The organism is Herbiconiux daphne (assembly GCF_024979295.1).
Lineage (GTDB): Bacteria > Actinomycetota > Actinomycetes > Actinomycetales > Microbacteriaceae > Herbiconiux > Herbiconiux daphnes.
In genome coordinates, this window is sequence record NZ_JANLCJ010000010.1 from 1 (window position 1) to 57,671 (window position 57,671).

Annotated in this window: 52 protein-coding genes and 2 pseudogenes (1 of these 54 running past the window's edge); 35 read left to right on the forward strand and 19 right to left on the reverse strand. The window is 70.2% G+C overall.

The window, feature by feature from the left end; genetic code table 11:
* On the reverse strand, positions 1-290 hold a 290-nt coding region (locus tag N1032_RS19445), incomplete at its 3' end, for a hypothetical protein (protein WP_259541271.1).
* A gap of 35 nt (positions 291-325) precedes the next feature.
* Here N1032_RS19445 and N1032_RS19450 point away from each other — a divergent pair.
* From N1032_RS19450 to N1032_RS19465, 4 genes are all read left to right on the forward strand, one after another.
* Entirely contained in the window at positions 326-1,183 is an 858-nt protein-coding gene (locus N1032_RS19450) for an SDR family oxidoreductase (protein ID WP_259541273.1), read from the forward strand.
* A gap of 65 nt (positions 1,184-1,248) precedes the next feature.
* Entirely contained in the window at positions 1,249-1,797 is a 549-nt protein-coding gene (pyrE, locus tag N1032_RS19455; protein WP_259541274.1) for an orotate phosphoribosyltransferase, read from the forward strand.
* A gap of 2 nt (positions 1,798-1,799) precedes the next feature.
* Positions 1,800-2,639: a septum formation family protein gene (locus N1032_RS19460; RefSeq protein ID WP_259541276.1), complete on the forward strand. Its 840-nt coding sequence runs from the start codon at positions 1,800-1,802 to the stop codon at positions 2,637-2,639.
* 45 nt (positions 2,640-2,684) lie between these two features.
* The gene (locus N1032_RS19465) at positions 2,685-4,697 is read left to right on the forward strand and encodes a DUF2207 domain-containing protein (RefSeq protein ID WP_259541278.1); all 2,013 of its coding nucleotides are present in this window, start codon (positions 2,685-2,687) and stop codon (positions 4,695-4,697) included.
* A gap of 32 nt (positions 4,698-4,729) precedes the next feature.
* Here the strand turns inward: N1032_RS19465 and N1032_RS19470 are convergent, their stop codons facing one another.
* Together N1032_RS19470 and N1032_RS19475 are read right to left on the reverse strand one after the other, a co-directional pair.
* Positions 4,730-5,203, reverse strand: coding sequence for a DUF4190 domain-containing protein (locus tag N1032_RS19470; RefSeq protein ID WP_259541279.1), 474 nt, complete (start codon positions 5,201-5,203; stop codon positions 4,730-4,732).
* Positions 5,204-5,277: 74 nt separating this feature from the next.
* On the reverse strand, positions 5,278-6,573 hold the full coding sequence (locus N1032_RS19475; RefSeq protein WP_259541285.1) for an LCP family protein: 1,296 nt from the start codon (positions 6,571-6,573) through the stop codon (positions 5,278-5,280).
* A gap of 316 nt (positions 6,574-6,889) precedes the next feature.
* Between N1032_RS19475 and N1032_RS19480 the strand changes: the two genes are divergently transcribed.
* The 6 genes and pseudogenes from N1032_RS19480 (at position 6,890) to N1032_RS19505 (ending at position 12,810) form a co-directional block, all read left to right on the forward strand.
* Positions 6,890-7,927: a LacI family DNA-binding transcriptional regulator gene (locus N1032_RS19480; RefSeq protein WP_259541286.1), complete on the forward strand. Its 1,038-nt coding sequence runs from the start codon at positions 6,890-6,892 to the stop codon at positions 7,925-7,927.
* Between the two features lie 41 nt (positions 7,928-7,968).
* A complete protein-coding gene (locus N1032_RS19485) occupies positions 7,969-9,276 on the forward strand; it encodes an extracellular solute-binding protein (protein WP_310795973.1) in 1,308 nt (435 codons plus the stop codon).
* 4 nt (positions 9,277-9,280) lie between these two features.
* Complete coding sequence (locus tag N1032_RS19490; protein ID WP_259541288.1) at positions 9,281-10,243, forward strand: carbohydrate ABC transporter permease; 963 nt, start codon at positions 9,281-9,283, stop codon at positions 10,241-10,243.
* Positions 10,240-11,130, forward strand: a complete 891-nt coding sequence (locus N1032_RS19495; RefSeq protein WP_259541290.1) for a carbohydrate ABC transporter permease — start codon at positions 10,240-10,242, stop codon at positions 11,128-11,130. The genes N1032_RS19490 and N1032_RS19495 overlap by 4 nt, the downstream gene beginning before the upstream one ends.
* Before the next feature lie 2 nt (positions 11,131-11,132).
* The gene (locus N1032_RS19500; protein ID WP_259541297.1) at positions 11,133-12,203 is read left to right on the forward strand and encodes a glycoside hydrolase family 130 protein; all 1,071 of its coding nucleotides are present in this window, start codon (positions 11,133-11,135) and stop codon (positions 12,201-12,203) included.
* Between the two features lie 92 nt (positions 12,204-12,295).
* Positions 12,296-12,810: pseudogene (locus N1032_RS19505) on the forward strand (GNAT family N-acetyltransferase).
* A gap of 52 nt (positions 12,811-12,862) precedes the next feature.
* On the opposite strand, the gene N1032_RS19510 reads toward N1032_RS19505, so the two are convergent.
* A complete protein-coding gene (locus tag N1032_RS19510) occupies positions 12,863-13,660 on the reverse strand; it encodes an HAD-IIA family hydrolase (protein WP_259541300.1) in 798 nt (265 codons plus the stop codon).
* A gap of 150 nt (positions 13,661-13,810) precedes the next feature.
* Here N1032_RS19510 and N1032_RS19515 point away from each other — a divergent pair, with 150 nt between their 5' ends.
* The 7 genes from N1032_RS19515 to N1032_RS19545 all read left to right on the forward strand — a co-directional run bounded on the left by N1032_RS19515 (position 13,811) and on the right by N1032_RS19545 (position 21,133).
* On the forward strand, positions 13,811-14,614 hold the full coding sequence (locus tag N1032_RS19515) for a hypothetical protein (RefSeq protein ID WP_259541302.1): 804 nt from the start codon (positions 13,811-13,813) through the stop codon (positions 14,612-14,614).
* 102 nt (positions 14,615-14,716) lie between these two features.
* Positions 14,717-15,484 (forward strand): NUDIX hydrolase, encoded by a 768-nt coding sequence (locus tag N1032_RS19520; RefSeq protein ID WP_259541304.1) that lies wholly within the window; start codon positions 14,717-14,719, stop codon positions 15,482-15,484.
* Positions 15,481-16,773: a quinolinate synthase NadA gene (gene nadA, locus N1032_RS19525; protein WP_259541305.1), complete on the forward strand. Its 1,293-nt coding sequence runs from the start codon at positions 15,481-15,483 to the stop codon at positions 16,771-16,773. Before N1032_RS19520 ends, nadA begins: the two co-directional genes overlap by 4 nt.
* A complete protein-coding gene (gene nadB, locus N1032_RS19530) occupies positions 16,770-18,653 on the forward strand; it encodes an L-aspartate oxidase (RefSeq protein ID WP_259541307.1) in 1,884 nt (627 codons plus the stop codon). The genes nadA and nadB overlap by 4 nt, the downstream gene beginning before the upstream one ends.
* The gene (nadC, locus tag N1032_RS19535; protein ID WP_259541314.1) at positions 18,653-19,522 is read left to right on the forward strand and encodes a carboxylating nicotinate-nucleotide diphosphorylase; all 870 of its coding nucleotides are present in this window, start codon (positions 18,653-18,655) and stop codon (positions 19,520-19,522) included. The genes nadB and nadC overlap by 1 nt, the downstream gene beginning before the upstream one ends.
* A 16-nt stretch (positions 19,523-19,538) precedes the next feature.
* Entirely contained in the window at positions 19,539-20,678 is a 1,140-nt protein-coding gene (locus tag N1032_RS19540) for a cysteine desulfurase family protein (RefSeq protein ID WP_259541316.1), read from the forward strand.
* An 80-nt stretch (positions 20,679-20,758) separates the two neighbouring features.
* The gene (locus N1032_RS19545; RefSeq protein WP_259541318.1) at positions 20,759-21,133 is read left to right on the forward strand and encodes a hypothetical protein; all 375 of its coding nucleotides are present in this window, start codon (positions 20,759-20,761) and stop codon (positions 21,131-21,133) included.
* Between the two features lie 29 nt (positions 21,134-21,162).
* On the opposite strand, the gene N1032_RS19550 is transcribed toward N1032_RS19545, so the two are convergent.
* Positions 21,163-21,852, reverse strand: a complete 690-nt coding sequence (locus tag N1032_RS19550) for a metal-dependent transcriptional regulator (protein ID WP_259541320.1) — start codon at positions 21,850-21,852, stop codon at positions 21,163-21,165.
* Between the two features lie 98 nt (positions 21,853-21,950).
* On the opposite strand from N1032_RS19550, the gene N1032_RS19555 reads away from it, so the two are divergent.
* Complete coding sequence (locus tag N1032_RS19555) at positions 21,951-23,396, forward strand: Nramp family divalent metal transporter (RefSeq protein WP_407933058.1); 1,446 nt, start codon at positions 21,951-21,953, stop codon at positions 23,394-23,396.
* Positions 23,397-23,534: 138 nt separating this feature from the next.
* Positions 23,535-24,593 carry a magnesium and cobalt transport protein CorA gene (locus tag N1032_RS19560; protein ID WP_259541321.1) on the forward strand — a complete coding sequence of 353 codons (1,059 nt, stop codon included), beginning with the start codon at positions 23,535-23,537 and terminating at the stop codon, positions 24,591-24,593.
* Positions 24,594-24,607: 14 nt separating this feature from the next.
* Here the strand turns inward: N1032_RS19560 and N1032_RS19565 are convergent, their stop codons facing one another.
* Entirely contained in the window at positions 24,608-25,657 is a 1,050-nt protein-coding gene (locus N1032_RS19565; protein WP_259541323.1) for a hypothetical protein, read from the reverse strand.
* A 97-nt stretch (positions 25,658-25,754) separates the two neighbouring features.
* Between N1032_RS19565 and N1032_RS19570 the strand changes: the two genes are divergently transcribed.
* Positions 25,755-26,405 (forward strand): TetR/AcrR family transcriptional regulator, encoded by a 651-nt coding sequence (locus N1032_RS19570; RefSeq protein WP_259541325.1) that lies wholly within the window; start codon positions 25,755-25,757, stop codon positions 26,403-26,405.
* Between the two features lie 265 nt (positions 26,406-26,670).
* The gene (locus N1032_RS19575; protein ID WP_259541333.1) at positions 26,671-27,432 is read left to right on the forward strand and encodes a TrmH family RNA methyltransferase; all 762 of its coding nucleotides are present in this window, start codon (positions 26,671-26,673) and stop codon (positions 27,430-27,432) included.
* A gap of 75 nt (positions 27,433-27,507) precedes the next feature.
* On the opposite strand, the pseudogene N1032_RS19580 reads toward N1032_RS19575, so the two are convergent.
* Both N1032_RS19580 and N1032_RS19585 read right to left on the reverse strand, forming a co-directional pair.
* Positions 27,508-28,362 (reverse strand): annotated as a pseudogene (locus tag N1032_RS19580) (EamA family transporter); the annotation flags it as partial.
* Between the two features lie 138 nt (positions 28,363-28,500).
* Positions 28,501-28,764 (reverse strand): hypothetical protein, encoded by a 264-nt coding sequence (locus N1032_RS19585; RefSeq protein WP_259541335.1) that lies wholly within the window; start codon positions 28,762-28,764, stop codon positions 28,501-28,503.
* A 100-nt stretch (positions 28,765-28,864) separates the two neighbouring features.
* Between N1032_RS19585 and N1032_RS19590 the strand changes: the two genes are divergently transcribed.
* From N1032_RS19590 to N1032_RS19600, 3 genes are all read left to right on the forward strand, one after another.
* Positions 28,865-29,326 carry a DUF3054 domain-containing protein gene (locus N1032_RS19590; RefSeq protein WP_259541337.1) on the forward strand — a complete coding sequence of 154 codons (462 nt, stop codon included), beginning with the start codon at positions 28,865-28,867 and terminating at the stop codon, positions 29,324-29,326.
* A 109-nt stretch (positions 29,327-29,435) separates the two neighbouring features.
* On the forward strand, positions 29,436-30,983 hold the full coding sequence (locus tag N1032_RS19595) for a molybdopterin-dependent oxidoreductase (RefSeq protein ID WP_259541339.1): 1,548 nt from the start codon (positions 29,436-29,438) through the stop codon (positions 30,981-30,983).
* A gap of 55 nt (positions 30,984-31,038) precedes the next feature.
* Positions 31,039-32,664 carry a helix-turn-helix domain-containing protein gene (locus tag N1032_RS19600; RefSeq protein WP_259541341.1) on the forward strand — a complete coding sequence of 542 codons (1,626 nt, stop codon included), beginning with the start codon at positions 31,039-31,041 and terminating at the stop codon, positions 32,662-32,664.
* A gap of 7 nt (positions 32,665-32,671) precedes the next feature.
* Here N1032_RS19600 and N1032_RS19605 read toward each other — a convergent pair whose 3' ends face one another.
* From N1032_RS19605 to N1032_RS19630, 6 genes are all read right to left on the reverse strand, one after another.
* Complete coding sequence (locus N1032_RS19605) at positions 32,672-34,735, reverse strand: YhgE/Pip domain-containing protein (protein WP_259541343.1); 2,064 nt, start codon at positions 34,733-34,735, stop codon at positions 32,672-32,674.
* Positions 34,732-35,487, reverse strand: coding sequence for a hypothetical protein (locus tag N1032_RS19610; protein ID WP_259541345.1), 756 nt, complete (start codon positions 35,485-35,487; stop codon positions 34,732-34,734). Before N1032_RS19610 ends, N1032_RS19605 begins: the two co-directional genes overlap by 4 nt.
* On the reverse strand, positions 35,484-36,185 hold the full coding sequence (locus tag N1032_RS19615; RefSeq protein WP_259541351.1) for a TetR/AcrR family transcriptional regulator: 702 nt from the start codon (positions 36,183-36,185) through the stop codon (positions 35,484-35,486). Before N1032_RS19615 ends, N1032_RS19610 begins: the two co-directional genes overlap by 4 nt.
* Before the next feature lie 147 nt (positions 36,186-36,332).
* Positions 36,333-37,355, reverse strand: coding sequence for an aldo/keto reductase (locus N1032_RS19620; protein ID WP_259541367.1), 1,023 nt, complete (start codon positions 37,353-37,355; stop codon positions 36,333-36,335).
* A 31-nt stretch (positions 37,356-37,386) separates the two neighbouring features.
* Positions 37,387-38,181: an SDR family NAD(P)-dependent oxidoreductase gene (locus N1032_RS19625; protein WP_259541615.1), complete on the reverse strand. Its 795-nt coding sequence runs from the start codon at positions 38,179-38,181 to the stop codon at positions 37,387-37,389.
* A gap of 53 nt (positions 38,182-38,234) precedes the next feature.
* The gene (locus N1032_RS19630; protein WP_259541368.1) at positions 38,235-39,227 is read right to left on the reverse strand and encodes a LacI family DNA-binding transcriptional regulator; all 993 of its coding nucleotides are present in this window, start codon (positions 39,225-39,227) and stop codon (positions 38,235-38,237) included.
* Between the two features lie 170 nt (positions 39,228-39,397).
* Here N1032_RS19630 and N1032_RS19635 point away from each other — a divergent pair, with 170 nt between their 5' ends.
* The 8 genes from N1032_RS19635 (at position 39,398) to N1032_RS19670 (ending at position 49,057) form a co-directional block, all read left to right on the forward strand.
* Positions 39,398-40,306: a carbohydrate ABC transporter permease gene (locus N1032_RS19635; RefSeq protein ID WP_259541371.1), complete on the forward strand. Its 909-nt coding sequence runs from the start codon at positions 39,398-39,400 to the stop codon at positions 40,304-40,306.
* Between the two features lie 139 nt (positions 40,307-40,445).
* Positions 40,446-41,255 carry a carbohydrate ABC transporter permease gene (locus N1032_RS19640; RefSeq protein ID WP_259541618.1) on the forward strand — a complete coding sequence of 270 codons (810 nt, stop codon included), beginning with the start codon at positions 40,446-40,448 and terminating at the stop codon, positions 41,253-41,255.
* 57 nt (positions 41,256-41,312) lie between these two features.
* Positions 41,313-42,650, forward strand: coding sequence for an ABC transporter substrate-binding protein (locus tag N1032_RS19645; protein ID WP_259541373.1), 1,338 nt, complete (start codon positions 41,313-41,315; stop codon positions 42,648-42,650).
* A 124-nt stretch (positions 42,651-42,774) separates the two neighbouring features.
* Positions 42,775-44,331 carry an arabinosylfuranosidase ArfA gene (arfA, locus tag N1032_RS19650; RefSeq protein ID WP_259541375.1) on the forward strand — a complete coding sequence of 519 codons (1,557 nt, stop codon included), beginning with the start codon at positions 42,775-42,777 and terminating at the stop codon, positions 44,329-44,331.
* 10 nt (positions 44,332-44,341) lie between these two features.
* Entirely contained in the window at positions 44,342-46,165 is a 1,824-nt protein-coding gene (locus tag N1032_RS19655) for a glycoside hydrolase family 35 protein (RefSeq protein ID WP_259541378.1), read from the forward strand.
* A gap of 17 nt (positions 46,166-46,182) precedes the next feature.
* Positions 46,183-47,469 (forward strand): FAD-binding protein, encoded by a 1,287-nt coding sequence (locus tag N1032_RS19660; protein WP_259541390.1) that lies wholly within the window; start codon positions 46,183-46,185, stop codon positions 47,467-47,469.
* Positions 47,466-48,314, forward strand: coding sequence for an SMP-30/gluconolactonase/LRE family protein (locus N1032_RS19665; RefSeq protein WP_259541392.1), 849 nt, complete (start codon positions 47,466-47,468; stop codon positions 48,312-48,314). Before N1032_RS19660 ends, N1032_RS19665 begins: the two co-directional genes overlap by 4 nt.
* Positions 48,315-48,394: 80 nt before the next feature.
* Positions 48,395-49,057: an MSMEG_1061 family FMN-dependent PPOX-type flavoprotein gene (locus tag N1032_RS19670; protein ID WP_259541400.1), complete on the forward strand. Its 663-nt coding sequence runs from the start codon at positions 48,395-48,397 to the stop codon at positions 49,055-49,057.
* A 129-nt stretch (positions 49,058-49,186) separates the two neighbouring features.
* Here the strand turns inward: N1032_RS19670 and N1032_RS19675 are convergent, their stop codons facing one another.
* From N1032_RS19675 to N1032_RS19695, 5 genes are read right to left on the reverse strand one after another with little or no spacing between them, the layout of a single operon-like run.
* Positions 49,187-50,137 carry an NADP-dependent oxidoreductase gene (locus tag N1032_RS19675; protein WP_259541402.1) on the reverse strand — a complete coding sequence of 317 codons (951 nt, stop codon included), beginning with the start codon at positions 50,135-50,137 and terminating at the stop codon, positions 49,187-49,189.
* Between the two features lie 42 nt (positions 50,138-50,179).
* Entirely contained in the window at positions 50,180-51,277 is a 1,098-nt protein-coding gene (locus tag N1032_RS19680; protein WP_259541404.1) for an ABC transporter permease, read from the reverse strand.
* Positions 51,274-52,314 carry an ABC transporter permease gene (locus N1032_RS19685; RefSeq protein WP_259541406.1) on the reverse strand — a complete coding sequence of 347 codons (1,041 nt, stop codon included), beginning with the start codon at positions 52,312-52,314 and terminating at the stop codon, positions 51,274-51,276. Before N1032_RS19685 ends, N1032_RS19680 begins: the two co-directional genes overlap by 4 nt.
* On the reverse strand, positions 52,311-53,834 hold the full coding sequence (locus tag N1032_RS19690) for a sugar ABC transporter ATP-binding protein (protein WP_259541408.1): 1,524 nt from the start codon (positions 53,832-53,834) through the stop codon (positions 52,311-52,313). Before N1032_RS19690 ends, N1032_RS19685 begins: the two co-directional genes overlap by 4 nt.
* 10 nt (positions 53,835-53,844) lie before the next feature.
* On the reverse strand, positions 53,845-54,924 hold the full coding sequence (locus N1032_RS19695; RefSeq protein ID WP_259541410.1) for an ABC transporter substrate-binding protein: 1,080 nt from the start codon (positions 54,922-54,924) through the stop codon (positions 53,845-53,847).
* Between the two features lie 129 nt (positions 54,925-55,053).
* Between N1032_RS19695 and N1032_RS19700 the strand changes: the two genes are divergently transcribed.
* The 3 genes from N1032_RS19700 to N1032_RS19710 form a co-directional block, all read left to right on the forward strand.
* On the forward strand, positions 55,054-56,154 hold the full coding sequence (locus N1032_RS19700; protein ID WP_259541413.1) for a Gfo/Idh/MocA family protein: 1,101 nt from the start codon (positions 55,054-55,056) through the stop codon (positions 56,152-56,154).
* Between the two features lie 61 nt (positions 56,155-56,215).
* The gene (locus N1032_RS19705) at positions 56,216-57,130 is read left to right on the forward strand and encodes a sugar phosphate isomerase/epimerase family protein (RefSeq protein ID WP_259541415.1); all 915 of its coding nucleotides are present in this window, start codon (positions 56,216-56,218) and stop codon (positions 57,128-57,130) included.
* A 2-nt stretch (positions 57,131-57,132) separates the two neighbouring features.
* On the forward strand, positions 57,133-57,671 hold the 5' portion of the coding sequence (locus N1032_RS19710) for an SDR family NAD(P)-dependent oxidoreductase (protein ID WP_259541417.1). It continues 238 nt past the right edge of the window; 539 of the gene's 777 nt are visible here — the first part of the coding sequence; its start codon is at positions 57,133-57,135; the stop codon falls past the right edge of the window.

Genomic DNA, 57,671 nt, shown 5'->3' on the forward strand with positions numbered 1-57,671 from the left:
GAGCGGAGGCCGCTTTGGCCTCCCGAGCGGGTGAGGCGCCACGAGTGGCCTCCGCTGCGCGAACGCTGCTGGCCCTCGGCGGCTCCTTCGGGCTCGGTGCGCGTGTTCGTCGGGAGGCCGTCCAGTCGAGCGGAGGCCGCTTTGGCCTCCCGAGCGGGTGAGGCGCCACGAGTGGCCTCCGCTGCGCGAAGCTGCTCGCCCTCTGCGGCTCCGTCGGGCTCGGTGCGCGTGTTCGTCGGGAGGCCGTTCCGCCGAGGGGAGGCCGTTTCGGCCTCCCGAGCGGGCGACACGCCGCGACGGGCCTCCGCTGCGCGAAGATGGGGGCATGACGCACGCCAGCACAGTTCCCATCGCGGTCACCGGCGCCACCGGGGGAGTGGGCGGCCGAGTCGCCCGACTACTGCAGGATGCCGGGCTGCCCCAGCGCCTCATCGTGCGCGACGCCTCTCGGGCGCCGCAGATCGACGGGGCCGAACTGGCCGTCGCCACCTACTCCGATGCCGCCGCCGCGCGCGCCGCCCTCGAGGGCATCGACCTGCTGTTCATGGTGTCGGCGGCAGAGAATGCCGACCGTCTCGCCGAGCACCGGGCGTTCATCGAGGCGGCCCGCGCATCCGGTGTCGGTCATGTCGTCTACACCTCGTTCTTCGGCGCTTCGCCCGAGTCCACGTTCACGCTCGGCCGCGACCATGCCGCCACCGAGCGGATGCTGCGCGACACCGGCATGTCGTTCACCTTTCTGCGCGACAACCTCTACACCGACTTCTTGCCGATGCTCGCGGGGGAGGACGGCGTGATCCGCGGCCCGGCCGGCGACGGACGCCTCTCGTCGGTCCTCCGCGACGACGTCGCCGAGTGCGCCGCGGCGGTGCTGCGCGATCCCGGAGCGCACGCGGGCGCCACCTACGACCTCACCGGTCCCACGGCACTCGGGCTGACCGAGGTGGCGGCCGCTCTCACGGCCGACGGCTCCCGCGGACCGATCGAGTACGTCGACGAGACCCTCGACGAGGCCTACGCCTCCCGCGCGGTCTACGGCGCCCCACGCTGGCAGGTCGACGCCTGGGTGAGCACCTACACGGCGATCGCCTCGGGCGAGCTCGCCGGCATCTCGCCCGACGTCGAGCGGCTCACCGGCCACCCGGCGCGATCGCTCGACGACTTCCTCGCCGCCACGCGCTGAAGCCCGCCACCGAGCCCACCGCCGCCCCCGAGCCCCACCCACCGCCCCCGCACTAAACTGGCCTCGTGACCGACGCGCGCAGCCTTCTCATCGAGTACATCAAGAGCGATGCCGTGTTCCACGGCGACTACACGCTCACCAGCGGCAAGAAGGCCACCTACTACGTCGACCTGCGCAAGGTGTCGCTCGATCACCGGGTCGCCCCCCTGATCGGGCAGGTCATGCTCGACCTGATCGCCCCCATCCACAACGTCGACGCCGTCGGCGGACTCACCATGGGCGCCGACCCGATCGCCGCCGCGGTGCTGCACCAGGGCGCCATCCGGGGGCTCGACTACGACGCCTTCGTCGTGCGCAAAGAGCCGAAAGACCATGGGCGTGGCCGGCAGGTCGAGGGTCCGGATGTCGCGGGCAGACGCGTCATCGTGCTCGAAGACACCTCCACCACCGGGGGCTCCCCGCTCGCCGCCATCGCGGCGCTCGAGAAGGCGGGTGCCGTGATCGCGGGCGTCGCCGTGGTCGTCGACCGCAACACCGGCGCCGGCGAGCGCATCGAAGAGGCCGGTTACCCCTACCACTACGCGATCGGTCTGGCGGACCTCGGTCTGGAGTGACCATGCCGCCACCCCCTGACGATCTGCCCCGACACGAGAACGACGACGGCGAAAAGCCCGATGCCGGCGCTGACGCCGGGGCCGGCGCTGCGGCCGGGCGACGCGAGCACGCTCCGTCGCATCGGGCGGAACAGTCGGCCGGCACGACCGCAGTGACCCACCGCGCCGGCCATGAGGCCGCGCACCGCGCCCCGGCCCGCGACACACGCGTGATGCGACTCCTGCTGATCGTGGGCATCGTGCTGGCGCTGGGCGTGGTGGTCGCACTGTTCTTCGTGGGCCTGCGCGTGGGGGCGGGAGGCACCGCGATCGCGACATCCGGTGCGTCGTCGGCCGCAATCCACCCGACCGACGACGCCGGAGAAACCGGCTCCACGGGAAGCGACGCAGCCGCCCGCGCGACGCCGACCCCTACCCCGGCGACCCCGACCGTCTCCCCGCCGCCGTCCGTCCCCGCGGCTCCCGGGGTGCACGACTGGAACGAGCTCGCCGGCGGCGAATGCCTCACCGGCTACACGTCGCCCTGGGAGCTCCAGTTCACCGTGGTCGACTGCGCGACCGAACACGCTGCTCAGCTGGTGTCGCGGGGCGCCTTCGCCGAAGACGCCACCGCGCCCTACCCCGGCGAGCCCGAACTCGTCTCGCGACTGAATCTGCTCTGCACGTCGCCGTCGGTGCTCGACTACGCCGCCGCCGCGCAGGTGCCCGACGTGCAATGGCAGGCCGCCTACCCGGCCGACGACGCCCAGTGGACGAGCGGCGACCGCAGCTACTTCTGCTTCTTCAGCCGCCCCTCGGGCGAGCCGCTCGGGGTCTCGCTCGCCGTGCCGCCGACCGGCTGAGTTTTCCTCTGCATTCTGCGGGCCGGCCCGCTAGAGTGAGATGCCATGCGTCGCGCCATTCGTCTGCTCAGCATCCCGGTCACGGGACTCGCCGTGGCGCTGCTCGCGGCGCTCGGCCCGGCATCCGCCGCCCTGGCGTCGGAGACCACCCCGGCCCAGCAACCCTCGATCCAGCAAGCCAAGGCCCAGCAAGCCAAGGCCCAGCAAGCCAAGGCCCAGCAAGCCAAGGCCCAGCAAGCCAAGGCCCAGCAAGCCAAGGCCCAGCAAGCCAAGGCCCAGCAAGCCAAGGCCCAGCAAGCCCCGGCCCAGCCCGCCCTCGCCGCCGCCCCCGGCGACGTCAACGACTTCTCCTTCTCGTCGTTCGACGCCCGCTACGACCTGGGCATCGACGACTCCGGCCACTCCACGCTCGAGACCGTCGAGACCTTCGTGGCGGAGTTCCCCGACACCGACCAGAACCACGGCATCCAGCGCGCCATCCCGCTGCGTTACCAGGGGCATCCGACCGATCTGACCCTCGAGTCGGTGACGGATGCCGCGGGCACACCCCGCGACTACGACACCGAGACCGACGACGAGAACCTCATCGTCACCATCGCCGGCGACGACTTCGTGCACGGCGAGCAGACCTACGTGCTCACCTACCGCCAGGTCGACGTGACCGCCTACTTCGACGACACCGACGACGACGAGTTCTACTGGGACACCAACGGCACCCTCTGGCGCCAGCCGTTCGCGGTGCACACGACCACCACCACGGTCGCCCCCGAACTCGTCGGCGCGCTGACCGGCGCCACCGGATGCTTCGTCGGGCCCGAGGGGTCGACCACTCCGTGCACCATCACCCAGGCCGACGACGGCTCGTCGGCCGTGTTCACCACGCGCAACGAGAACCTCTCGGCGGGCGACAACGTCACGATCGGCATCGCGTTCGAGCCGCACACGTTCGCGGTGCGCGACACGTCCTACCTCTCGGGAGCGTCGAGCTGGGTGCAGTTGATCGCGTCGATCCTCGCCGTGGGCGCGGCGGTGCTCGCGCTGTTCTACCGCTTCATCGGCCTGCGGGATGCACCCGGCCGCCCGGTCATCGTCGCCGAATACACCCCGCCGCCGGGCGCCGACCTGCTCATCGCATCGGTCGTGATGAAGAAGACCTCCCGGGCGGCCGCCGCCTCGTTCGTCGACTTCGCCGTGCGGCACAACATCCAGATCGTCGAGCAGGAGCAGCCGGGGGTGTTCTCGTCGAAGACCGCCTACTGGCTGCGCCTCATCACCGGGCAGGGGCTCAACCCCCACGAGCTGTCGCTCGCGCGCGCGCTGTTCGGCCACGACCTCGCTCCCGGCGCCTGGCGCGAACTCACGAAGAACGACACCGCCCTGTCGAAGGCGGTCTACGGCGTCATGCAGGCCACGAAGAAGCGGGCCTACTCCGAGGGCTACATGAAGTCGGGCATCCGGAGCACCGGCGCCCTGCTGCTGATCGCCGCCATCGTGCTCGCGGTCATCGGCTTCGTGGCCGGGTCGATCTCCGACGGCGAGGGGCTGGGCGACGGGTTGCCCATCCTGCTGTTCTTCCCCGCCGGCATCGCGGTGTTCGTGGTGTTCGCGGCGGCGTTCCGGTCGCCGCTGACCCAGAAGGGTTCGGAGCTGCGCGACTACATCAAGGGCATCGAGATGTACATCGACTGGGCCGAGGAGGAGCGTTTCCGCGTGCTGCAGAGCCCGGAGGGCGCTCTCAAGACCGGTGTCGACGCGCCCGACTGGGGTCAGGTCGTGAAGCTCTACGAGAAGCTGCTGCCCTACGCGGTGCTGCTCGGTCTCGAGACCGAGTGGGCGAAGGTGCTCGGCACCTACTACGAGAACCTCGGCAGCCAGCCCGACTGGTATGGCGGGTCGGGGGCCTTCAACGCCTATCTGTTCGCATCGAGCATCGGGGCGTTGTCATCGAGCGCGACGTCGGCCTACTCGGGCAGTTCGTCGAGCAGTTCGAGCGGCTTCTCGGGCGGCGGAGGTTCGTCGGGCGGCGGGGGCGGCGGCGGAGGCGGCGGGGGAGTCTGACCCTGACGTCGACTCCCCCGCGCCACGCGGGATCAGGAGTTGACCCACGCGCCGTTCGCGAGCGCGCCGACGGCGGCGAAGCCCGCGACCGCGATCCAGAAGGCGGCCACGATCAGCCAGCCGGCCAGGGTGACATAGCCGAGGATGAGGCCGGCGAGCGTGAGACCGCGGCCCTCCTCGCCGGTTCTCTTGATCTGGCTGAGGGCGATGTGGCCCGTGATCACGGGCACGATGCCGAAGCCCAGCACGCCGAGCACGAGGGTCACGATGCCGAGCACGTTGGTCTTGGCCTGGGCGTAGTAGCCGGGCGCCGGCGCGCCCGCGGGCGCGTAGACCGGCGCGCCGCCGGTGGGGTGGATCGGTGCGCCGGCGCCCGGGTAGGCCGGTGCGCCGGCCGTGGCGGATGCCGCGGCGCCCGCGTCAGGCCGCGCCGAGGCGTCGGGCACGGGAAGCGTCGTGGTGTTCGCGCTGCTGTCGGTCGGGGGGAGGGGGGTTTCTGTCGTCATGGTTCAACGGTAGGAAGACCGCGCCCCCGGCGGATCACACCACGGGCTCATTCCGGTGGTACCGGGGGATGAGTTCAGTCGCTGAACGCGTTGGCGCAGGTCTGCTCCGCCGCCGTCTGGCCCTTCAGCCCGTCGATGACCTCGGGAGTCGTCGCCGGCGGAACATCGGTGGTGGGGGCATCCGTCGCCGGGTCGGCCGGATCGACCGAAGCCTCGGGGGCCGTCGTCTCGGCCGGCGCCTCGGTGGTGGCGCCCGGGTCGGTGCCCACGACCGTCGAACCGGTGCCGGTCGCGTCGTCGCCGAGGGTGAAGGGCTCGTCGGCCAGCACCTTCGCGAACAGGGCGTCGGCCAGATCGGTCACCGGCACCACCTTGTTCGGGTAGTCGACCGAGTCGCCCGACGGGTACTGCACGAAGACGATGTTGTTGAGGTCGACGTCTTTCAGCGTGAGCGCGAGCGACACCATCGAGTCGGCGCTCGCGAGCGAGCTCGAGAGCTGGATGTTCTGGGCCGCCGCGTTGGCGAGGCCGTAGAGCTTCGAGATGTCGGTGAGGGTGTTGGCGCTCTTCAGCGTGCGGGCCATCGACGAGAGGTACTGCTGCTGCGAGGCGATGCGCGAGAGGTCGCTGCCGTCGCCCACGCCGTGACGGTTGCGCAGGAACGCGAGCGCCATCTGGCCCTCGATCACGCTGGTGCCGGCCGGCAGGTCGAGCCCGGAGTCGGTGTCGAGGATGGGCTCCACCAGGCACACGGGCACGCCGCCGATGGCGTTCGTCATCTCGATCACGCCGTTGAACGACGTGGCGGCGGCGTAGTTGATGTCGAGCCCGGTGAGGTTCTCGATGGTCGAGTTGACGCAGGCGAGCCCGCCGCGGCTGAACGCCTCGTTGAGCGGCTGGGCGCTCATGGCGTCGAAGACCTCGCCCGTGGTGGGGTCGGTGCACTCCGGATGCGCGATGACGAGGTCGCGCGGAAAGCTCACGACCACCGCGTTCTTGTGATCGGCCGACACGTGCAGAAGGATGTTGACGTCGTTGAGGGTGGCATCGCGCTCGCCGAAGCTGTCGCCCTGGTTCGGGTCGTTGTCGGTGCCGACGACGAGCAGGTTGAAGCCGCCCTCGAACGCGCCGAGCAGCGGGGGCGCCGGCGGAGCGTCTTCGCCGCCCGAGATGTCGACGGCGTTCGCGCTCACCTGCTGGGCGAGGTTGTTGATCGCATAGGCGGCGACCGAGCCGACGCTCACGAGAGCGACCGCCAGAACGACCGCGAGCGTCTTCAGGATGGCGCCGAAGGCCGACGGGGTGCGCTGACGGCCGTGCCGAACGGGCGTGGCGTGGTGTCGCCTCGGGCGTCGAGCGGTGTCGTTCAAATGGGTGTCCTTCGTGCGGTGAGCGGGCGGCATCCGTTTCGCCGGTCGATCCTAGCCGACGCATTCTGCAATCCACCGGGGGTTTTCCCAGGGTGCGCTGAGGGCAACTCGGGCGGATTCGGCCGAGTTGCGCCGAAGTGACCACGCGCTGCGCGCTGTAGGTCACTTCGGCGCAACTCAACGAGGGAGACGGGAGGGGGAAGCGGGGGCCCCCTTGCGGGGGGTGCTAAACCGGTATAGGTTTTACTAAACCGGTTCAGACCGGATACGACTCGATGGCGAGCGCGCTCGTCGTCGAAGAACCGGGAGGCCGACGATGAAGCGGAAAGCGACCATCAACGACGTCGCCAAGGCCGCCGGCGTGAGCAAGGGCCTGGTGTCGTTCGCTCTCAACGACCGGCCCGGGGTGTCGGCCGAGAACCGCGATCGCATCCGCGACATCGCCCAGGCGCTCGACTACCGGCCCAGCGTCAGCGCGCGCTCGCTGTCAACGCGCACCTCCTACGCGCTCGGCCTCGTGATCGCCCGCGACCCCGAGATCCTCGGCGCCGACCCGTTCTTCCCGTCGTTCATCGCGGGGGTGGAGCGGGTGTTCCTGCACGAGGGGCGGGCGCTGGTGCTGAGCGTCGTCGGCGACGAGCAGCACGAGGCCACGGTCTACCGCACCCTCGCGGCCGATGCCCGCGTCGACGGCGTCTTCCTCACCGACCTGCGGCACGACGACCCGCGCATCCCGCTGCTGCACGAACTCGGGATGCCGGCGGTCACGCTCGGGCGCCCCGAGGGCGGTGCCGGGTCCGAGCCGCGCCCGTTCCCCGTGGTCACGCTCGACGACACCCCGGGCATCGTCGCCGTCACCCAGCACCTCATCGACCTCGGACACCGCCGCATCGCGCACGTCATCGGCCCGCACCGCATGCTGCACGCCAGCCGCCGCAACGCCGCCTTTGCCCAGACACTCGCCGCGGCGGGCCTGCCGGCCGACCTCGTGGTCGAGACCGACTTCACGGCCGAGCAGGGCGCATCCGCCACCGGCCGGCTGCTCGACCTGGCCGACCGCCCTACCGCGATCGTCTACGGCAACGACCCGATGGCGATCGCCGGCATCGGGCTGGCCCACGAACGCGGACTACGCCTGCCCGACGACCTCTCCATCACCGGGTTCGACGATTCCGAGCTCGCCCGCTACGTCTATCCGGCACTCACCTCGGTGCGCACCGACCCCTTGCGCTGGGGCGAGGCCGCCGCGCGGGTGCTGCTGCAGCTCGTCGCCGAGGGCAGCGCCGCCGACGTCGATCTCGAACCCGCGCGCGTCGTGACGCGCGCCTCGACCGGGCCCGCACCGCGAGCCTGACCATCCGCGGCGTCACCGCCGCCACCGAAAGGAGCAACACCGTGCAGAAGACCTCAGTGACGAGGAAGAAGCGCGTGATGGCAGTCGCCGTGGCAGCCATCGCCGGCCTCAGCCTCGCAGCCTGCTCAGGCGGCGGAGGAGGCAGCTCGTCGAGCGACCTCACCGCCACCGGGCCCATCACCGTCTGGTATTCCAACAACGCCACCGAACTCGAGTGGGGCAAGCAGATGGTCGAGGCCTGGAACGCCGAGAACCCCGATCAGAAGGTGACCGGGCAGGAGATCCCCGCCGGCAAGTCGAGCGAAGAGGTCATCGGCGCCGCCATCACCGCCGGCAACGCGCCGTGCCTGGTGCTCAACACCGCGCCGAGCGCCGTGGGCCAGTTCGAGAAGCAGGGCGGTCTCGTGAACCTCTCCGACTTCGACGACGGGGCCTCCTACATCGAAGAGCGTTCCGGCGACATCGCCGCGCAATACCAGAACGCCGACGGCGACTACTTCCAGTTCCCGTGGAAGGCCAACCCCGTGGTGATCTTCTACAACAAAGACCTGTTCGCCCAGGCCGGCCTCGACCCCGAGAACCCGAAGCTGTCGACCTACGACGACTTCATCGCCACCTCGAAGACGCTGGTCGACTCGGGCGTCGCGCCCTTCGCCATCCAGCCCGCCCCGACGAGCGAGTTCTTCCAGATGCAGTTCGACTTCATGCCGCTGTACGCGGCGGCGACCGGCGGGAAGCAGATCGTCGAAGACGGCAAGGCCACCTTCGCCGACGACGCCGGCTACGAGGTGGCCCAGTTCTGGCGCGACCTCTACGACCAGAAGCTCGCCGGCCAGGAGCAGTACCAGGGCGACGCCTTCGCCGACGGCCAGGCCGCCATGGCGATCGTGGGGCCGTGGGCCATCTCGGTCTACGACGGCGTGAACTTCGGCTCGGTGCCGGTTCCGACCCCCGAGGCCACCGACCCCGCCGACATCTGGACCTTCAGCGACGCCAAGAACATCGGCCTCTTCAGCGCGTGCGAGAACAAGGGCACCGCCTGGAACGTTCTGAAGTTCGCGACCAGCGAGGATCAAGACGGAAAGTTCCTCGAGACCACCGGCCAGATGCCGTTGCGCCAAGACCTGCCGACCGTGTACGCCGACTACTTCGCCGCGAACCCGGCCTACGTGCCGTTCGGCGATCTGGCCAGCCGCACCACCGAGGTTCCGAGCGGACCCAACACGGTTCAGATCATGCAGACCTTCCGTGACGCCTGGGGCAAATCGGTGATCTTCGGCGAGGGTGACGTCGAGACGTCGCTGGATGACGCCGCCGCCACGATCGACGACCTCGCGACCCAGCCCTGAGCCGATGACCACCATCGTCACACCGCCCCGGGCTCCGGCGCCTGAGAGCGCTGGAGCCCCCGGGCCCCACGCCAAACGTTCACTGCGGCACCGCATCTTCGGGCGCCAGCCGCTCGGTCTGCTGTTCAGCTCGCCCTATCTGGTGTTCGTTCTCGCCGTGTTCGCGTTCCCGATCGTGTATTCGGTCTGGATCTCGTTCCACGACTTCTTCTTCGCCGCCCCCGGCGCGAACCCCGAACGGCCCTTCGTCGGGCTCGACAACTACATCTACGCGTTCAGCAACCCGGCGGTCATCCGTTCGTTCGGCAACGTCGGCATCTTCCTGCTGATCAACGTGCCGCTCACGGTGGTGCTGTCACTGCTGCTCGCGTCGGCGCTCAACAAGGTCGTTCACTTCCGCACGTTCCTGCGGGTCAGCTTCTACGTTCCCTACGTCACGGCGAGCGTGGCGGTGGTGGCCGTGTGGTTGTTCCTGTTCAACGGCAACGGGCTGGTGAACTCGCTGCTCGGGCCGTTCGCGCCCGACCCCTCGTGGCTCATCAACGAGAACCTGGCCATGCCGGTGATCGCGATCTACGTCACCTGGAAGCAGCTGGGCTTCTACATCCTGCTCTACCTGGCGGCTCTGCAGAACGTGCCGAAAGAGCTCTACGAGTCGGCGTCGACCGACGGCGCCGGCGCCGTGCGCAAGTTCTTCTCGGTCACGGTGCCGGGCGTTCGGCCCGCGACCCTGCTGGTGCTGCTCGTCTCCACGGTGACGGGCGCGAACCTCTTCACCGAGCCCTACCTGCTGACGGGCGGCGGCGGCCCCAACGGCGCGTCGGCCTCGCCGGTGCTGCTGATGTATCAGCTCGGCATCCAGCAGGGCCAACCGGATGTCGCATCCGCCATCGGTGTCGTGCTCGTGATCGGCGTGCTCATCATCGCGTTCGTGCAGAACCGATTCGTGGGGGAGAGGGACTCATGACCACCACCCGGAGACAGCGTGCTACCGGCATCCGTCACCCCCGGCCGAGCGGATGGTCGCGCACACAGTCGATCCTGCGGGGCGTCGTGCTGACGCTCGGGGCACTCGTGTTCCTGTTCCCCTTCTATTACATGATCGTCGGGGCGCTGCAGAAAGACCCCGACCCCACCATCGCCGGGGCGTTCCCCAACCCGGCGAACCTCACCCTCGACAACTTCGTCAACGTGAACGACCGCATCAACCTGGCGTCGGGGCTCGTGAACTCGGGCATCTTCACCGGGGGAGTGCTGCTGTGCACCGTGATCTTCGGCGTGCTGGTGGGCTATGCGCTCGCCATGCTGAAGTGGCGGGGAGCCCGAGCGACCTTCGCGCTGGCGCTGCTGGTGCAGGTCATCCCGTTCCAGCTGCTGCAGATTCCGCTCTACGTGCTGATCGCGCGCGACTACGGGCTCGCCGACACGCACGTGGGCATGATCCTGCCGTTCGCCATCAACTCCACGGCGGTGATCATCTTCCGGCAGTACTTCCTGCAGCTGCCGAAAGAGTTGTTCGAGGCCGCCCGCATCGACGGCGCGGGCGAGCTCAGGCTGCTCTGGAGCGTGGCGCTGCCGCTCGTGCGACCCGCGCTCGTGACGGCGGTGCTGCTGACCTTCATCGGGCCGTGGAACGAGTTCCTCTGGCCGTTCCTCATCACGAAGGATGCCGCCCTGCAACCGCTGGCCGTGTCTCTCGCGAATTACATCTCAACGGTCGCCGCGTCGGCCGACAACCCGTTCGGTGCGATCCTCGCCGGCGCGGTGGTGCTGGCCGCCCCGGTGGTCGTGCTGTTCATCGTGTTCCAGCGCTACTTCGTCTCGAACGACCTCGGATCAGGAGTGAAAGGATAGACATGACCTCCGCAACCACCACCACCGTTCCCTACCGACTCGAGCGCGCCGGCATCGTGATGCAACCCGAGCCGGGCAACGAGCTCGAGGCCGAGGGAGTGCTGAACCCGGCGAGCGGCCGAACCCCCGAGGGTGACCTCTACCTGCTCCCGCGGCTCGTGGCCACCGGGAACGTGTCGCGCGTCGGGCTCGTCCGGGTCGTGATCGACGACGGCGTGCCCGTAGGCGTCGAGCGCGAGGGCGTGGTGCTCGAGCCCGACCGCGGTTTCGAGCGCGGTGCCCACAACGCCGGGGTCGAAGACCCGCGGGTCACCTTCATCCCGTCGCTCGGCCTGCACGTGATGACCTACGTGGCCTACGGCCCCCTCGGGCCGCGCACCGCGATCGCCGTGTCGAGCGATCTGCGCGAGTGGCGACGGCTCGGCCCCGTGACGTTCTCCTACGATGACGCGCTCGACATCGATCTCAACCTGTTCCACAACAAGGACACCGTGTTCTTTCCCGAGCAGGTCGTGGCGCCCGACGGCACGCTCTCCTACGCGGTGCTGCACCGGCCGATGTGGGATCTCGGCGAGACGAAGCCCGGTGAGGGCGTGCGGGTGCCCGCCGGCATCACCGATCAGCGGCAGAGCATCTGGATCAGCTACGTTCCCGTCTCGGCCGTCGAGCGCGACCTGTCGGAGCTGACGCGGTGGACCAGGCACCGCTTCCTGGCCGGGCCCGAGTTCACCTTCGAGGAGCTCAAGATCGGCGGCGGCCCCGCGCCGTTGCGGGTGCCCGAGGGCTGGCTGCTCATCCACCACGGAGTGACCGGCACCATCGACAGCGCGTTCTCGCAGCAGCAGAAGGTGAACTACGCGGCCGGCGCCATCCTGCTCGACGGCGACGACCCGTCGAAGGTCATCGCCCGCACCGCGGAGCCGCTGCTCGCGCCCGAGACCGACGACGAGCGCAGCGGCATCGTGCCGAACGTGGTGTTCCCCACGGCGATCGAGCAGATCGACGGGCAGCACTTCGTGTTCTACGGCATGGCCGACTCCAAGATCGGGGTCGCGCGCCTCGTGCGCACCTGACCAGGGTTCCGCTGAGTTGCGCCGAAGTGACCACGCGCTGCGCGCTGTGGGTCACTTCGGCGCAACTCAACGGGGAGGGGCAGACTGGGCGCATGCCGGAGACGATCGTGGGCGATCGGGTCACGCTGCTGCCCGTCGCGACCGAGGACGTCGGCGAGTTGCGGCGCATCCGCTTGACTCCCGAGGTGGCGGCACGGTGGGGTCGTGACGGCACCGCGCCACCGTGGCCGTTCGACGACCCCGAGGCGGTGGTGTTCACCGTGCGGGTGGGTGGCCGCACCGGCCCCATCGCGGGCATGATCCAGTACAGCGAAGAGAACGACCCCGACTACCGGCACGCGTCGATCGACATCTTCCTCGACCCTGCCGTGCACGGCCGCGGGCTCGGGCGCGATGCGGTGCACGCGCTCGCGACCCATCTCATCCGGGTGCGGGGGCACCACCGGCTCACCATCGACCCGGCGGCCGACAACGAGGCCGCGATCCGGGCCTATGCGGCAGCGGGGTTCCGGCCGGTGGGGTGATGCGGCGCTACGAGCGCGACACGTCGGGCGAGGGCTGGCACGACGCGCTGCTCATGGACCTGCTGGCCGACGAGCTGCCGTGACGGTCGGGGCTGTGACGCTCGAACTCAGGGCTCGGGCCGCTGTCGCCCGTTCTCAGAGTTCGGACTCGACCGGCTCAGGGTTCAGCAGGTCGGCGACCGACGCGAGGATCTCGTCGGGCCTGAACGGGTATTTGTCGATCTCGGCCTGGTCGCTGATGCCCGTCATCACGAGGATCGTGTGCAGCCCCGCCTCGATGCCGGCCACGACATCGGTGTCCATGCGGTCGCCGATCATGCCCGTGTTCTCGGAGTGGGCGCCGATGCGATTCATCGCCGAGCGGAACATCATCGGGTTCGGCTTGCCCACCACATAGGGCTCCTTGCCCGTCGCCTTCGTGATGAGCGCGGCGATGGCGCCGGTGGCCGGCAGCGGCCCGTCGGCACTCGGGCCTGTGGCATCCGGATTCGTCACGATGAACCGCGACCCCGCGCCGATCAGCCGGATCGCCTTCGTGATGGCGTCGAACGAGTAGTTGCGGGTCTCGCCGACCACCACGTAGTCGGGCGCCGTCTCGGTCATGATGAAACCGGCTTCGTGCAGGGCCGTGGTGATGCCGGCTTCGCCGATGACGAAGGCGCTGCCGCCCGGGATCTGGTCTTTCAAGAAGGTGGCGGTGGCGAGGGCCGAGGTCCAGATGAACTCCTCGGGCACTTCGAGGCCGGATGCCCGCAGCCGAGCGCTCAGATCGCGCGGGGTGAAGATGGAGTTGTTGGTGAGCACGAGGTAGGGCTTGCCCTCGTCGCGCCACTGCTGCAGCAGTTCGGCCGCCCCGGTGATGGGGTGGTTCTCGTGCACGAGAACGCCGTCCATGTCGGTGAGCCAGCATTCGATCTCGTCGCGACGCGCCATGGTGATCTCCTACTCCCGCGTTCGTTCCAGAGTACAGGGGCGGCTTGGCGGGAGCGGGGGGCAACGATGCGTGGGCTGTGCGACGGCCTGGATAGAGTTCTCGGATCGGGTCGGGTCGGGCCGCGCGCCCGCGTCGTTCAAGGGGGACACATGCTGCATCCGGTGGTCGGCAACAGGCGGGTCGTCGTAGGCACGGCTCTGCTGGCGGCGCTGCTGGGCGCGCTGGCGGGGGTCGCCGGATGCTCGGCGCCGGCGGAGACGCCCGCCACGGTGGCCGCGAGCCCGGTCGCGGCCTCGCCCGCGGCATCCGCTCAGCCGATCGAGCAGGTCGTGCCGCTCGACCCGCTGGCCGAGCCGCTCGTGCAGGTGGGGCACTCGCTCGTGACGGGGTCGGAGGGATTCGCGCCGGTCGAGGCGCGCACCCGGCTCGACATGGCGACCGCCGCGCTCGAGGCCGACGTGCAGGTGGTGCAGCTCTCGATGGCCGGTGGTCCGGCCGCGAGTCAGGCCGACCCGCCGGTCGACGAGGCCCGCATCGCCGCCGACATCGCCGCGGTCTACGACGCCGTGCACGCGGTGCGGGTGGCTGTGGTGGAGACGGCCGTGCAGGTGGTGAACGTCGACGCTCCGGATGCCGCGGCGGCGGTGCGCGACGAGCTCTACCTCGCCATCGTCGACCAGCAGGCGCAGACGGCGGCGACCGATGACACGGCGCGCCAGGTGCTCGAACTCGTGCGGAAGATCCGGGCGGCGCAGGATTCGCAGGCGGAGTGGGTGGCCGCGCAGGCGGCGGCGGAGGAGGCCGGGTCGCAGGGCGCGGGCGGGTCGTCGGGCGGTTCGGAAGATTCAGGCGGATCGGGCGCGTCGGACGTGCGGCCGGTGCCGATCGCGCCCTTGCCCAAGACGGAGTGCCACTTCGACGAGAACATGCAGCCGGTGTGCACGACGTCGTGAGGTAGCCGGTTTGTGTCAATCCGACTTTAAGGGTTATAGTCGTACTTACCTTTAGAGTCGCTGCGGCGACGCCTCCGAACATGCTTCGCGAACGGGCGACAAATGACCGAGAAGACCACCGACGCCAGCGTCACGCTCGCCGTGTCGACGGTCATCTTCGCGTTGCGACCCGACCGGCCCACCGACCTGCCGTCGTTGTGGCTGCCGCTCGTGCGGCGCATCCGGCCGCCCTATGACGGGCAGTGGGCGCTGCCCGGTGGCCCGTTGCGGGCCGACGAAGATCTCGAGGCCTCGGCCGCCCGCACGCTCGCGGCCACCACGGCGCTGACGCCCAGCTACCTCGAGCAGCTCTATGCGTTCGGCACGCTCGACCGTTCACCGCTCGAGCGCATCACGGCGAAGGCGCTGGGCCTGACCGAGCGGGTGGTCTCGATCGTCTACTGGGCGCTGGTGAACCCCGATCAGGTGGTGCAGTCGGGCAACGCGAGCGAGAACGTCGCCTGGTTCTCGGTCGACGACCTGCCCGACCTCGCGTTCGACCACGACGTCATCGTCGAATACGCGCTGTGGCGGTTGCGCAACAAGGTGGAATACAGCCGCATCGCGCACGCCTTCCTCGGCGACACGTTCACCCTCGCCGAGTTGCGCGAGGTGCACGAGGCGGTGCTCGGGCGCTCGCTCGATCCGGCGAACTTCCGCCGGCAGATCGAGTCGGCGAACGCGGTGGTGCCCACGGGCAAGCGCGTCACGGGCACGAGCTATCGCCCGCCCAAGCTCTACCGCTACAACCAGGCCATCGAGCCGATCGACCGAGGGCCGCTTCCCGGCGCACGCCAGCCGCTGCCCGCCGCAAGAAAGCTGGAATCATGAGCACCTCCACCCTGTCGGTCGACGCCGAGATCACGCTCATCACCGCCGGCAGCCCCGGCGTCACCGGTTCGACCTGCACGCCCGAGCTGGCCGAGGGCCCCTGGGTGTTCGACCTGCAGCCGGCGCCCTCCTACGGCCCCGGGGCCTCGATGGCCGACCCGATCCCCTCCGACACCCCGCGGCAAGGTCAGCTTCCCGACGACTACAAGACGGCGTCGAAGCTCGAACTCGACGTGCGTATCCGGGCTGCCAAGAAGACGCTGGGCGACCGGGTGGTGGTGCTCGGCCACTTCTATCAGCGCGACGAGGTGGTGCAGTACGCCGACTTCGTGGGCGACTCGTTCCAGTTGGCCAACGCGGCGAAGGCGAAGCCCGAGGCCGAGGCGATCGTGTTCTGCGGCGTGCACTTCATGGCCGAGACGGCCGACATCCTCGCGGGGCCGGCCCAGGCGGTCATCCTCCCGAACCTCGCGGCGGGTTGCTCGATGGCCGACATGGCCGACATCGACTCGGTCGAAGAGGCCTGGGCCCAGCTCGCCGAGCTCTACGGAACCGAGCCGGATGCCTCGGGTCGCGTTCCGGTGATCCCGGTGACCTACATGAACTCCTCGGCGGCACTCAAAGGGTTCTGCGGCGAGCACGGCGGCATCGTCTGCACGTCGTCGAATGCGGCGACGGTGCTCGAGTGGGCCTTCGCGCGCGGCCAGCGCGTGCTGTTCTTTCCCGACCAGCACCTCGGCCGCAACACCGCCAAGGCCATGGGGGTGCCGCTCGAGCGCATGCCGATGTGGAACCCGCGCAAGGCGCTCGGCGGCAACGACGAGCAGGGGCTGCTCGACGCGCAGGTCATCCTGTGGCACGGCTTCTGCTCGGTGCACAAGCGCTTCACGGTCGCCCAGATCGAGAAGGCGCGCGCCGAGCACCCCGACGTGCGCGTGATCGTGCACCCCGAGTGCCCCATGCCGGTCGTCGACGCCGCCGACGAATACGGCTCGACCGACTACATCACGAAGGCCATCGCGGCGGCGCCGGCCGGCTCCACCTTCGCCATCGGCACCGAGATCAATCTCGTGCAGCGGCTCGCCAACGACTATCCGCAGCACACCATCTTCTGCCTCGACGACGTCATCTGCCCCTGCTCGACGATGTACCGCATCCACCCCGGCTACCTCGCCTGGGTGCTCGAAGAACTCGTGGCGGGCCGCGTGGTCAACCAGATCACGGTGGCCGACGACGTGGCGGTGCCGGCCCGGGTGGCCCTCGAGCGCATGCTGGCGGCGCGACCATGAGCAGCGCCGTGCGCCGGATGTCGATCGTCATCGTCGGCAGCGGCGTGGCGGGCCTCGTCACCGCGCTCGCCCTCGGCGACCGCCACGACGTCACGGTCGTCACCAAGTCGACGATCGACGAGGGCAACACGCGCTACGCCCAGGGCGGCATCGCGGCGGCGGTGATGCCGGGCGACTCCGTCGAGTCGCACATCGCCGACACCCTCGTGGCCGGCGCCGGGCTGAGCGACCCCGAGGCGGTGCGCGTGCTCTGCACCGAGGGTCCTGACCGCATCCGCGATCTCATTCGCTGGGGCGTCGAGTTCGACCGCGAGAACGGCGACCCGGATGCCGGCTTCGACGCCGGGCTCGAGGGGGCGCACTCGTTCCACCGCATCCTGCACGCGGGTGGCGACGCCACCGGCTACGAGGTCGAGCGGGCGCTCGTGCGAGCGGTGCGCGGCACGGCGGCGCGCGTGCTCGAGCAGGCGTTCGTGGTGGATCTCGTGGTGGGCGGGCGTGCCGGTGCCGGCACCGGGGGCGCGCCTGCCGTCACCGGCGTCACCGTGCTGCGAGACGGCGTGCTCGAGACGATCGCGGCCGACGCCGTGGTGCTCGCGAGTGGCGGCATCGGGCAGCTCTATCCGCACACGACGAATCCGTCGGTCACCACGGGCGACGGCGCGGCCGCGGCCCTGCGGGCAGGCGCGGTGCTGGCCGACGTGGAGTTCGTGCAGTTCCACCCCACGGCGCTGGCGGTGCCGGGGTCGTTCCTCGTCTCGGAGGCCGTGCGGGGCGACGGTGCCGTGCTGCGCAATTCCCGTGGCGAGCGCTTCATGCTGCACGAGCATCCGCTGGCCGAGCTGGCGCCCCGAGATATCGTGGCCCGCGCGATCGCGGCCGAGATGACGGCGACGGGCGCACCGGTGCTGCTCGACGCCACCGCCCTCGGAGCCGACGAACTCGAACGCCGCTTTCCCACGATCTCGGCGGCCAGCCGCGAGCACGGTTTCGACTGGAGCCGCGAGCCCGTGCCGGTGGCGCCCGCTGCGCACTACTGGATGGGCGGGGTGGCCACCGACCTCGACGCCCGCACCTCGGTCGCGGGGCTCTTCGCCGTCGGCGAGGTCTCGTGCACCGGCGTGCACGGCGCGAACCGCCTGGCGTCGAACTCGCTGCTCGAGTCGCTCGTGTTCGCCCACCGTGCTGCCGCGGCCATCGACGCCGACGCGCAGATTTCGGCCGATGCCGGTGACGGTAGTGACGCGGGTGTCGGTTCACGCCCGTGGCGTGGGCTCGCCAACTCGCAGCCGCTCACCCCGGCACCGCGCGGTGACGCGACAGAGACCGATCCCGTCACGACCGAGCCGACACGCGCCGAGCTCCACGCGGTTCTGTGGCAGAGCGCGGGGGTGCACCGCGATGCCGACGGGCTCCGCGCTGCTCGAGCGACGTTGGCCGGTTGGCACATCCCGGTCGATCCCGTGCAGCCCGTCGACCCGGGCGACCTCGCGACCGGCATCGAGCGCCTCGAGACCGCCAACCTGCTGCAGCTCGCCCGCGTGCTGGTGGATGCCGCGCTCGCGCGCGAAGAATCCCGGGGTGCCCACTACCGGGCCGACCACCCGCAGGCCGATGCCGCTTTCGCGCACCATCTGACCGTCGCGGCATCCGAGACGCCCCGCATCGCTGCGCGCGAGCGCGCGGTGGCCCGGGCGGCCATCCAGTCCACGGCGATCCGTCCGGCCGCGATCCCTCCGGCAGCGGTCACTCCGGCCGCGATCCATCTGCCGGCGGTTGCTCCGGCCGCGATCCGTCCAGCCGCGGCCCCTCCCGCCGCGGTCCAACCGGCAGCGGCCGCTGCCGCGACGACCCACCAGAAAGTGACGGCGAGCGCCTGATGCTCCTCACCCCGCAGTTGCTCGACGACGTCATCTCGCGCGCGCTCGCCGAAGACGCCCCCTGGGGCGACATCACGTCCGAACTGCTCATCCCCGCCGAGGCGACCATCGACGCCGCCCTCGTCGCGCGCGAGCCCGGCGTGTTGAGCGGGGGAGCCGTCTTCGCCGCGGTCATGACGGCGGTCGACGCCGCTGTCGTCACCGAGCTGCTCATCGGCGACGGCGACCGCTTCTCGGCGGGGGATGTGCTCGCCACAGTGAGCGGCCGGGCGCGCAGCGTTCTGCGGGCCGAGCGCGTCGCCCTCAACCTCGTGCAGCGCATGAGCGGAATCGCGACCCTCACGGCAGACTATGTCGCCCAGGTGGCGGAAACCTCGGCCCGCATCGCCGACACCCGCAAGACCACGCCCGGCCTCAGAGCCCTCGAGCGCCAGGCGGTTCGCGACGGCGGCGGCCACAACCACCGGTTCTCGCTGTCGGATGCCGTGCTGGCCAAAGACAACCACCTCGCGGTGCTCGCGGCACAGCACGCCGGTGACGTCGCCGCCGCCCTGCGCGCGGTGCGCGCCCAGCTCTCGCACACCACCCACCTTGAGGTCGAGGTCGACCGCATCGACCAGATCGAGCCCGTGCTGGCGGGTGGAGTCGACACGATCATGCTCGACAACTTCTCGCTCGACGACCTCCGCGACGCAGTCGCGCTGATCGCCGGGCGCGCCACGATCGACGCCAGCGGCGGGGTGAACCTCGACACCGTGGCCGGCATCGCCGCTACGGGGGTCGACATCATCTCGGTGGGCGCCCTCACCCACAGCGTTCGCGCGCTCGATCTCGGTCTCGACGTCGCGTTCACCGCGGCTCCGGCCTGACACCCCGGAACCTCCCGTGATCTACCTCGACTCCGCCGCCACCACGCCGGTCAGGCGTGACGTGCTCGAAGCCATGTGGCCCTATCTCACAGGCGACTTCGGCAACCCGTCGAGCCATCACGGCGTCGGCGAGTCAGCAGCCCGGGCCCTCACCCAGGCCCGGCGCAGGGTGGCCGACTGGCTCGGCTGCCGCGCGAGCGAGATCGTGTTCACCTCGGGGGGCACCGAGGCCGACAACCTCGCCATCAAGGGCATCGCCCTCGCCGCTCCGCGCGGCCGGCACATCGTGCTGAGTGCCATCGAGCATCCGGCGGTGGTCGAGTCGGTCGATCATTTGCGACGGCTGCACGGGTTCGAGGTCACGGTCGTTCCCGTCGATCACCACGGGCTCGTCTCGGCGGCCGACTTCGCGTCGGCGCTCCGCCCCGACACCACCCTCGCCACGATCATGCTCGCCAACAACGAGATCGGCACGATGCAGCCGATCGCCGCGCTGGCCGAGATCGCCCACGCCTCCGGAGTGCCGTTCCACACCGATGCCGTGCAGGCCGCGGGCTGGCTCGACGTGCGGCTCGACACGCTCGGGGTCGACGCCCTGAGCGTGTCGGGTCACAAACTCGGTGCCCCGAAGGGCGTCGGCGTGCTCGCCGTGCGCCAGCGCCTGCGGCTCGAACCGGTCGTGCACGGCGGGGGCCAGGAGCGCGGCCACCGCTCCGGCACCGAGAACGTCGCCTTCGCGGTGGGGTTCGCCGCCGCCGTCGCGGCCACCGAACCCGAGCGCCTCCAGGCGGCCGCCCGCACCACCCGGTTGCGCGACGACTTCATCGGGGCGGTGCTGGCCGATGTTCCGGGTGCGATGCTCACGGGGCATCCGGTCGACCGCCTGCCCTCGGTCGCATCGTTCTGCTTTCCCGGAACAAGCGGTGAGGCGGTGCTGCTGCAGCTCGAGGAGCGCGGCATCACGGTGTCGAGCGGCTCGGCCTGCGCGGCCGGCAGCGACGACCCGTCGCCGGTGCTGCTCGCCCTCGGCATCGCCCCCCAGGTCGCCCAGACCGCCGTGCGCTTCACCCTCACGCCCACGACCACCGCCGACGAACTCGCCCAGACGGTGCGATCGCTCGTCGAGGCGGTGGCGGATGTCGCGTCCCTGAGGTGATCCGCCGTGCCGCGCCGGTCGCCGCCGGGCGTTCACCGGTCGGCAACGTCGGAGTCATCGGGGAGTCGTAGTCTCGCCGGGTGTCCGAGCAGCTCCACCCTTTCGACGTCGCCGAGGCGCGCCGCGTGCTCGACCTGGTCACGCGGTCGCAGACCGCCCGGCTGGCTTTCATCGCCGCCTACGACGGTCCGGGTGACGCGGTGGGCGTGTTGAGGAACCACCTCGCTCGACTCGACGATCCCGCCGCCAACGCCGCCGATCGGGCGCACCGCGAGCACCTCGCCGAGGCGGCTTTCGCCCGCCCGGCCACGAAGGCCGAGTCCAAGGCCGCCGACCGCGCGCTCGCGGTCTTCAGCGCCGCCGACGCGCAACGGGCCAGGGAACTGCTCGGGCTGGTCCCCGCATTCGCCGCGGTGGCACCGTGGCTCGGCAGCGCGCACGCTCCCGGGGCCTGAGCGCTCGTGCCTGGCGGCTGGTCCGACTCTCAGGCGGTGACCCAGATGGCGTCGAGCGCCGCCGGAGCGATTCCCACGGTCTCGCCCGGCGCAGCACCGCCGACGAGAAGGGCCGGCGTGTCGCCGCCCGTCACCCTCACCCGCGTGCCCGGCACCACGCCGCGCTCGCCGAGCGTGCGCAGCAGCGAGGGGTCGCGGTCGCTGATCCGCACCACCCGGCCCTCGTGACCGTCGGCGGCATCCGCCAGCACGATCGCGTCGAATCGCGGAACCACGCCGGCCGCCGACGGGATGGGGTCGCCGTGCGGATCCTGCACCGGATGCCCCAGCCGCTCGTCGATGGCGTCGAGCAGGCGATCGCTGATCGAGTGCTCGAGCACTTCGGCCTCGTCGTGAACCTCGTGCCAGGCGTAGCCCATCTCCCGCACGAGCCACGTCTCGATCAGCCGGTGTCGCCGCAGCACCCCCATCGCCCGCATGCGCCCGTCGGCGGTCAGCGTCAGCGGGCCGTAGGGCACATGGGTGATGAGCCCGGAGGCCGCGAGCTTCTTCACCATCTCGGTCACCGATGACGGCGCCACCCCGAGCCGCGCGGCGAGCACCGAGGGACTGATCGGATCAGGCTGCCACTCCGTGTGGGCGTAGATCGTCTTGAGGTAGTTCTCGGCCGCGATGTCCTGGCCCGCGGTGCTGCGGGGCAGAGCGGGGGGTGTGGTCATGGTCGTTCCAGTTTAGGGCGTGGCCCCGTGGAGCCCCCGAGTGCTGCAAGCTGCTTCCGCCACTTGGGTGGGCGGTCGATCGGTGCTAATTTTTAGGCATGCCTAAAAGTGCGGTGCGGCCGGGAGCGCCGAAAGCCTCCACCGCGCGACGACGGGGCAGGGCGACGCCGGGCACCACGCGTCTCGGCCTCCCTGGCGCCCGGCCCCGGTGGTGGCACACCATCGCGATGTTCGGCCCGGCCTTCGTGGCCTCCATCGCCTACGTCGATCCCGGCAACGTGGCCGCCAACCTCACGTCGGGCGCCCAGTACGGCTACCTTCTGGTCTGGGTGCTCGTTCTGGCCAATGCAATGGCCGTGCTCATCCAATACCAGTCCGCGAAACTCGGAATCGTCACCGGCCAGACGCTTCCCGAGCACGTCGGCGCCCGAACCCGGCCGTGGGGCCGGCGTGCCTACTGGGTGCAGGCCGAGATCGTGGCGGCCGCCACCGACATCGCCGAAGTGCTGGGCGGGGCCATCGCCCTCAACCTGCTGTTCGGCGTGCCGCTCGTGATGGGCGGCGTGATCGTGGGGATCGTCTCGATGGTGCTCCTCCTCGTGCAGAACGCCCGCCGGCAACGCACCTTCGAACTCATGATCATGGGATTGCTGGCGGTCATCGCCTTCGGCTTCCTGGCCGGCGTCTTCGTCTCGCACGTCGACTGGTTCGCCGCCGCCGACGGACTGGTGCCCCGCTTCGAGGGCGCCCCCACGGTGCTGCTCGCGGCGAGCATGCTGGGCGCCACCGTCATGCCGCACGCGATCTATCTGCACTCGGCACTGGCCCGCGACCGGCACCACGTCGAGTTCGCGGCCCACGCCGAGCGAACCGACTTCACGGGCGACTCCCTGCGGCCGCGTGGGGAGGAGCAGAGCGCAACCGAAGCGCCTGGCGCGCCAGTGCAACCCAGCTCCTCCCGAATCGCCTCGCCCACGCGCCTGCGCCTGCTGCTGCGCGCCACCCGCGGCGATGTCGTCATCGCCCTGCTGCTGGCCGGCGCCGTCAACATCGCCATGCTGCTGCTCGCCGCCTCGAGCCTGCGCGGGGTCGACGGAACCGACACCATCCCCGGCGCCTACGTCGCCATCCAGTCGGCACTCGGCCCCACGATCGCCACCATCTTCGCCGTCGGCCTGCTCGCGTCGGGCCTCGCCTCCACCTCGGTGGGCGCCTACGCGGGCTCGGTCATCATGAAGGGCCTGCTCCGCATCCGGGTGCCCGTCGTGGCCCGCCGGGTCGTCACGCTCATCCCCGCCCTGATCGTGCTCGGCGTCGGCATCGACCCCACCTGGGCCCTCGTGCTCAGCCAGGTGCTGCTGAGCATCGGCATCCCGTTCGCCCTCATCCCGCTCATCCGTCTTACCGGCGATCGCACCCTCATGGGCGAATTCGCCGACCGGATGCCGGTGCGCATCATCGCCTGGACCGTCGTCGCCCTCATCGTGGCCCTCAACGTCGTGCTCATCTTCCTGACGGTGACGGGCGCCGGCGTCGCCGCCTGACGGCAAGGCGCCCGCCCGCCGCCGCGCCGCGCGCAGCCCGCGCAGCCCGCCCCACCCCGCGCATCCCCACCCCCCCCCGCGTCAGGATTTCGTGAGCAATCACCAACCGTTCACCCACGAGGCCTATCCTCGACATCCATGCCCCTCATCGACAACGCGGTCTACGTCGCCGGCCATCGCGTGCACGACGCCTCGAGCCTCGACGACACCTACGAGGTCATGCGCGAGCGCGACGGCATGGCCTGGATCGGCCTCTACCGCCCCGATGCCGACGAGATCCGGTCGGTCGAGACCGAGTTCGACCTGCACCACCTCGCCGTCGAAGACGCCCTCACCGGCCACCAGCGGCCCAAGCTCGAGCGCTACGGCGACACCCTCTTCGTGGTGCTGCGCCCCGCGCGCTACCTCGACAAAGAGGAGCAGGTCGAGTTCGGCGAGTTGCACGTGTTCATCGGTCCGGGCTTCGTCGTCACCATCCGGCACGCCGAGTCGCCGAACCTCGCCGCCGTGCGCCACCGGCTCGAGGGCAACCCCGAGCTGCTGGCGCTCGGGCCCGAGGCGGTGCTCTACGCCATCGTCGACGAGGTGGTCGACGAATACGGGCCCGTGATCGCCGGGCTCGAGAACGACATCGACGAGATCGAGAAGCAGCTCTTCGGCGGCGACCCCGACGTGTCGCGCCGCATCTACGACCTGCTCGGCGAGGTCATGGACTTCCAGCGCGCCGTGCACCCGCTGACCGGCGTGCTCGAGGCACTGCTCAGGGGGTCGAGCAAGTACGGCGTCGACCTCGAGGTGCAACGCGGCATCCGTGACGTGCTCGACCACGTGCTGCAGATCGTCGGGCGAGCGGATGCCTTCCGCGCCACCCTGCAGAACGCCCTGACGGTGCATTCCACGCTCGCCACGCAGCGCCAGAACGACGAGATGCGGCGCATCTCCGAGGCCAGCCTCGCGCTCGCCGAAGACACCCGCAAGCTGTCGGAGACGAGCATTCAGCAGGGCGAGGAGGTGAAGAAGATCTCGGCCTGGGCCGCCATCCTCTTCGCCCCCACCCTCATCGGCACGATCTACGGCATGAACTTCGACTTCATGCCCGAACTGCACTGGAGGTTCGGCTACCCGCTCGCCGTGGGCGGCATGCTGCTGATGGGCGTCATCCTCTACCGCGTGTTCAAGCGCAACCACTGGCTCTGAGGCCGGCGCGGCGGTCAGACCAGCGCCGGCGCGGCATCCGTCTCTTCGAGCGATTCGGGCGACGGGGTGATGACCGCCCGGTTGCGGAAGTGGCCCACCGACATCAGCACCACGCCGAACGCGATCCATGCGGCGAGCACCAGCCACGGCTGCGCGGTCGACGCGGCCGGAAAGTACGACAGGTCGCGCAGCAGCGTGGCCCCGGCGCCCGGCGGGAAGAACTGGCCGATCGCGCCCCACGGCTCGGGCAGGAACTGCCAGGGCTGGGCGGCGCCCGAGATGGGGTTGCCGATGAGCAGTGAGAGCACGGCGCCGATGGCGATGCCGCGCGGCCCGAGAATCGAGGTCAGGCCCACGATGAACGCGCTGATGGCGAGAACGGATGCCGCCACCGCTACGCCGTTCAGAACCGGGTCGCCCTGCAGAATGCCGAACCAGCCCTGGCCGATGGCGACCACCAGGGTTCCGGCGCCCGCGCCGTAGAGCACCACGGCGGTCAGCCTGCGCCACACGCCCACCACCAAGAGGCTCACCACGACGCCGCCGATCATGCCGCCGATGACGAGTGGGAACGAGAGGGTGGAGAGCCCGGTTCCGCGGGAGTCGGTGGAGGCGAGCGGCACCACGTCGGTGACGGCGATCGTCGGCACGGCGTCGGCGGCGACTCCCTGCGCGGTGAGCTGCTGGGTGAAGCTCAGTTGCAGCTGCGTGGCGAGACCGGTGAAGATCTGGCTCACCACCACGCCGTTCGCCGACGCGGTGAGCACCTCGGGCACGGAGGCGTCGGCCACGACCGCGCCGAAGGCATCCCTCGACTCGATCATCGCGACCGCGTCATCGCGCGAGTCGACCCGGGTCACGTCGAACTGGTCGCCGGCGTTCTCGGTGAGCTGCGCGGCGATGGTGTCGGCGGGGGCGCCGGTGCCCGACACGACGAGCGGGATGCCGTGCACCGACGACGTCACCGACGGCCACGAGAAGGCGAGCACGAACACGCCCACGATGAGTGACGCCCCGATGCCGACGAGGGCCACGCGGCTCCACTTGGTGTGCGGTCTGCTCATGATGCCTCCACGGCTTTAGAAAAACGAATGATCGTTCTTTATGATGAGGTACGACGATATAGTTGTCAAGAACGAACCTTCGTTTTCAGGACGGATCATGCCCAAAGTCACAGACGACTACCGCGCCGAACGGCGGCGCGAGATCGCTGCCGCGGCCATGCGCTGCTTCTCGCGCAAGGGATTCGAGGGCACCTCGATGGCCGACATCATCGCCGAGTCGGGCCTGTCGACGGGCGCGATCTATCTGCATTTCAAGAGCAAGCACGACCTCGTGCGCCAGGTGGTGCTCGATGTGCTGCGCGGCCGGAGCGACGACCTGATCGGTCTCGTCGCGCTCGATCCGATGCCCGAGCCGACGGTGGTGATCCGCCGGTTCGTCAACGGCATGGGCCACGATCTCGGCGGCCCGAGCATCCTCGTGCAGGTGTGGTCGATGGCTGCCCGCGAACCCGAGCTCGCCGGACTCATCAGCGAGCTGATCGCCGAACTGCGCCGGCTGTTCTCGGCCTACTTCGAGCGGTGGTTCGCCCAGCACGGGCTCGATGGCGCGGCAGCGGCGGCCCGAGCCGACGCGCTCGTGCCCATGGTGGTGGGCATCTGCCAGGGCTACGTGCTGCAGGCCGCCATCGTGCCCGACTTCGACCCCGAGCTCTACCTCGCAGCGGTCGCCCTCATCGACTTCGCGGCGGTCCCTGCACCCGCGGCTGCGGCTGCCCCTACCCCGCCCGCCCCTGCGGCTGCGCCTTAGCCCGAGCCCGCCCTGCGCCGTAGCCCGAGCCCGCCCCTGCGCCGTAGCGCCAGCGCGCCGGCCCCCCGCGAACCGGCCCTGAAGCGCCGACCCCACCGGTCGTGCGGCGCCGCTCGGGCCGGCCTGGGTGAAGATTTCGCGCCCGCGCCTACCGCGGCGCCTACGCTAAACGCCCGGGAGGCGCCGACCCCACCGGTCTTATCGTTCCGCGCCCTGACGTGACCCCGACGTGACGAATGCCGCGCCGCCCGCGTACTCTTGCTGCGTGCCCGACGACTCCCGCGACCCGAGCCCGGTCGCCGCGCCCACCCCCGCCCCGACGCCCGGGGAAACTCCCGCTGCCGCACCGACCGCCCCCGCGCCGACCGCGCCGGCCGAAGCCCCCAACCCCACCCCCACCCCCACCCCCACCCCCAGCGTCGAGCTCAGCGCCGGCGGCGTCGGCCCGTGGCCCGGCGAGCTGCCCGACGATCCGCGATTCGACCCCGAGCTGCTCGAGCGCGGCGACACCCGCAACGTGATCGACCGCTACCGCTACTGGCGCATGGACGCGATCGTCGCCGACCTCGACGAGCACCGGCATCCGTTCCACGTGGCCATCGAGAACTGGCAGCACGACCTCAACATCGGCTCGATCGTGCGCAGCGCCAACGCGTTCGCGGCCGACACGGTGCACATCATCGGCCGCAAGCGCTGGAACAAGCGCGGCGCGATGGTGACCGACCGCTACCAGCACGTGACGAACCACCCCGACGTCGCGAGCTTCGTGGCGTTCGCGCACGCCGAGTCGCTCCCCGTGGTCGCCATCGACAATGTGCCGGGCAGCGTGATCATCGAGACCTTCGCCTTTCCCGAACGCTGCGTGCTGCTCTTCGGCCAGGAGGGTCCGGGGCTATCGCCCGAGGCTCTCGCCGCCGCGGACGCCGTGGTCGAGATCTCGCAGTTCGGCTCGACCCGCTCCCTCAACGCGAGCGCCGCGGCCGCCGTCGCCATGCACGCCTGGATCACCCAGCACGTCGCCTTCTGACGTTCGAACGGACGAATTTTCGCGCCGCCGTCGATCAATGATGGACGAGCCCCGGAAAATTCGCCGATTCCACGTCACCGTCGCCACGAACACCCCCGCGATCACCACCGCGCCGCCCAGCAGCTCGCCCGCCGACGGCGCCTGCCCGAGAATCAGCCACGCGCTCGCGAACCCCGCCACCGGCACGAGCATCGAGAACGGGGCCACCCGGCTCGACGGGTTGCGCTTCATCAGGGTGACCCAGATGCCCGAGCCCGCGATGGTGCCGACGAGCACGGTGTAGACGAGTCCGAGCACGGCGGGCAGTGCCTCGGGCGTGAACGAGGTGGCGAGCGAGTCCCCGATGCGAGCGGGCCCCTCGACGACGAGGGCCAGCGCGATCATGGGGATCGGCGGCACCACCGACATCCAGAGCGTCAGGCCGAGCGGGCTCACCGGGTTCGCCTGCCGGCTGCAGATGTTGCCGAAGGCCCACCCCAGCGCGCCGCACAGGGTGAGGATGACGGGCAGCAACGCCGACACCTGCGCGCGCTCCGCCGCGATGATGCCGAGGCCCGCCACGGCGATCAGGATGCCGATGCCCTGCGCGAGCGACAGCCGCTCCCGCAGCCACACCGCCGCGAGCACGACGGTGAACGGCGCGGATGCCTGCAGCACGAGCGACGCGAGCCCGGGCGGCATGCCCGCCGCCATGCCGGCGTAGAGGAAGGCGAACTGCAGAATGCCGAATCCGAGCCCGTAGCCGAGCAGCCACCGCACCTTCACGCCCGGCCACTTCACGAACAGCACGGTCGGCACGGCGATGAGCAGAAACCGCAGCCCCACCAGGAAGAACGGCGGATAGTGCTCCAGCGAGAAGTGGATGGCCACGAAGTTCACGCCCCACAGCAACGCGACCAGGGCAGCGAGAAGTCGGTCGCGAGGGGGCATGGCCTCAGCCTGACCCGGGCCCGCTGCCCGCACAAGCGAGCCTTGCTACAGGGTGGATGAAGCTGCGTCGCCCGTTCGCGCCGCGAGCATCAGCACGACTCAGCGCGCGTCAGCGCCCGTCAACGCAGTCAGCTCGCCTCAGCGCCCGTGCTTCGCGAGGATCGTGTCGAGATCGATGCGCTTGAGCAGCGACGCCCAGTCGAAGGTGCGCGCGGTCTCGATGGCCGAGTCCTCGGCCAGCACCTTGCCGTTGCGCTCGATGGTGACGCCCGCGGGCGCCTCGGCGTTGAGAATGCGCAGGATCTCGTCGTTGACGGCCTCGGCGTCGAAGTCGGCGCCGTAGCGGGCGTAGACATCGGCGTTGACGGTGTAGTTGAGAATGGTGATTTCGGTGTGGGTCACGCACCCATCCTTGCGCGTCGCCGCTCCAGCGCAAAAGAGCGGATGCCGCGGCGGCGGCCGCGCCCGGTGGCGAGCCGGGCCGCGAGCGTAGGATTCCGGGGTGACCCCGACGCCCATGCCGCACGCGAACCCCACGACGAGCAGTGACCCGCGCCCTCCGCGCGCCCCGGCCGGCGCGGCGTCGATCGCGGTCGCGGCTGCTCTCGACCTCGCCCTGGTCGTGCTCTTCGTGGCGATCGGCCGCCGGAGTCACGATGAGGGGTCGGCGATCGCCGGATTCCTCACCACCCTCTGGCCGTTCGTCGCCGGCGCCGCGGCCGGCTGGCTGGCCGGTCTCGTCTGGCGGGCCCCATGGCGGATCGTGCGGTCGGGCCTCGTGGTCTGGGCGGGCGCCGTGGTGCTGGGCATGCTTCTGCGCATCGCATCGGGCCAGGGCGTGCAGTGGTCGTTCGTGATCGTGACGGTCGTGGTGCTCGGCGTGTTCCTGCTCGGCTGGCGGGCGATCGCCCAACTGGCGAGCCGGCTGCGTCGCCGGCGCGGGCTGCGGAGCCCCGCCGCGTAACGGCGAGCCCCACCCCGAAACATCGAAGCCCCGCCGCGTAACAGTGGAGCCCCACCGCCGCCGAGGCGGCACCCGGCGCGCGCACAGCCCCGCGTCTCTAGAATGAGGCATGCGAACGAACCTGTGGGCAGCCGCATCCGGTGTGGTGGCCGCAGGCACGGTGCTCGCCACCGCTGAACTCGTCTCGCTCTTCGCGGGGGCCGAGACCAGCCCGCTCTTCGCCGTCGGCTCGCTCGTCATCGACCTGGCCCCGCCGGGGGTCAAGAGCCTCATCATCGGGCTCTTCGGCACCGGCGACAAAGCGGTGCTGCTGGTGCTGCTCGCCCTCGTGGTGCTCGCCCTGGCCGTGCTCGCCGGCATCCTGGAACGCCGCCGGCCACCGTGGGGCACCGTCGTGCTCGTGGCCGTGTCGGGCGTCGCCATCGTGGCCGTCACCACCCGCGCGGGCGCGACCGGCTTCTGGGCGGTGCCCACCGTCATCGGCATGATCGTCGGCGTGCTGGTGCTGCGCGCGCTGACGACGCGGCTGAAGCGGTGGCAGGCCTCCGAGAACTCCGACGCGCCGCTCCGGTCGCAGGCCGGCATCGATCGCCGCGGTTTCTTCGTGTTCGCCGGCATCACCGCCGTCGCCGCGGTCGTGGTGGGTGCCGTCGCCCGCTCGATGAACGCCGTCGCCGGCGCGGTCAGCAGTGCGCGCGCCGCCATCACGCTCCCCGCCCCCGCCACCGCGGCGCCCTCGGTGCCGGCCGGTGCCGATCTGGGCATCGAGGGGCTCGCCCCCTACGTCACCCCGAACGACAGCTTCTACCGCATCGACACCGCGCTGCAGGTGCCGCAGGTGTCGGCCGACACCTGGACGCTGAAGATCTCGGGCATGGTCGAAGAAGAGGTCGAGCTCAGCTGGAGCGACCTGCTCGCACTGCCGCTCGAAGAGCACGTCGTCACCCTCGCCTGCGTGTCGAACGAGGTGGGCGGCGAGCTCATCGGCAACGCCGTGTGGCTGGGCTACCCGATCCGCGAACTGCTGGCCCGGGCGAAGCCGACGGCCGGCGCCGACATGGTGCTCTCGACGAGCGTCGACGGCTTCACGGCCGGCACTCCGCTCGAGACGCTCCAAGACGACGACCGGGTCGCCATCCTCGCCGTCGGCATGAACGGCGAACCCCTGCCGGTCGAGCACGGATTTCCGGTGCGCATGGTCGTCGCCGGGCTCTACGGCTACGTCTCGGCCACCAAATGGGTGATCGACCTGCGGGTCACCCGGTTCGCCGATGCGCAAGGCTACTGGACCCCCCGCGGCTGGTCGGCCCTCGGCCCCATCAAGACCGAGTCGCGCATCGACGTTCCCCGCGCCGGTGCGACGGTCGCTGCCGGAACCGTCGCCGTCGCCGGCGTCGCCTGGGCCCAGCACACCGGCGTGGCGAAGGTCGAGGTGCGCGTCGACGACGGCGACTGGGCCGAGGCTCGCCTCGCCGACACGACCGGCATCGACACCTGGGTGCAGTGGGTGTTCGAGTGGGACGCCCCGGCCGGCAACCACACCCTCGCGGTGCGGGCGACGGATGAATCGGGCTACACCCAGACCGCCGACCAAGCCCCTCCGGCCCCCGACGGCGCCACCGGCTGGGACACCATCTCGGTCTCCGTCTCGGGCTGACCCGGGAGCGCACGCGCGCGAACGACGACGTAGGGTGGATCGCGTGGTGGGGCCCATGACGACGACCGAACGCGACGACCGCGTGACGCACGAACCGCTGGGCGCGCTGGCCGACGCGATCGTGGCGGGCGACCTCGATCTCGCCTCGCGGGTCGCCTGCGCGGGCTGGGCGCGATTGCTCGAGGGGTCGGCGCGACAGACCGTGGCCCTGCTCGAGACGATTCCGCGACCGGAGCTGCGGCGGCATCCGCTGCTCGCGATGGTGCTGGGCCTCGCCTACGACGCGGTCGCAGACGACGGGGTGCGCGCCATCGAGCTCTTCACCCTCGCGATCGCCGCGTCGCGGGTGCGCGCCGACGCGACCGACCCGGTCGAGCGCTTCGTGCTGACGGTGGGCGAGAGTGCGGCCTACCGGCTCACCGGCGGCTACGATCGCGCCGGCAGGTCGGCCGAGAGGGCGCTCCGGCAGTTCGAGCGGTTGTCGCCGGCCGGCCGTGACGAGGTGGCGCCGAACGCTCACCACCTGCTGGCGCAAGCCGGCACCTCGCTGCTCTATGCGGGTCACGGAGACCGGGCGCTCGACGCTTTGCGAGCGGCCTTCAGCGCCAGCACCCGGCTCGCCGACCCGCGGTCGCGCCTGCGCCCCCTCGCCCTCATCGCGGCCACCCAGGCGCTCGGCGGCGACATGCCGGCGGCACGGGTGGCGATCGAGCGGCTGGAGTCCCTGCCGGCGCCCGACGGCTGGCGGGCGGGCCGGGCCGGCGCGCTCTACCGCGTGACCCGCGCGCTCGACGCGCTCGAGCGGTTCGATCCCGACGGCGCCCAGGCGCAGCTCGACATGGTGGCGCTCTCGACGGTTCCGGCCGAGGAGCGCGGAATCGTGGTGGGCGTGCGCGCGCTCGTGCAGCTCTCCGCGCACCGCAACCGTGCCGGCAGCATCGAGTTGCGGGCCGAGCTCGAACGGCCGACAGGTCGCCGGATGCCGCCGTCGGTGCGCGCCTGGCTCGTGTCGCTGCTGGCGCTGCAGCTGCTCGGCTGCGCCCGCCCCGCCGAGGCCGAAGCCGTGCTGGCGCGACACGCCGAAGCAGCCGCCCCGACGACTCCGCACCCGAAGGTGCCGGCCCCGACGATTCTGGCCCGCGCGCTGCTCGCCCTGCTGGCCGACGACGGCGCCGAAGCCCTGCGCGTGCTCGACACCTGCGACCTCGCCGACTCCCGCACCCGCCGGATCGACGTGGCGTTCTCGCTCGTGCGCGCCGCCGCGCTGCTGCGCCTGGGCGAAGGGCGCGGCGCCGCGGCCGCCACCGCGGAGGCCGTCGAGCAAATGCGCGCGGGCGGCCTGAGCGCCGGCATCCTCGTGATTCCGGATGCCGACCGGGCGGCCCTCGCCGAGAACGCGCGTGAGCACGCGCTCGAGCAGACCGCCGGCCTGCTGGATTCTTTGGCCGTGCATGCGTCGTTCCTGCCCGCGGCGATGGCCCCGGTGCGGCTCACCGAGCGCGAGACGACCGTGCTGCAGCAGCTGAGCGAGACCGGCAGCACGGCCGAGATCGCGCGATCGCTGTTCGTGTCGCCCAACACCGTCAAGACCCAGCTGCGCTCGCTCTACCGCAAACTCGGCGCCGGCTCGCGGCACGAGGCGCTCGCTGCCGCCACGGCCCGGGGACTGCTCGGTCGCTAGCCGCCCGCTACCCGATCAGCGACGGGCGCAGGTCGCGCAGGGTGCGGTGCCGCGTCATGCGGCTGGCTCCGAGGTAGGAGACCAGCAGCGCGCTCACCAGCCAGAGCAGCAGCACTCCCACGTCGCCCGCGGCGAGATCGAGGTTGCCGCCGTACATCAGCTGCCGGATGCCGTCGACCGCATGACTCATCGGCAGCACGGTGTGCAGCGCCTGCAGCGGCCCGGGCAGGGTCTGCCAGGGGAACGTGCCGCCCGCTGTCACGAGTTGCAGCACCATCAGCACGAGCCCGAGGAACTGCCCCACGCTGCCCAGCAGGATGTTGAGCGCCAGGATGATGCTCGCGAACGTCGCCGACGTGAGCGCGATGAACCCGAGCATGCCCCAGCCGTGCTGCACCTCGTAGCCGAGCGCGAGGGTGACGATGCCGAACACCACCACCATCTGCAGCGCGCCGAGCAGAGCGGGTGTCGCCCAGCCCGCCGTGGTCACGGTGAGCGGCCGCTTGAAAGCGGTGAGAGCCCGGCGCGAGAGCGGCTTGACGATGAGGAACAGCGCGTAGATGCCGATCCAGGCCGACAGGCTGATGAAGAACGGCGCGATGCCGGCGCCGTAGTTCGTGGCCTTCGTGACCGCGCTGGTGTCGAGCGCCACCGGGTCGGAGATGGTCTGCGCCGCCGCCTCGCGCTGGTCGGCGGTCTGGTTCGGCACGTCGTCGAGGCCGGTCGCGAGCCCGTCGCGCAGGGTGCCGGCGCCGGTGTCGAGGGCGGTCAGGCCGTTCGCGAGCTCGGAGGAGCCCTGCGCCAGCTGCGTGATGCCGCCCGAGAGCTGCGACGAACCGGATGCCGCCGACGCGATGCCGGCGGCCAGGGTGGGCGCTTGGTCGGCCAGCTGCTGGGTTCCCGCGGCGAGCTGTGCGGCACCGCCGGCGAGCTGCCCGATGCCGCTCGCGAGCGCCGGGGTCTTGTCGGCGAGCTGCTGCGTGCCGTCGGCCACCTGCTGGCTGCCGGCCGCGAGTCTGGAGACGTCGGCGTTCGCGTTCTGCACGGCGGTGTTGCCGGCGTCGATCGCGGCTCCCACCTGGTCGAGTTGCGCGAGCACGGCCGCCTTCTGCTCAGGAGTCAGGGTCGAGGCGTCGAGCAGGGCGACGATCTGGGCGCGCGCGGCCGGAACCTCGTCGGCGGCATCCTGCACCTGCGTAGCGAAGCCGCCGGCGACCTGCGCCAGCTGCGCGTTGCCCGCGGCGACCTGCTGAGCGCCGTCGTTGAGGGCGGCGGTCTGGGCCGGCAGGTCGGCGGTCTGCGCCTGGGCGCTCTGCAGGCCGGTGCTGAGGGCCTGCGCGCCGTCGTTCAACTGGGCGGACTTCGCCGGCAGGTCGGCCGAGCCGGCCGCCAGCTGCTGCAGGCCGTCGTTCAGTTGCAGGGCTCCGATGTTGGCGGTGCCCGCTCCGGCGGCGAGCTGCTGAGCCCCCGACTCGGCCGTGCCGGCCCCGTCGGCGAGCTGCCCGGCGCCGTCGACCGCCTGAGTGAGGTTGGTGCGCACGGTGGCGAACCCGTCGAGCAGTTTCAGGGCCGCCTCTTTGCCCACGCGCTCGGTGATGCTCGCCCGCACCTTCTCGGCCACCTGGCCGGCGATCGTGGTGGCGAGGAAGCTGTTGGTGTCGTTCGTGGTGAGCTGAACCACGGCCTGCTGCGGCTCGTTGCCGCTCGCCGAGGTGAGAGCGCTCGAGAAGTCGGGCCCCAGGGTGAGGATGAAGTCGAACTTGCCGTCGCGCACGCCGGACTCGGCATCGGCGGCCGAGGTCACCTGCCAGCCCACCGACGCGTCGTCGAGCAGCTGGTCGCGCACCTCGTCGCCGTAGTTGACGGCCTTCCCGTCGAGGGTGGCGCCGGTGTCTTCGACCACGAGCGCGACCGGAACGTCTTTGAGGTTGCCGTAGGGGTCGTTGTTGGCCCACAGGTAGAGCCCGGCGTAGAGCACGGGCACGAGCATGAGCGCCACGAGGGCGAGCTTGGCCATGCCGGTGGCGGTGAGGCGCTTCAGCTCGGAAGCGACGAGGTGATAGATCTTCACGCGGTGGGCTCCGTGTCGGTAGTCGGGAGAGTCGTGGGGGTTTCGAGGTTCTCGGGGTCTTGGGGGCCTGCGAGGTTCTCGGGGTCTGCGGGGTTCTCGGGTTCTGCGGGGTTCTCGGGCTCTTCCGGGGTCTCGGGGTCTGCGGGGAGGAGCGGGCGCAGGAGTTCGGCAGAGGCGGCACCCGTGACGACGGCGACGGCGAAGTCGCGGGAAGCGAGGTCGGTGACGACCGCGAACCAGTCGCGGGGGTCGCCGCCGTGCCGATCGGGCGAGGTGAGAACGAGGCCCTGCACGCCCCGTCGGCTCGCGGCGAGTTCGGCCAGGATGCGGATGCGCACGGCCGGCGGCACATCGGCCACGCGCTCGCCGCTGAAGTCGACGCCGTCGACGTCGGTGCCCCCCGCCTCTGCGATCACCGCGGCGACGGCCGAGCGCGAGGTGGAACGGCCCGCGTACATCAGTTCTTCCTTCACGATCGCCCGCAGGGTGAGGTCGGCGGCCGGTTCGCTGACGTCGGGGGCGTCGACGAGGGCGATCCGCTCGCGCACGAGCGCCGGGTCGTCGACGCCGTCGATGGTCAGGGTGCCGCTGTCGGCGCGCATCCGGCCGCTCAGGATGAGGGCCAGCACCGTGGGGCGGTCGTCGACCTCGGCCTCGGCGATGGTCACCCGGCCGGTCTCGAACACGACCGAGGTCTCGGGCAGGGGGATGCCCTGCGCGCCCTTGCTGATGTCGGTGGCGACGATCTTCATGCGCGGGGGCCTTCCGGGTCGGCGGTGCGGGACGTGGGGCCGGCGGAGGCCGGGTCGGCAGTGCGGGAGGTGGGCCCGGCGAGTTCGGGGGTCGCGTCGATGAGGGCGAGTGCGTCTTGCCACGAGAGCCCGGCGACCGAGAGGCCCACCGACATCACGAGGCGGCGTCCGGCGTCGTCGGAGAGGTCGGTGCGCACGGCTTCGTCGAGCACCGCGATCGCGGCATCCTCGATCAGGCGGGCGAGGCTCTCGACCGGGATGTCGGGACGGAACCACCCGCGGGCCACACCGTTGCGCGCCGCCTCGCGCACCGAGGCGCGCACCGGCACGAGGGCGTCGGCGATGGTCTTCTCGAGCGGACCGTGGATGGCGAGCTGGGCGAGCACGCGCACCTGCTGCACCTCCGACCACATGGCGGCGCCGACGAGGGCGAGGTGCACGCGCGGGTCGTCGTCGTGAACGTCGAGCAACGCGGCCGAGATGCGGGTGCCGCCCCGCACGAGCAGTTCGGCCATCAGGTCGTCGCGCGAGGCGAAGTGACCGTAGAGCGCGCGGCGGCTGAGACCCGCCTCGGCGGCGACCGCGTCGAGCGACGCCTCGGGGTCGCGCCGGAACACGATCGCGGCGGCGGCGACGATCGCCTCGCGGTTCTCGAGGGCGTCTTTGCGGGGCGCGCGGGGGGTGAGGGTGGTAGGCACGCGCTCACTCTACTAAGTTGCACAGGGCTGTGCAACTTAGCGTCACCCGGCCTGGCCGGGGGAGTCGTTACCCGAGATTCGGGAGGAGCAGAGCGCTGATGCCGTCGCAGACGGCCTCATGCGCGTCTGCTCCTCCCGAACAAGCCCCTAGCGCGGCACGCGCCCCGTGCCGTCGACCGCGAACGGCTCGATCGCGGCGATCTCGTCGGCCGTCAGCGGCGGCGCGTCGAGGGCCGCCACGTTCTGCTCGAGCTGGCGCACGCTCGACGCGCCGATGAGCGCGCTCGTGACCTGCGGATGCCGCAGCACCCAGCTCAGCGCGAGCTGCGCGAGCGTCTGCCCGCGCGCTGCAGCGATGTCGTTGAGGGCCCGGGCCCGCGTCAGGTAGTCGTCGTCGATGCCCGACGCCGACAGGAAGTGCGAGGTGGCCGCCCGCGAGTCGGCCGGCACCTGGCCGTCGAGGTAGCGGTCGGTGAGCAGTCCCTGCTGCAACGGCGAGAACACGATGCTGCCGGCGCCGACCTCGTCGAGCACGGGCAGCAGGCCCCCCTCGACATGGCGGTTGAACATCGAGTAGCTCGGCTGGTGGATGGTGAGCGGGATGCCGCGTTCCGCCAGCAGGGCCGCGGCCTGGCGCGTGGCATCCGGTGAGTAGTTCGACACCCCCACGTAGAGGGCCTTGCCCGAGGTGACCGCGGTGGCGAGAGCGCCCATGGTCTCTTCGAGCGGCGTCTCGGGGTCGAAGCGGTGCGAGTAGAAGATGTCGACGTAGTCGAGACCGAGGCGGCCGAGGCTCTGGTCGAGCGAGGCGAGCAGGTTCTTGCGCGAGCCCCACTCGCCGTAGGGGCCGGGCCACATGAAGTAGCCGGCCTTCGACGACACGATGATCTCGTCGCGGTAGCGCGTGAAGTCTTCGGCGAAGATGCGTCCGAAGTTCGTCTCGGCCGAGCCCGCGGGTGGCCCGTAGTTGTTCGCGAGGTCGAAGTGGGTGATGCCGAGGTCGAAGGCGCGCCGCAGGATGGCGCGCTGGGTGTCGATCGGCCGCTCGTGGCCGAAGTTGTGCCAGAGGCCGAGCGAGAGGGCCGGCAGTTTCAGACCGCTGCGCCCGCTGCGGTTGTAGAGCATGTGGTCGTAACGGGTGGGGGAGGCGAGGTAGTGCTCATCGGTCATGCTGTCGATCATGGCATGGCCGGATGGCGCCCTAGGGAACGATCGAATCCACGTAGCCCCCGTCGACCCGCAAGGCGCCGCCGGTGGTCGCCGAGGCCAGCGGTGAGGCCAGATAGGTCACCATGTTCGCGATCTCCTCGGGCTCGATCAGCCGCTGGATCAGCGACTGCGGCCGGTGCAGGCGCATGAACTCGACCTGGGCCTCGTTCCACGGCAGGTCGCGATCGACCAGTTCGTAGACGAAGTCCTCCACCCCGCCGGTGTGGGTCGGCCCCGCGATCACCGAGTTCACCGTCACCCCGGTGCCGGCGGCGGCCTTGGCGAATCCGCGGGAGACGCCGAGCAGCGCCGTCTTCGACACCCCGTACTGGATCATCTCGGCCGGAATGACGATCGCCGAGTCGCTCGCGATGTTGAGCACCCGCCCCCAGCCGGCGTCGATCATGCCGGGCAGATAGCCGCGGATGAGCCGCACGGCCGAGAGCACGTTGGTGTCGAAGTAGCGCGACCACTCCTCGTCGGTGATCTCGAGAGCGGGCACCGCGCCGAACACGCCGAGGTTGTTGACGAGCACGTCGACTCGCGGATGCGAGGCCAGCAGCTCCGCGACATCCGTCGCCTTCGTCACGTCGGCGGCGGCCCCCACGAGTGTCGCGTCGGGAACCGCGCGCCGCAGCCGCTCGACGGCGTTCGACACCGAGTCGGCCGACCGGCCGTTGACGATGACGGTGGATCCGGCCGAGGCGAGGCCCTGGGCGATGGCGAAGCCGATGCCCGCGGTGGATCCGGTCACGAGTGCGGTCTTGCCGCCGAGGTCGATGCTGATCATCGTCTCAGTCTGCTCTGCCCGGGCGCCGTCGTGAAAGGCCGCGGCCGCGATCAGCGCGTGGCGAGCGGCGGGGCCGTGCTCTCGCGCACCACCAGGCTGGTCGGCACGGTGAAGGTGCCGGGCGTGATGGTCTCGGCCTCGATCTCGGCGATCAGCATGCGCATGCCGGTCTGCCCGACCACGTCGAACTGCTGGTGGATCGTGGTCAGCGGGGGCCAGAACGAGTCGGATTCCGCCATGTCGTCGAACCCGATCACGCTCGTGTCGTCGGGCACACGCCGGCCGACCTCGTGGAAGGCGCGCAGCACGCCGAGCGCCATCTGGTCGTTCGCGGCGAAGACCGCCGTCACATCGTCGCGGTCGCGCAGCTCGATGCCGGCCCGGTAACCGGATGCCGTGGTCCAGTCGCCGCGGATCACCGGCGGCACGTCGCGGCCGGCCGCCTCGAGCGTCGAGCGCCACGACGACGCACGCCGCGCGGCCGAATACGACGACTCGGGGCCGGCGACGTGCCACACGGTCTCGTGCCCGAGCTCGAGCAGGTGCTCGGTGGCGAGGCGCGCACCCTGCGCCTGGTCGTTGTCGACCACGGGGTAGTCGGGGCGCTCGCCGGAGTCGATGACGACCACGGGGATGCCGACCGGCAGCTCGACGTCGGCCTCGTTCACGAAGTGCGCCTCGATGACGATGATGACGCCGTCGACCGACTGCTCGCTCAACCGGGCGAAGGCCTTCGTGACGTGCTCCTGCGTCGGTTCCTCGACCGGGATCAGCGTGACCGAGTAGCCGGCCTGGGCGGCCGCGATCGAGATCGACTCCAGGGTGCGCACGTTGCCGAACGACGACAGCGTGAACATGATCACGCCGATGTTGCGGTACTGCCCCGAGCGCAGCGCGCGGGCGGCCCGGTTGGGCCGGTAGCCGAGGTGCTGCATCGAGGCGAGCACCCGGTCGCGGGTGGCCGGCTCGACGTTGGTGAGCCCGTTCGACACCCGCGACACCGTCTGCGTCGAGACGCCGGCGTGCGCCGCGACCTCGGCCATCGAGGGTCCTCGATGGCGTTTGGACCCGGTTCGGATCGTGTCGGTCAACTCTGCCCCCATGGTTCAGGAAATTCACGCCGCTACTTGCATGGTAACGCCAACATGTTATTGTGGCTGCGGTCATGTTGACGTAAACATGGCCGAAACACCCGACAGACAGGATAGAGACGATGGCGTCGGTGACCCTCACCCAGTCCCGTCCCATGCGGCGCAACCGAAAGGATTGGCGCGGCTGGGGCTTCGTGGGACCGTTCATGATCGTGTTCCTCGCGGTGCTCGTGGCGCCGGTCGTCTACGCGATCGTGCTGACGCTGTTCCGCCAGCAGCTCGTCGGCGGATCGGGCTTCGTCGGCCTGGAGAACTACGCGCTGCTGTTCCAAGACCCCAAGTTCTGGGAGTCGTTGTTCCGCGTCACCCTGTTCCTGGTGGTGCAGGTGCCGATCATGCTCATCCTGTCGCTGCTCGCCGCGCTCGCCATCGACAGCGCGCGCCTGCACGGCACCGGCTTCTTCCGCATAGCGATCTTCCTGCCCTACGCGGTTCCCGGCGTCGTGGCCGCGCTCATCTGGGGCTTCATCTACGGCAACCAGTTCGGTCTGACGGGCTCGATCAACGACCTGCTCGGCGCCGACATCCTGCAGCCGTTCTCGTCGGACTGGATCCTCGCCTCGATCGGCAACATCGTCACCTGGGAGTTCATGGGCTACAACATGCTCATCTTCTACGCGGCGCTCAAGGTCATCCCCGCCGACCTCTACGAGGCCGCCGAGATCGACGGTGCCGGCCAGTTCCGCATCATCTCGGGCATCAAGCTGCCCGCCCTGCGCGGCTCGATCGTCATCGCCACCATCTTCTCGATCATCGGCAGCTTCCAGCTCTTCAACGAGCCCAACCTGCTGAAGGCGCTCGCCCCGAACGTCATCTCGAGCTACTTCACGCCGAACATGTATGCCTACAACCTCTCGTTCGCCGGTCAGCAGTTCAACTACTCCGCCACCGTCGCGATCGTGATGGGCATCATCACCGCGGTCATCGCCTACATCGTGCAGTTGCGCGGTTCCCGACAGGAGGTGCGTTGAGTTGAGCGCCATCGCCACGCCCGAGCCCGCCGCGGGCGCCGCCCAGGCCCGCAAACCCCGCAAGCGCGTTCCCTACGTGCGCCAGCAGAAGCCCACCGAGGGCCGCCGGGTCAAGAAGTCGATCCTGCTCACCATCGTCATGGCGATCTTCGTGATCTACTCGGTGGTTCCGCTGATCTGGCTGATCGTCAACGCCACCAAAGACCAGGGCGACCTGTTCTCGAGCTTCGGCCTCTGGTTCGGCAGCGACTTCAACCTGTTCCAGAACATCGCCGACACCCTCACCTACCGCAACGGCATCTTCGTGCAGTGGTTCGGCAACACGCTGCTCTACGTGGTGGTCGGCGCCGGCGGCGCGACGCTGCTCGCGACCCTCGCCGGCTACGGCCTGGCGAAGTTCAACTTCCCGGGTCGCCGCGCGGTGTTCGCGGTCGTGCTCGGCGCGGTCGCGGTGCCCGGCACCGCGCTCGCCGTGCCGACGTTCCTCATGTTCAGCCAGCTGGGGCTCACCAACACGCCGTGGGCCGTCATCCTGCCCTCGTTGATCAGCCCGTTCGGCCTCTACCTCATCTGGACCTACGCGGTGGATGCCGTGCCGACCGAGATCCTCGAAGCCGCCCGCATGGACGGCGCGAGCGAGTTCCGCACCTTCTTCACCATCTCGTTGCGGCTGCTCTCGCCCGGCATCGTCACTGTGCTGCTGTTCGCGGTGGTGGCGACCTGGAACAACTACTTCCTGCCTCTGATCATGCTGTCGGAGCCCACCTGGTATCCCCTCACGGTCGGCCTCAGCCAGTGGTCGTCTCAGGCCACCGGCGTCGCTGCGCAGCCGATCTACAACCTCGTCATCACCGGCGCCCTGCTGACGATCGTGCCGATCGTGGTGGCCTTCCTCTTCCTCCAGCGCTACTGGCAGTCCGGCCTCAGCGCAGGAAGCGTCAAGCAATGACGTCAAACACCGCAATCACCGCATTTACAACGAAGTGAAGAACCGAAAGGAACAATGATGCGCACCAAGACACTGCGTCGTGTCGCTCTCACCACAGCATCCGTGCTGACGCTGGGGCTCTCGCTCGCCGCCTGCGCCTCGGGCGGCGGCTCCTCGAGCGGCGGCGGCACCGCCGACGACCTCGAGGCGGCCCTCGAAAAGGGCGGCACCATCACCTACTGGAGCTGGACCCCGTCGGCCGAGGCCCAGGTGGCCGCGTTCGAGAAGGCCTACCCGAAGGTCGACGTCAAGCTGGTGAACGCCGGCACCAACACCGACGAGTACACCAAGCTGCAGAACGCCATCACCGCGGGCTCTGGTGCACCGGATGTCGCTCAGGTCGAGTACTACGCCATCCCGCAGTTCGCGCTCAGCGACTCGCTCGTCGACCTCGCCTCCTACGGCTTCGGCGACCTCGAAGACCAGTACAGCGCCGGCCCGTGGAGCTCGGTCGACATCGACGGCAAGATCTACGGCCTGCCGCAGGACTCCGGCCCCATGGCCATGTTCTACAACAAGACCGTGTTCGACCAGTACGGCATCGCGGTGCCGACGACCTACGACGAGTACGTCGCGGCTGCCGAGAAGCTGCACGCGGCCGACCCGTCGAAGTACATCACCAACGACACCGGCGACTCGGGCTTCACCACGAGCATGATCTGGCAGGCGGGCGGCCAGCCGTTCACCGCCGACGGCACCGACGTGACCATCGACCTGCAGGACGACGGCTCGAAGAAGTGGGCCGACTCCTGGAACCGCCTCGTCGAGGGAGACCTGCTCGCCACCACCCCCGGCTGGAGCGACGAGTGGTACAAGGCACTCGGCGACGGCACCATCGCCACACTGCTGACCGGTGCCTGGATGCCGGGCGTGCTCGAGTCGAGCGTGCCGCAGGCATCCGGTGACTGGGCCGTGGCGCCCATGCCCACCTACGACGGCACCCCGGTGACCGCCGAGAACGGCGGCGGCGGCCAGGTCGTGCTGAAGCAGTCGAAGAACCAGGCTCTCGCGGCCGCGTTCCTCAAGTGGCTGAACTCCGACCCCGAGTCGATCAAGGTGTTCCTCGAGTCGGGCGGATTCCCCGCCACCACGGCCGACCTCGAGTCGCCCGAGTTCCTCGCCCAGACCCCCGAGTACTTCGGCGGCCAGGCCATCAACGAGGTGCTCGTCGACGCGTCGAAGAACGTGCCCACCGGATGGCACTACCTGCCCTACCAGGTCTATGCGAACAGCATCTTCGCCGACACCGTGGGCCAGGCCTACAAGAACGGCACCGATCTGAACGACGGTTTGCAGACCTGGCAGGACCAGCTGGTCGACTACGGCAACCAGCAGGGCTTCACGGTCAACAAGTAGCACCCCCTGAGACGCGGCGGCCCCTTCGCGGCCGCCGCGTCTCGCCGAGTTGCGCCGAAGTGCCCTTCCCACGCGTTGCGTGGGGCACTTCGGCGCAACTCAACGAACTCGTGAAAGGCAGATCATGTTCAGCGCCCGTGTGGTGATCGACCCGACGACCGCGATCGGCGACGTTCCGCGCCGGTTGTTCGGCACCTTCGTCGAGCACATGGGCCGCAGCGTCTACGAGGGCATCTACGAACCCGGTCACCCCGAAGCGGGCGACGACGGCTTTCGCCGCGACGTGCTCGACCTCGTGCGCGAGCTCGGCGCCACCACCGTGCGCTACCCGGGCGGCAACTTCGTGTCGGGCTACCGCTGGGAAGACGGCGTCGGCCCGCGCGACCAGCGGCCCGTGCGACTGGATGCCGCCTGGCACAGTCTCGAGACGAACCAGGTGGGGCTGCACGAGTTCGCCGACTGGGCGCGCGACGCCGGGCTCGAGCTGATGTATGCCGTGAACCTCGGCACCCGCGGCATCGCCGAGGCGGCCGACGTGCTCGAGTACGCCAACCACCCCTCGGGCACCGCGCTCGCCGAGCAGCGGCGCGCGAACGGGGCCGACGAGCCGTTCGGCATCCGGCTCTGGTGCCTCGGCAACGAGGTCGACGGGCCGTGGCAGATCGGCCACAAGACGGCCGACGAATACGGCCGGCTGGCCGCCGAGACCGCGCGGCTGATGACCTTCATCGACCCCACCATCGAGCTGGTCGCGGCCGGCTCGTCGAACGCCGACATGCCCACCTTCGGCGAGTGGGAGCGCACCGTGCTGCGCCACACCATGGGACTCGTCGACCACATCTCGCTGCACGCCTACTACGAGGAGAGCGACGGCGACGCCGCGAGCTTCCTCGCCTCGGGGGTCGGACTCGACCGCTACATCGACGAGGTGGCGGGGATCATCGACGAGGTGTCGGCGAATGCGACCTCGGTGGCCGACGGGGGCGCGGCATCCGCTCGCCCGATCGGCATCAGCGTCGACGAGTGGAACGTCTGGTACCAGCGCCGCTGGAACGAGGTCGACAAGCCGGTGGTGATGAACGGCGAATGGCCCGAGCACCCGCGGCTGATCGAAGACGAATACACGGTGACGGATGCCGTGGTGGTCGGGTCGCTGCTCATCTCGTTGCTGCGCCATTCCGACCGCGTCTCGATGGCCAATCTGGCGCAACTCGTGAACGTGATCGCCCCGATCCGGTCGGAGCCGGGCGGGCCGGCCTGGCGGCAGACCACCTTCTTCCCGTTCCAGCTGACGGCGGCACTCGCATCCGGCGCGGTCGTGCGGCCGGTGGTGTCTGCGCCGCAGATCGACACCGCCCGGTATGGATCGGTCGACGCCATCGACACCGTGGCGACGGTGGCGGAATCGGGGCGCACCGTGCTGTTCGCCGTGAACCGCTCGCTCGACGAGCCCGCCGAACTGACCGTCTCGTTGCCGGCCGCCGGAGCCGGCCTCGTCGTCGGCCGGGCCACCACGCTGACCGTTCCCGAGGGCGGCGACCGCCACACCAGCAACACCGCTGCCGCCCGGCCCGTCGCCCCGCGCGACCTCGACGGCGTGCGGCTCGACTCCACGACTCTCACCGCGACCCTTCCTCCTCTCTCGTGGACGGTCATCGTCCTCGACCCGACTCACGACTAGGCGGCATCCCGTGTCTGACTTCCGAATCGGCGACGAGCACTTCCTGCTCGACGGCGAGCCCTTCCGCATCCTGGCCGGGGCGCTGCACTACTTCCGCGTGCACCCCGACCTGTGGCGCGACCGCATCCGCAAGGCGCGCGAGATGGGCCTCAACACGATCGAGACCTACGTGGCTTGGAACGCCCACGCCCCGCACGAAGACGAGTTCGACCTCACCGGCGCCCTCGACCTCGGCCGGTTCCTCGATGACGTCGCCGCCGAGGGCATGCACGCGATCGTGCGCCCCGGGCCCTACATCTGTGCCGAGTGGGACAACGGGGGACTGCCGGCCTGGCTGTTCGAGAGCGGCACCGTCGGCGTGCGCCGCGACGAGCCGCAGTACCTCGCGGCGGTCTCTCGCTACCTCGAGCAGCTGGCGCCCGTGCTCGTGCCGCGCCAGATCGACAACGGCGGGCCGATCATCCTGGTGCAGATCGAGAACGAGTACGGCGCCTACGGCTCCGACCCGGTCTATCTGCAGAAGCTCGTGGAGATGAACCGGGCCATCGGCCTGACCGTGCCGTTCACCACGGTCGACCAGCCCACCGACCGGATGCTGGATGACGGCAGCCTGCCGACCCTGCACAAGACGGCTTCGTTCGGGTCGCGCTCGATCGAGCGTCTCGCCACCCTGCGGGAGCATCAGCCCACCGGTCCGCTGATGTGCTCGGAGTTCTGGGACGGCTGGTTCGACAACTGGGGCGCCCACCACCACACGACCCCGGTGGAGCAGTCGGAGCAGGATCTCGACGACCTGCTCGCCGCCGGCGCGTCGGTGAACATCTACATGTTCCACGGCGGCACGAACTTCGGCTTCACCAACGGCGCGAACGACAAGGGCGTCTACCAGCCCATCGTCACCAGCTACGACTACGACGCCCCGCTCGACGAGGCGGGGCAGCCGACCGAGAAGTACTGGGCCTTCCGGTCGGTGCTGGCGAAGTACGCCGGGCTCGGTGCGCCCTCGCCGGTCGCGCCGCCGCCGGCCACGACCCTCCGCACCACATTCGAGCGCTCGATCCCGTTGTCGTCGGTGGTCGACCGCCTCGGCGAGTGGCTGCCGCACGAGGCCCTGCCCACGATGGACTCCATCGGGCAGTACACCGGGTTCGCGCTCTACCGCGCCGAGATCGACCTGACCGGCACGGCCGTGCTCGAGATCGAGGAGGTGCGCGACCGCGCGCTGGTGTTCGTGAACGGAGCGCCGATCGGCGTGTTCGCCCGCGACCACCACGACCGCTCGCTCACGCTGCCGGCGGATGCGCGCGGCACGCTCGAGATCCTGGTCGAAGACCAGGGCCGGGTCGACTACGGCGTGCGTCTGGGCGAACCGAAGGGGCTCATCGGCACCGCTCGCATCGACGGCGAGCCGCTGCTGCGCTGGGAGGTGCTCGCGCTCGACCTCGGGCCGACGGGCTTCGCCGCCGTCGAGGCGGGGTTCGAGCGCGCGGCGTCGGCGGAGGCATCGGTCGAGGGAGGGTCTGTCGGCGCGTCGCTTCCCGGCGCTCTGCTGCCCGGGCCGTCGCTGCCCGGGCCGTCGTTCAGCCGGGCGCGCTTCGAACTCGACGAGGTGGGCGACCTGTTCCTCGACACGCGGGAGTGGGGCAAGGGTGTGGCCTGGATCAACGGGTTCAACCTCGGGCGCTACTGGTCGCGCGGGCCGCAGCACACGCTCTACGTGCCGGCCCCGGTGCTACGCGAGGGCGTCAACGAGCTGGTGGTGTTCGAGCTGCAGGCCGCCTCGAACGCCGTGTGCTTCGTGGCTCGCCCCGACCTCGGGCACACCGACTTCTGATCGGCTAGCCTCGAACCGTGACAGCGAACGCGGGCGCGAACTGGGCCGGGGTCTACTCCTATCGGGCGCCGGAGGTGGCCGAGCCGCGCACCGTGAGCGAACTGCAGTCCCTCGTCGCGTCGAGCCACCGGGTGCGGGCGCTCGGCACCCGGCACTCGTTCAACGACATCGCCGACACCTCGGGGGTGCTGGTGAGCACGCTGGGGCTCGAGCCGGTGTGTGACATCGACCCCGAGGCCATGACGGTCACGGTCTCGACCGGCACGCGCTACGGCGAGCTCGCCGCGCAGCTGCAGGCAGCCGGCTTCGCGCTGCACAACATGGGGTCGCTGCCGCACATCAGCGTCGGCGGCGCGTGCTCCACGGCGACCCACGGCTCCGGCGTCGCGAACGGCAATCTCGCCACGGCGGTGTCGGCCGTCGAACTGGTCACCGCCGGGGGTGCCCTCGAGTGGATCGGGCGGGAAGACGCGCAGTTCCCGGCATCCGTCGTCGCACTGGGAGCGTTCGGCGTGGCCACCCGGTTCGTGCTCGACGTCGAGCCCACGTTCGAGGTGCGGCAGGACATCTACGAGGGCCTGTCATGGCAGACCCTGCTCGATGATCCGGATGCCGTGCTCGGCGCCGCCTACAGCGTCAGCGTGTTCACCGACTGGACGGGCGACCGCATTCCGCAGGTGTGGCTGAAGACCCGGTTCGACGGCGGATCCGCCGCGCCCGGCCAGTTCGTGGGCCCCGACCGGGCGCCCGAGGAGTTCTTCGACGCCGTGCTGAGCGACGACATCGACTCCATCGCCGGCATGCAGTTCGACAACCTCACCGAGCGCGGGTCGCTGGGGCCGTGGTCGCTGCGGCTGCCCCATTTTCGGCTCGACTCCACGCCGAGCAACGGCGACGAGATCCAGACCGAGTACTTCGTGGCGCGCTCCGACTCGACGGCGGCGCTGACGGCGGTGCGCGCGCTCTCGGCCGAGATCGCGCCGCATCTGCTCATCACCGAGCTGCGCACCGTCGCCGCCGACGACCTCTGGCTGAGCCCGGCCTTCGAGCGCGATTCGCTCGCCATCCACTTCACCTGGCGCAACCAGCCCGACGACGTCGCCCGGCTGCTGCCCCGTATAGAAGAGGTGCTCGCGCCTTTCGAGGCCCGGCCGCACTGGGGAAAGTGGTTCGCCATGGGGCATGACACCATCGCCGGGCTCTACCCGCGACTGCCCGGGTTCCGGGCGCTCGCGCTCGAGCTCGACCCCCAGGGGGTCTTCGGCAACGACTACCTGGCGCGCACGATCGGGCTCGGCGCATGAGGGCCGAGCAGTTCACCGACGTCGTGACGTTCCACGGCGAGGGCGCGGTGTGGTTCGCGGGTCTGAAGTGCGTCGACATGTTCGCCGGCGACGTGCTGTCGATCGGCGCCGACGGGTCGGTCGACCGGATGCCGACGGGCTCGACCATCGCCGCCGTCGTGCGCCCGCGTGTCTCGGGCGGCATGGTCATCGTGACCGAGCGCGAGTTCACACTCTGGGACGCCGCTGGCCGGCTCGAGTGGACGAGCGAGCCGCACCTGCCCGACGACGGCCTGGTGCGCTTCAACGAGGGCGGCTGCGACCCGCTCGGCCGCCTGCTCTGCGGCTCGATGACCTATTCGATGGCGCCGCACACCGGCAGCATGTATCGACTGGATGCCGCACGGCGCACGTCGCTCGTGTTCGGAGGCACCACCATCTCGAACGGACTCGGCTTCACGGCCGACGGCAGCCTCATGTACTACGCCGACACCCCGACCGGCCGCATCGACGTGTTCGACGTCGGGCTCGACGCCGAACTCAGCGGGCGGCGCCCGTTCGTCTCGATTCCCGAGGAGTCCGGTCGCCCCGACGGGTTGTGCGTCGACGCGGAAGGCGGGGTGTGGGTGGCCCTCTACGGGGGCTCCGCGGTGCATCACTACGATTCATCCGGAACCCTGGCCGACGTGGTGGAGCTGCCCGTCACGAACATCACGTCGTGCACGCTCGGCGGCGATGACCTCTCGACCCTGTTCGTCACGACGACCCGCGAGAACGTCGCCGAGGGGGCCGAGCCGCTGGCGGGCGCGCTGTTCCGTGCCGACGTGGGGGTGCGCGGCCTGCCGGTGCTGCCCTACGCGGGCTGAGGCGGGCTTGCCGCGGGTTGGCCGGCGCCGCGGGTTGGCCGGCGGCCACCCGTAGGAGAGGATGGGGGCGGAGGCCCTCGATGACGTATCCCCTGACGAACCCGCCCGTGACGAGTGTGAGCGAGCTCGAGGCGGTGGTCGGGCAGCCGATCGAGCGCGTCGCGAAGAAAGACCGCACGCACCTCGAACAGGTCGACCGGGAGTGGCTCGCCGCGTCACGGCTGTGCTTCGTGGCCACGGCCGACGCCGACGGCGCATGCGACGTGTCGCCGAAGGGTGACCCGACCGGGCTGGTGCACGTGCTCGACGACTCGACCATCGTGATTCCCGAACGGCCCGGCAACCGGAGGGTCGACGGGTTCCGCAACGTGCTCGCCAATCCGCACGCGGGGCTCATCTTCGTCATCCCGGCCCGTAGCGACACCCTGCGCGTCGCCGGCCGCGCCCGCATCGCCGTCGACGAGCCGTTCTTCGACGACCTGGTCGTGAAGGGTCACCGCCCGAAGTTGGCGCTCGTGATCGACATCGAGACGGTGTTCTTCCACTGCGCGAAGGCGTTCCTGAGGTCGCAGACCTGGAACCCCGCCAGCTGGGACGGGCCCGAGGCCACCGGCGCCGAGCGCACCGGCAGCGGAGCGGTGCCGGCCGGCGCCGAGATCATCGGCCTGCTCGCCGACCCCGACGAGTCACCCGACGAGTTCGAGCGCTTCGCCGACGCCGCAGCCTCCGAACCCCTCTACTGACCCCTCCCTCCCCTCCCCGTCCCCCCTCCCCCTCGCGAGTGGTCACTTTCGGCGCCAAATCCCGCCGGGAAGCGCCGAAAGTGACCACTCGCGAAAGGAGGGAGGGGGGAGGGGAGGGCGCGCCGGGCGTCAGGCCTGGGGATCGAGGGTGATCTTGCCGCGCAGGCCGCCGGTGATGCTCATGTCTTGCGCGTCGGCCGCTTGCGACAGCGGGTAGTTCGCCGCGAGCTCGACCTCGAAGTCGCCGAGCTCCATCAGTTCGAGGGCGACGCCGTAGGCTTCGCCGCGCAGGGCGAGCTCTTCGGCCGTCATCGGCACGGGGCTGCCGCCCGCCCAGGCGCGGATGCCGAGCGACGGCGCCTTGGCGCCCTGCACGATCGTGCCGATGCGCGACCGGTCGGCCACAAGGGCGAACGACGTCTCGAGCGCTTCGTCGGTGCCCGCGCAGTCGAGCACGACATCGATGCCGCCGGGTGCCGCCTCGCGCACACGCTCGAGCAACCCGGGCCCGTAGACCACCGGGATGGCGTCGAAGTCGCGCAGCCTGTCCTGGTTGCGCTCGCTCGCCGTCGCGATGACGGTGGCCCCCCAGTTGCGGGCGAACTGCAGGGCGGCCTGGCCGACCGCACCCGACCCGCCGTGCACGAGCACCGTCGTGCCGAGCTCGACGCCGAGCGACTTGAGGGCTTGGTAGGCGGTGCCCGCCGGCACGCCGATCGCGGCCGCCTCCTCCCAGCCCACAGCGGCGGGTTTGCGCACGAGCTGGTCGGCGGATGCCACGAGGTGCGTCGTGTAGGCGCCGCGCGCGTTGCGCACCACCACCTCGTCGCCCACGGCCCAGTCGCCGGCATCCGGGCCGACCTCGACCACCACGCCCGCGGCATCAGACCCCGGCACCCGCGGTTCATCGATCGGAGCACTCGCACGAGCGCCCGACCGCAGCTTCGAGTCGATCGGGTTCACCCCGATCGACCGGGTCTCGACCACCACGCCGCCGGCCGGGGCCGCCGGAGTCGGCACCTCCACGAACTCGAGCACGTCGGGCCCGCCGAACTCCCGGTACTGCACCTGCCACGCCATGGGCCCATGCTATTACCCGGGCCAGGCGGCGCGCCCGCCGCGTCAGGCCGCGCGCCGCCGCCCGTAGAGCGAGATCACGATCAGGATGATCGCGCCATAGATGAGCTGCTGGATGTTGGCGCCCAGGTTGAGCACGGTCACGAGCGTCGACACCTGCCCGAGCACGAGCGCGCCGCCGACGGTGCCCACCACCGAGCCGCGCCCACCGAAGATCGACGCGCCACCCACCACGACCGCCGCGACCGACGCGAGCAGGTAGCTCGCCCCCATCGTGGCCGACGCCTGCTGGTAGTAGCCCACGATCACGATGCCGGCGAAGGCCGCCAGCAGACCGCTCAGCATGTAGCCGGTGATGCGGATGCGATCGACCGGCAGCCCCGCGAGCCGGGCCGTCTCGGCGGCCGAGCCGACGACGAAGAGCGACCTGCCCCATCCGGTGAACGACAGCACGAGTTGCAGCACCACCATCAGGGCGAGCCCGAGGGGCAGCACGGCCGCCATCGAGATGCCGAACACCGAGATCTTCGCCGAGGTGATGGCGATGACGAAGTCGGGCGTGACCGTGAGCTCCGAGAAGTTGAACGCGAGCAGGATGACGCCGAAGAGCAACCCGTTCATGGCGATCGTCGTCACGATGGGGGTCAGCCCGAGCTTCGAGATGACGACGCCGTTGAAGAACCCGATCACGGCGCCGGCGGCCAGCGCGGCCACGAACGCCCCCACCGGGCCGAGCGGCCCGACGAGCGTGAGGAACGCCAGCGCCGAGAACCCGATGGTGTTGGGCACCGACAGGTCGATGCCGGCCTGGATGACCGCGATCGTCTGCCCGAACGACGCGATCGCCAGGATGATGGCGAACGTCGCCGTGCCGATGAGCGAGTCGATGGTGATGAGGTTCGGCCGGATGATGCCGCCAATGCCGAACAGCACCAGGAACGCCAGCAGCGGCCACACGCTCCGCGGAACCCGCGAGAGGAACGAGGCGTGCGATCCCCGCGGCGACTCCGGTGCCGAGCCGCCGACGCCCTCCGCGCGATCGATGCCCGCGGGGCTCGTGTCGACGCCGGGCGCGGTGCCGAGCGGTCCGGTCGAGGCCGGCGTGCCGACCGTGTCGGGAGCGGATGTTCCGGGCGTGGTCACGAGCGTGCCCCCTTCGCGAAGAACGCGACCCTTCGCCACACGACGGGGATGCCCACGACGGCGACGATGATGAGCGCGCTGATGACGTATTGCCAATAGGAGTTGACCCCGGCGAAGAACAGCAGGTTGCCGATCAGGCCCAGGGTGCAGGCCGCGAGGATGGTGCCGATGATGCTGCCCTTGCCGCCGGTGAACGCCGCTCCTGCCAGAGCGACCGCGGCGATCGAGCTGAGCAGGTAGGGGTCGCCCGAACGCGGGTCTCCGGTGACGGTCGACGACGCGAGCATCATGGCCCCGAAGCTCGTCACGACCCCGGCGAGCCCGAAGGCGAGCAGTTTCGTCAGGCGCGCGTTGATGCCCGCGGCGCGCACGCTCTCCATGTTCGACCCGACGCCGTAGATGTGCCGGCCGAGTGCGGTGCGCTGCAGCAGCAGCCAGAGCAGCACCGCGATCACCGCGAGCCACACCAGCGACACCGGCACGAACGGCACCAGCTCGCCGCTCGTGGCGAGGTAGATCTCCTTGGTCACGCCGCCCCCCGGCCGGTCGAGCACCTCGCGGGCGATCGAGCCGAAGATGAAGGCGCTCGCGAGCGTCACGGCGATCGCGGGCAGCCCGGCATACGCCACCAGCACGCCGTTGAACAGTCCGCAGGCGAGCCCCACGCCCACCGACAGCAGAATCGCGACCGGCACCGGCAGGTGCTCGAGCTGCGTGGCGAACACCACGTTGCACAGGCTCATGATGGCGCCGATCGAGATGTCGATGCCTCCCACCAGCACCACGATCAGCTGGCCGAGCGCCACGAGCGCGAGCGGCACCACGAGGTTCGACGCCGTCTGCAACTGGAACCGCGTGAGCAGCTCGGGGTTGATGATGACGTAGACCACGAAGAACACCACGAATGCGGCGATGGGCGCGATGGCCCCTTCCCGGCGCAACCGCACCACGCCGGTGCTGTTCCAGAAACGGGGTCCGGATGCCGCGGCGGCGGGCTTCGGGGCGACCGGCGGTGCCGGGGGAGCGGTGACACTCACGACGCCACCCCCTCGGTGGTCAGGTTGAGGCTGCCGGTGGCGCCGACCGCGGCGCCGACCACGGCATCCGCCGTCAGCCGGTCGCCGATCAGTTCGTCGGCCACCGCACCCTGATAGAGCACGACGACCCGATGGCACACGTGCACGAGTTCCTCCACTTCGGTCGAGAACCAGAGGATGCCGACCCCCTCTTTCGCGAGGTCGACGATGGCCCGGTAGAGCTCCTGCTTGGCCCGCACATCGATGCCGCGGGTGGGGTCGTGCAGCAGCACGACCCGGCGCGACCTGTCCATCCAGCGCCCGAACACGAGCTTCTGCTGGTTGCCGCCGGAGAGCGAGCCGGCGAGCTCGTTCGGCCCCCGGGTGCGCACCGAGAGGGCCTTCAGGATGCCGTCGATCCATCCGCGTTCCTGCGCCAGGCGCGGCCTGCCGCCCAGCTGGTAGGCCTTGAACCACGGCGCGAGCAGGTTCTCGCCCACGCTCATCTCGAGCGCGAGCCCCTCGCGCTTGCGGTCTTCGGGAACGTAGCCGAGGCCGAGCCGCACCGAGCGCACCGGGTTGGTGCGCGAGATCGAGCGGCCGGCCACCGTCCACGAGTCGGCCACGGCGGGTGCCGCGCCGAACAGCGCTCGCAGCAGCTCCGCCTGGCCGTGGCCCTGCAGGCCGCCGATGCCGAGGATCTCGCCCGCCCCGAGCTCGAGGTCGATGCCCCGCAGGCCCTCGGAACGCAGGTCGGTGACCGACAGCGCCACGGCATCCGTCGTCCGCTCGGGCGGATCGGGGAAGAACCGTTCCGCCGCGCGTCCGGCCATGAGCGAGATGAGCTCGTCGTCGGTCCAGTCGCCGCGCACGAACTCGCCGGCCACGAGGCCGTCGCGCAGCACCGTGCCGCGGTCGGCGATCTGCGCGATCTCACCGAGCCGGTGCGACACGTAGATCACGCTGCCGCCCTCGGCGGTGAGTTCGCGGATACGGGCGAACAGCCACTCGACCCCGGGCGGGGTGAGTGCCGACGACGCCTCGTCGAGAATGAGCAGCTTGGGTCGCCCGGCCAGCGCCCGCGCGATCTCGACCAGTTGCCGGTCGGCGAGTGAGAGGGTGCTGACCGCGGCGCGCGGATCGATGCGCGACAGGTGCAGCGACTCGAGCAGAGCGGATGCCGCGGCCACCGCCTTCTTCTGCGAGAACCCCTTGAGGGGAGCCCCGTCGGGCAGCGAGAGGTTCTCGGCAACGGTCCAGTCGGGCACGAGCGCGAGTTCCTGGAACGCGCAGCGCACACCCGACAGACGCGACTGCCTGACGCTGCCCGAGGCGAGGGGCTCTCCGTCGACCGTGATGGTTCCGGATGTCGGCGCCACCGCTCCGGCGAGCATCTTGGCGACCGTGCTCTTGCCGGCTCCGTTCTCGCCCACCAGGGCGAGAACTTCACCGGGGTTGCAATGGAAGGTCACGCCGCGAACGGCTTTGACCGGTCCATAGGTCTTCACCAGATCGGTGGCGACCAACAGCGAATCCGTCACAGTCGATCTCCTAGGAACCCGAGTAGTACTTCATGACGTCGTCGAGAGTCAGGTCGAGTCCCGGGAAGTCGTAGCCGAGCTGGAAGTTGGCCGGCTTGTCGTCGAGGCAGTAGTCGGCGGCGTTGTCAGCGGTGATCTCGAGGGGCGGGAAGTACTGCTCCTTCTCGATCTCGTTGCCCTCGAGCAGCTGAACGGCCTGCTCGAGGCCCTTGGCGTAGATGGCGGGCTGGCCGAAGACCATGTCGCCCTTCAGGCCGTCGGCCGAGTACTTGGTGAGCGTGCATGCCTCGCCGTTGTAGCCCGAGCCGCCCACGACCGGCACGAAGTCGAGTCCGGCGGCCTTGAAGGCCTCCGGCACGCCCTGGCCACCGGTGAGGAACGAGTAGACGCCGCCGATGTCGGGGTTGGAACGCAGGATGCTCGACATCGCCTCCTGGGCGGTCGCCTCGTTCCAGCCGTTGGTGTCCTGCGCGACGACGGTGGCGCCGCCCTTCTCCAGGGCGTCGATCACGCCGGGCATCGAGCCCTCGTTGAGCGGCACGCCCGCGAGGCCCTCGAGCACCGCGATGTTCTTGTTCTCGCCGAGGTTGGCGAGCAGCCAGTCGGCGCCCGTGGTGCCGGCGTTCGCCCAGTCGGTCGACACGACGTAGACGTCGTCGCTGTCGTAGGGTCCGCCGTTGGCGATCACCGGGATGCCCTGCGCGCTCGCCTGGGTGATGGCGGCGTCGGCTCCGGAGGAGGACGCGGGGTCGAAGAGGATGAGGTCGACGCCGTCGGCGATGAGGTTCTGCATCGCGGCGTTCTGCTGGGCGGCGTCGTTGTCGTTCGTGCGAACGATCTTGAGCTCGACCTTGTCTTTGTATTCGGGGCTGTTGGCGAGGGCCTGCAGCGAGGCGAGGCCCATCTCGCGCCAGGCCTGGCCACCGAGGGGCTGCTCGAAGCCGATGACGAACTTGCCGTCGCCTCCGGCGGCGTCGGACGAGCCGCCCTCTGCCGGAGCACTGGTACAACCCGCGAGGAGCACGAGCGACGAGAGGCCGGCGACCATGGCCGCACCCCTCGTGAAACGGATGCGCTGTGAACTGTGCATGGATTTCTCCCTTGAAATCGGATGTGTGTTGGCACGTTAGCGCAAAAATGGCAGCGCTACCAGTAGCGCTATCAATTTCTATGCGACTATGGTGATCGAGATCGTCGCAACGACGCGATTGGAGAAAACGTGACACCCCCGACCAGCACCGCGGCCGACATCCGGCCCGACGTCGACATCCGTGCCCGCACGCACCGCATCGGCTGCATCGGCGCCGGAGCGATCATGGCCGACCAGCATCTCGAGGCCTACCGGATCGCCGGTTTCCCGGTGGTCGCCATCGCCTCGCGCACCGAGGCCAACGCCCGGGCGGTCGCGGAGCGCTACGGCATCCCGACCGTGCACCCCACCCCCGAAGACCTGATCGCCGACCCCGACATCGAGATCGTCGACATCGCCTATCCGCCCGACCTGCAGCCCGCGCTCATCCGTGCGGCGCTGGCCCAGCCGCACGTGAAGGCCGTGCTCGCGCAGAAGCCGCTCGCGCTCGACCTCGACGAGGCGCTCGCGCTGCGCGACGAGGCCGCGGCGGCCGGCAAGATCCTCTCGGTGAACCAGAACATGCGCTTCGACCAGTCGATCCGGGTGCTCAAGCAGCTGCTCGACGCCGGCGCGCTCGGCGACCCGGTGTTCGCCCAGATCGACATGCACGCGGTGCCGCACTGGCAGGGCTTCCTGGCCGGCTACGACCGGTTGACGCTCGCGAACATGAGCGTGCACCACCTCGACGCGCTGCGCTACCTCTTCGGCGACCCGAGCGAGATCACCACCGTGGTGCGCGCCGACCCGCGCACCGCCTTCGAGCACGAAGACGGCATCGTGGTGTCGACGCTGCGGTTTCCGGGCGACGTCTTGGCGCTCAGCGTCGAGGACGTCTGGGGCGGCCCGCGCGAGGAGGGGTTCGACGACGACTTCTACATCAAATGGCGGGTCGAGGGCACGAAGGGCATCGCCCAGGGCACCATCGGCTGGCCGCACGGCGTGCCGTCGACCATCCGCTACGCCTCGCAGCTCACCACGGGCGGGGCCTGGGTCGAGCCGAGCTGGGACACGCACTGGTTCCCCCACGCGTTCATCGGCGTGATGGAGCAGGTGCAGTACGCCGTCGACACGGCGTCGGCGCCCGAGCTCTCGGTGGCCGACAACGTCAAGACGATGGCACTGATCGAGGCGGGCTACCGCTCGATCGCCGAGAAGCGGCCCGTGCGCCTCGACGAATTCACTCTCTGAACACCCGACACCACTTCATTCGAACAGCGAACAGCGAACACGAACAAGGAGCAATGACGCCATGATCCAGCTGGGCATCTTCACCGCCTACTACCCCTACGACCTGAAGACGACCGCGGAGAAGATCCGCGCCCACGGCTTCAACACCGTGCAGCTCGACCTGCACTTCAAAGACCTCGACCTCTCCGCAGGCCAGATCACGAAGGAGAAGGCGAAGCTCGTCAGCGACACCTTCCGCGACCACGACCTGCCGATCTCGGCCATCTCGGGCTACACGAACATCGTTCATCCCGACCCCGAGCACCGCAAGGCGAACGTCGAATACCTGAAGGAGATCATCCGCAACGCCCGCAACTTCGGCAGCAAGTACGTCATCAGCGAGTCGGGCACCTTCAACCCCGAGAGCGAATGGGACCACGACCCGCACAACCGCTCCGAAGACGCCTACGAGCAGGTGCGCACCGTGCTGGCCGAGCTGGCCCAAGAGGCCTACGACCACGGCGCCACGTTCCTGCTCGAGACCTACGTGAACAACGTCATCGGCTCGGTGCGCGAGACGGTGCGCGTGTTCAACGACATCCGCACACCCGGCCTCGAACTGCTGATGGACCCCACGAACTACTTCGACGCCACCAACATCGACGACCAGGCGCTCGTGCTCAACGAGGTGTTCGACACCCTCGGCGACCGCGTGCGGGTGGCCCACGCCAAAGACGTCAAGCGAGCGGGCGACGACAAGAGCGAGAAGCACGCCGACATCGGTGACGACGACGCGCTGGCGTCGCACACCTTCCGTGGTGTCGGCGAGATCGAGCTGCCGGCCGCCGGCCTCGGCTCGCTCGACTACGAGCTCTACCTGCAGCGCCTGTCGGAGCTGAGCCCCAACGCTCCGCTCATCATCGAGCACCTCGACGAGAGCGACATCCCGCGGGCCAAGCAGTTCGTCGTGGATATCCTCAAGAAATACACGATCTGAGCATGACGGGGAACGGTGTGACGGGGAGCGACGTGCCATACGAGAAGGTAGCGGTGATCACGGGCGCCGGCGGTGCGCTCGGGCGGGCGACGGCGTTGCGGCTGGGGGCGGATGGCTTCGCCATCGGGGCCCTGGGCCGCAAGAGCGGCGAGCTCGACGAGACGGCCGCCCAGCTCGTAGCCGAGGGGGTGCCGGTGCGGGTGCTCGAAGTCGACCTGCGCGACGCCCAGGCGATCGAGGCGGCCATCACCGCCACGAATGCCGACTTCGGCCCGGTCGAGGCTCTCGTGAACAACGCGGCGATCTACCCCAGCACACCGTTCCTCGACATCCCGCTCGCGGAATACGACGACGTGGTGACCGTGAACCAGCGCGGCTACTTCTACGCCGCCCAGGTCGCAGCCCGCTCGATGGTGGAGCGGCGCTCCGGGGCCATCGTCAACGTCGGTTCGATCACCTGGAACGGCGGCTGGTCGAACCTGGCCAGCTACGTGTCGACGAAGGGTGCGGCCGTCGCGCTCACCCGGGCGCTGGCCCGGGA

Bases quoted from the DNA above. Each gene is read 5' to 3' on its own strand.
- N1032_RS19630 (WP_259541368.1), bottom strand. From the start codon at position 39,227: ATGGCCGAGGTCGCGGCGCACGCCGGCGTCTCGACGCAGACGGTGTCG.
- N1032_RS19565 (WP_259541323.1), bottom strand. From the start codon at position 25,657: ATGAGCAGACCGCACACCAAGTGGAGCCGCGTGGCCCTCGTCGGCATC.
- N1032_RS19550 (WP_259541320.1), bottom strand. From the start codon at position 21,852: ATGACCACACCCCCCGCTCTGCCCCGCAGCACCGCGGGCCAGGACATC.
- N1032_RS19510 (WP_259541300.1), bottom strand. From the start codon at position 13,660: ATGGCGCGTCGCGACGAGATCGAATGCTGGCTCACCGACATGGACGGC.
- nadB (WP_259541307.1), top strand. From the start codon at position 16,770: ATGAGCAGCGCCGTGCGCCGGATGTCGATCGTCATCGTCGGCAGCGGC.
- N1032_RS19635 (WP_259541371.1), top strand. From the start codon at position 39,398: ATGGCGTCGGTGACCCTCACCCAGTCCCGTCCCATGCGGCGCAACCGA.
- N1032_RS19560 (WP_259541321.1), top strand. From the start codon at position 23,535: ATGCCCCTCATCGACAACGCGGTCTACGTCGCCGGCCATCGCGTGCAC.
- N1032_RS19520 (WP_259541304.1), top strand. From the start codon at position 14,717: ATGACCGAGAAGACCACCGACGCCAGCGTCACGCTCGCCGTGTCGACG.
- nadC (WP_259541314.1), top strand. From the start codon at position 18,653: ATGCTCCTCACCCCGCAGTTGCTCGACGACGTCATCTCGCGCGCGCTC.
- N1032_RS19465 (WP_259541278.1), top strand. From the start codon at position 2,685: ATGCGTCGCGCCATTCGTCTGCTCAGCATCCCGGTCACGGGACTCGCC.
- N1032_RS19450 (WP_259541273.1), top strand. From the start codon at position 326: ATGACGCACGCCAGCACAGTTCCCATCGCGGTCACCGGCGCCACCGGG.
- arfA (WP_259541375.1), top strand. From the start codon at position 42,775: ATGTTCAGCGCCCGTGTGGTGATCGACCCGACGACCGCGATCGGCGAC.
- N1032_RS19555 (WP_407933058.1), top strand. From the start codon at position 21,951: ATGCCTAAAAGTGCGGTGCGGCCGGGAGCGCCGAAAGCCTCCACCGCG.
- N1032_RS19495 (WP_259541290.1), top strand. From the start codon at position 10,240: ATGACCACCACCCGGAGACAGCGTGCTACCGGCATCCGTCACCCCCGG.
- N1032_RS19490 (WP_259541288.1), top strand. From the start codon at position 9,281: ATGACCACCATCGTCACACCGCCCCGGGCTCCGGCGCCTGAGAGCGCT.
- N1032_RS19675 (WP_259541402.1), bottom strand. From the start codon at position 50,137: ATGGCGTGGCAGGTGCAGTACCGGGAGTTCGGCGGGCCCGACGTGCTC.
- N1032_RS19620 (WP_259541367.1), bottom strand. From the start codon at position 37,355: ATGACCGATGAGCACTACCTCGCCTCCCCCACCCGTTACGACCACATG.
- N1032_RS19480 (WP_259541286.1), top strand. From the start codon at position 6,890: ATGAAGCGGAAAGCGACCATCAACGACGTCGCCAAGGCCGCCGGCGTG.
- N1032_RS19610 (WP_259541345.1), bottom strand. From the start codon at position 35,487: ATGAAGATCGTCGCCACCGACATCAGCAAGGGCGCGCAGGGCATCCCC.
- N1032_RS19570 (WP_259541325.1), top strand. From the start codon at position 25,755: ATGCCCAAAGTCACAGACGACTACCGCGCCGAACGGCGGCGCGAGATC.
- N1032_RS19600 (WP_259541341.1), top strand. From the start codon at position 31,039: ATGACGACGACCGAACGCGACGACCGCGTGACGCACGAACCGCTGGGC.
- N1032_RS19705 (WP_259541415.1), top strand. From the start codon at position 56,216: ATGATCCAGCTGGGCATCTTCACCGCCTACTACCCCTACGACCTGAAG.
- N1032_RS19515 (WP_259541302.1), top strand. From the start codon at position 13,811: ATGCTGCATCCGGTGGTCGGCAACAGGCGGGTCGTCGTAGGCACGGCT.
- N1032_RS19470 (WP_259541279.1), bottom strand. From the start codon at position 5,203: ATGACGACAGAAACCCCCCTCCCCCCGACCGACAGCAGCGCGAACACC.
- N1032_RS19645 (WP_259541373.1), top strand. From the start codon at position 41,313: ATGCGCACCAAGACACTGCGTCGTGTCGCTCTCACCACAGCATCCGTG.
- N1032_RS19640 (WP_259541618.1), top strand. From the start codon at position 40,446: ATGGCGATCTTCGTGATCTACTCGGTGGTTCCGCTGATCTGGCTGATC.
- N1032_RS19595 (WP_259541339.1), top strand. From the start codon at position 29,436: ATGCGAACGAACCTGTGGGCAGCCGCATCCGGTGTGGTGGCCGCAGGC.
- N1032_RS19695 (WP_259541410.1), bottom strand. From the start codon at position 54,924: ATGCACAGTTCACAGCGCATCCGTTTCACGAGGGGTGCGGCCATGGTC.
- N1032_RS19460 (WP_259541276.1), top strand. From the start codon at position 1,800: ATGCCGCCACCCCCTGACGATCTGCCCCGACACGAGAACGACGACGGC.
- N1032_RS19500 (WP_259541297.1), top strand. From the start codon at position 11,133: ATGACCTCCGCAACCACCACCACCGTTCCCTACCGACTCGAGCGCGCC.
- nadA (WP_259541305.1), top strand. From the start codon at position 15,481: ATGAGCACCTCCACCCTGTCGGTCGACGCCGAGATCACGCTCATCACC.
- N1032_RS19665 (WP_259541392.1), top strand. From the start codon at position 47,466: ATGAGGGCCGAGCAGTTCACCGACGTCGTGACGTTCCACGGCGAGGGC.
- N1032_RS19670 (WP_259541400.1), top strand. From the start codon at position 48,395: ATGACGTATCCCCTGACGAACCCGCCCGTGACGAGTGTGAGCGAGCTC.